The organism is Streptomyces sp. Ru73 (genome assembly GCF_002920575.1).
Classification (GTDB): Bacteria; Actinomycetota; Actinomycetes; order Streptomycetales; family Streptomycetaceae; genus Streptomyces.
Genome location: NZ_PQSQ01000009.1, coordinates 1 through 57,671, shown reverse-complemented (window position 1 = coordinate 57,671; position 57,671 = coordinate 1). Strand labels below are relative to the sequence as shown.

Here is a 57,671-nt window from a genome sequence, read left to right as displayed (position 1 = left end):
GTCCAGCCCTTCGGCGTACGCAGCACGATCATGGGCCAGGGCTGCCGCGCGGGCGGCTCGGCGGCGGAACCGTCCCGGGCGGCGCGCTGGATGGCGGCGATGCGGTCCAGCGAGCGGTCCATCGCGGCGGCCAGCGCGCGGTGCACGGTCTCCGGGTCGTCGCCCGTGACGTACACGGGGTCGTGGCCGTACCCGCGCAGCAGCGCGTCCAGCTCCTCCTCGGGGAGCCGGGCGAGCACCGTCGGGTTGGCGATCTTGTAGCCGTTCAGGTGCAGGATCGGCAGTACGGCCCCGTCGTGCTGCGGGTCCACGAACTTGTTCGAGTGCCAGGACGTCGCCAGCGGACCGGTCTCCGCCTCGCCGTCACCGACGACGCAGGCCACGACCAGGTCGGGGTTGTCGAAGGCGGCGCCGTACGCGTGCGCCAGCGAGTACCCCAGCTCACCGCCCTCGTGGATCGAGCCGGGCGTCTCGGGCGCGACGTGGCTCGGCACCCCGCCCGGGAACGAGAACTGCTTGAACAGCCGCGCCATGCCCGCCGTGTCCTGGCCGACGTCCGGATAGATCTCCGAGTAGCTGCCCTCCAGCCAGGAGCCCGCGACCACGGCGGGCCCGCCGTGCCCGGGGCCCCAGATGCACATCGCGTCCAGATCGCGCTCGACGATCACCCGGTTGAGGTGGGTGTAGACGAGGTTCAGGCCGGGCGAGGTGCCCCAGTGGCCGAGCAGCCGCGGCTTGATGTGCTCGGGTGCCAGTGGCTCGCGCAGGAGCGGGTTGTCCAGCAGGTAGATCTGGCCGGCCGCGAGGTAGTTCGCAGCGCGCCAGTGGGCGTCCAGCGCCCGTACGTCCTCGTCCGACAGCGTGCCGGCCGCCCGCTCGCCGCTCTCCGCCGCCGTCCCGGTCCCCGGTGCGTCCCGCATGAATCAACCCTTCTCCGGCTTTCCCGTCGAACCGACCCTTTCCATGCTGGGAGCCGGGACGCCACCCGGCAACGCAGGACCGGCCGGGATACGCGGTACCCATGACCGGAAGAGGAATGCCCGCGGGAGCGGCGGGGGATACGCGCGGTGGGCCGTACCGGGGAATGCGCCCGGAGGGTCGTACCGAGGAACGCTCGCGGAGGGTCGTACCGGGGAATGCGCCCCGAGGGCCGTACCGGGGAATGCCCGCGGTGGGCCTTACCGGGGAATGCGTGCGGACGCCTGCACAGGCAATGCCCGCGGACGCGCGCCGGAGGGCGCGTACATCACGTACCGTGCGGGCAGGAAGCGCGCGGCGGCCGGCCGCGGTACGCGAAGGGGGAGCGCGGATGGATCCGGAGATCGCGACGCTGGCGGGCACCGCCGGCACCACACTCGTCACCCTGATGGCCACCGACGCCTGGCAGAGCGTCCGGGACGGCGTCGTCGGGCTGTGGCGGCGCGCCCGTCCGGACCGCGCCGACGCCGTCTCGGCCGAGCTGGAGGCCGCCCGCGAGGACCTGCTGATGGCCCGCGACTCGGCCGACGAGGAGACCGAGGAGGAGCTGCGCCGCGACTGGCAGGGCCGCATCCGCCGGCTGCTCGCCGCGCGCCCGGACGTCGCCGACGACCTGCGCGCGCTGCTCGCCGAGGTCGCGCCCGAGGAGGCGGCCCCGGCGGCGCCCGTGATCACCCAGCACGCCACCGCCTCCGGCTCGGCCCGGGTCTACCAGGCGGGCCGGGACCAGCACATCCACGAGCGGTGAGCCCGGTCACGGCCGGTCCGCTGCCCCTGACGGGAGAACTTACCCAGGAGTAATGTCGCGCTTCCCGGCCGGTCGCCCGGCCGCACCCCACCGCTCAGGAGGCGCCATGTCCCGCACCGCCGACCGCACCGCAGCCCGCGCAGCCCGCACCGGACGGTCGCCCCGGCTGCTCGCGGGCCTGCTGGCCGGCGCGGGGGTGCTGCACTTCGCCGCGCCGAAGCCGTTCGACGCGACCGTGCCACGCGCGCTGCCCGGCTCCGCGCGCGGCTGGACGTACGTGAGCGGCGTCGCCGAGCTGGCCCTGGCGGCCGGTGTCGCCCACCCGCGCACCCGGCGGGTGGCGGCCCTGGCCACCGCGGCCTTCTTCGTCGGCGTCTTCCCCGCGAACGTCCGGATGGCCGTCGACTGGCGGCACCGCCCCGCGCCCCTGAAGGCCGCGGCCCTCGCCCGCCTGCCGTTGCAGGCCCCGCTGGTTCTCTGGGCCAGGGACGTGGCCCGGGGCGCGGGACGCTGAGGGGGCAGGCAGCATCGGCGCGGCCTTCCGGGGTCTGGTCGCCGGCTTCGCCGTCTCCTGGCTGCTGGAACGCCCCGACTTCACCCGCCGGCCCACCGTTTCCTGAAGCCGCTCACGGGGGCGAACCCCCGTACGCCTTCGGGCACTTGCCCCAATGTGGCGCACGGGGCGCGAGCGACAGAGTGACAGCCATGACGTCCACCTCGCCCCGCTCCCACGGACGGCGGTTCGCCGCATCCGCCGTCCTGGCCACGGCATGCGCCGCGACCCTCCTCGCACCCTCCGTACCGGCCGCCGCAGCCACCGCGCCCCCTGCCGCCACCGCGCCCCCTGCCGCCACCGTCCCCCGCGCGTCCGCACCCGTACCCACCGCCCACCAGCGGCCGACCACCCCCGGCTCCACCTCCCGCAGCGCTCCGTCCCCCGGCTCCGTCGCCACTGCTCGCGGCTCCGTCGTCTCCGTCACCGAAGTGGCCGACCTGACGGCGGCGGAGGTCGCCACCCGGCTGGCGAAGTCGGGCATCGACGCGGCCCAAGCCCGGTACGGCGTACGGGCGTACCGCGTCGTCCACCGCACCCTCGACGCCAAGGGCACGCCCACCACCGCCAGCGCGCTGGTCGCCGTACCCCGCACCGCCCGCCGGCACCTCCAGGCCGTCTCCTGGCTGCACGGGACCACCGTGTACCGGGGCGACGTGGCCTCGGTGAACGCGGACTCCACCGACCGGGCGGCCGCGCTGCTGTTCGCCGCCACGGGCAAGGCCGTGTCGGCGCCCGACTACCTCGGACTGGGCGTGGGCCCCGGCACCCACCCGTACGGCGATCCGCGGGCGACCGTCGGCGCCGCGCTGGACGCGCTGCGGGCGACCCGCACGGTCCTGCGCAGGGACGGCCGCACCCTGGACCGGCGCGTACAGGTCAGCGGGTTCTCCCAGGGCGGCCCCGCCACGATGATGGTCGGCCGGGCGCTCCAGCGGCACGCGGACCCCTACTTCCGCCTCGGCGGCCTCGCGCCCATCGCCGGCCCCTTCGACCTGAGCGCCTTCGAGGCGGCCGCCGCGAACGACGAGGTCGTCCGCTCCTCCCTCTACCTCGCCTACTTCACGGTCGCCTGGAACCGTCTTTACGGCCTGTACGACGCACCCGGCGAGGCGTTCCGGGCCCCGTACGACACGGTGGTGGAGGAACTCTTCGACGGCGACCACACCTCGTCGCAGATCGCGGCCGCGCTGCCACCCGCCTCGAAGGACCTCTTCACCCCGGCCTTCCTGGACAAGGTGCGCCACCCCACGGGCGAACTGCGCCACCGCCTGAACGCCCTGGACACCACGTGCGACTGGCGCCCCGACGTCCCCGTGCAGCTGTACCACGCCCGCGGCGACAAGGACGTCGCATACGCCAACGCCCTCCACTGCGCCCGCCAGTTGACCGCCAACGGCGTGCCCCCGACGCTGACCGACATCGGCGACGCCGACCACAACACCACGGTCCGCAAGGCCCTGCCGCAGGTGGCCCGCCAGTTCTCCTGACGCCATCGGGCGGGAGGGGCGGCCCGTCGGCTGAGCCCCGGGCGGTCCTGCCCGGGGCTCTTCGTTTCCCCCGAAGGGGACCCGCTCAGGCCCTCAGTAATGCCAGCGATTCGCCCGCGACTGATAGCTGCACGTGATCGTCCGCCCGGCCGCATCCGTGGTGGTGGCCCCCACGTCAGAACTCCGGCAGAACTGCCCCGCGCGATAGCAATTACCGGCATTCGACCGAATGCTGCACAGCTGCGTCTTGGTGGACCCACCGCCCGAAGACGAGCTACCACCCGACCCGGACCCCGAGCCGCCGGCGGAAGACGACCCGCCGCCGCTGGAGCTGCCGCCGGTCGTGCTGCCGGACGCACTGCCCGACGAGGCGCGCGGGGGACGGGCGCACGACTCATTGACCCCGACGATCTTGAACGAGACCTTCGTGCCCTCGTCGTACACACCGGCGGACGGCGTCTGCGAGCACACCTTCCAGTTGTAGGTGTGCACCACGGAGCGCCCCAGCTCGCTCGCGTCCGTGTACGACACCGACCCGGCATGGTGACTGCGCGCCGCCGCCACGGCCTTCTCGAGGTTCCAGCCGGCGTAACTGCCCACCTTGGCCTTGACGACGGCCGGCTCAGAAGGCGTCGCGGAAGCAGACGGCGACGAGGACGCCGAAGCCGAGACAGAAGGCGAAGCGCTGACGGATGCACTGGCCGAAGCCGAGGGCGAGGCCGCCCCCGCACTGTCCTGCTCCCCACCGGAGCACCCCGAGACGCCGAGCACCACCGCAGCGAACCCGGCCACCAGCCCCCCACGAACCCGGGTTCTGGACCACCCCACACCACGCAGAGACATGCAAGCCCCCCCTACTCATCATGCGCAGCCACCGCTGCCCATCCCCACCGCCGCGCCCCACCCCGGGACACTCCCCACCCCGACGGCCACACCGCCCTACATGGCAGATCGAAGGAGATGTTAAACAGACTGTGCAGTTCCTGTGCAGGTTGAGTCCAAAGTGTGACCACAACGGTCGAAACTGCGCGCTCGCGCAAGACGCCCCCGCCGCGCACCACCGACCACCCAAGGCAACGAAAAAGGCCCAGGTCTCCTGACCTGGGCCTCAACTCTGGAGCGGGTGACGGGAATCGAACCCGCGCTCTGAGCTTGGGAAGCTCATGTTCTACCATTAAACTACACCCGCGCAGCCGCCCGATCTTGCAGGGCGTCGCATCGTCGCACACTGTACCTCATCCCCGGCCTCCGGTGCATTTGCCCGTGAGGCCTTTGTCGTGTCCGGGGGCGGTAAGCGGGTGCGGGGTGCGGGAGTTGAGGCGTACGGTGGGGACTCCTCCAGCGTTCGGCATGCCGCCTGGGAGTGCGCCCAGTTCATCCCCTAATGTGGCTTTTGTTGTCCATGCGTTTGGGAGAGGGACTTGATGGAGCGCACCGTCGTCCGTTGTGCCGAGGGGCACGTGTTCAGCACCGCTTCGTTCCCGATGCAGACCACCGACCGGCTCGGTCCCGGTCGGCTGCTGCGGTGCCCGCGCTGTGCGCGGCTGCGCCACGCGGTCCCTGTGCAGCTGGAGAAGCGTTAACCAGGACGGTGAGGGCCCGGTTCCCGGAAGGGGGCCGGGCCCTCGCGGTTGTCCCGGGCGGTGTGGAGGCGGGTGGGGAGCCTGCGGAGGAGCGAGGCGGAAGCGGGATGCGGAGGCCCGGGTACCGGACGCGTATCCTCGTGGCGTGCTTCTCTCAGACAAGGACATCCGGGCCGAGATCGACGCGGGCCGGGTGCGTATCGATCCCTACGACGAGTCGATGGTCCAGCCGTCGAGTATTGATGTGCGCCTCGATCGGTACTTCCGAGTGTTCGAGAACCACCGGTACCCGCACATCGACCCCTCCATCGAGCAGCTCGACCTGACGCGGGAGGTCGTGCCCGAGGGGGACGAGGCCTTCATCCTGCACCCGGGCGAGTTCGTGCTGGCGTCGACGTACGAGGTCATCACGCTGCCGAACGACATCGCGTCCCGGCTCGAGGGCAAGAGCTCGCTGGGGCGGCTGGGGCTGCTGACGCACTCGACGGCCGGGTTCATCGACCCCGGTTTCAGCGGGCACGTCACGCTGGAGCTGAGCAACGTCGCCACGCTGCCGATGAAGCTGTGGCCGGGCATGAAGATCGGGCAGCTGTGCATGTTCCGGCTGACCTCCCCGGCCGAGTTCCCGTACGGGTCGGAGCGGTACGGCTCCCGCTATCAGGGGCAGCGCGGGCCGACGCCCTCGCGGTCCTACAAGAACTTCCACCGTACGCAGGTCTGAGGACCGTGGGCAGGGTCTGAGGACCGTACGCGGGCTGAGGGCCGTGCGCAGGTCCGAGGGCCGTACGGCGGCGGGGGAACGCAGTGGCCCGGTGGCGCGCTCGCAGGGGAGCGGCGCCGCGGGCGGGATCGCTAGAGGGCTGAGAGAGATACGTGAGTGACGTGCGGGAAAATCTGACGTACGAGCGCTTCGGCGTCGCCATCCGCGAGCTGGCGCAGACCATCGCCGACGACGGGTACGAGCCCGATGTCGTGCTGAGCATCGCGCGCGGTGGCGTGTTCGTGGCCGGCGGTCTGGCGTACGCGCTGGACTGCAAGAACATCCACCTGGTGAACGTGGAGTTCTACACGGGCGTGGGCGAGACGCTGGAAATGCCCGTCATGCTGGCGCCGGTGCCGAACGTGATCGACTTCTCCGACAAGAAGGTGCTGATCGCCGACGACGTCGCCGACACCGGCAAGACGCTGAAGCTGGTGCACGACTTCTGTCAGGGCACCGTCGCCGAGGTGCGCAGCGCGGTGATCTACGAGAAGTCGCAGTCGCTGGTGAAGTGCGAGTACGTCTGGCAGCGCACGGACGACTGGATCAACTTCCCGTGGAGCGTCGAGCCGCCGGTCGTGCGGCGCGACGGTCAGGTCCTCGACGCGTGAAGTCCCTTTCCCTGCCGGCCCGTTGAGGCGCAGGGCGAATTCGGGCCATTCCTGTTCCGGGTGTTCCGCCGGTCTCTACCTGCGAGTAGAAACCGGCGGTAACAGCAGACCGGAGGGGAGGCCCAATGGTGCGTGCGAGACGAGGGCGGCGGCTGGTGACCGCAGCCGCCGCCGTGATGATGCTGACCGGCGGCATGACCGTCGCCGGTACGGGGACGAGCATGGCGGCCCAGCCGTCGTACGGGGCGACGGCGATCGCGGCGGACGGCAAGCCGCTGCCGCCCGAGCTGGAGAAGATCCGGGCCCAGGAGGCCACCGCGCTCTACGGTGACCCGGCCGAACGGCCCATGGACCAGCGGAAGACCTCGCTGATCTCCTTGGGCGACAGCGAGATCTCGGGCGAGGGCGTCGGGACGTACGAGCCGGGCACCGACGGGCCGGACAACTGGTGCCACCGCTCGCCGGACGCGGCCATCCACCGGACCGGCATCGCCGCTGACGTGACGTACAACGTCGCCTGCTCGGGCGCGTACACCGGCAACATCGTGATCGGCGGCGCGAAGCAGTACGCCGATGAGCTGGTGCAGAGCGACAGCCTGGCGATCAAGGCCAGGAACACCCGGCTGAAGATGATCGTGCTGGTGGCAGGGGCCAATGACGACCTGCAGTTCGGGCCGGTGATGACCGACTGCGTCGAGCGCTGGTTCCTGCTGCAGGGCGCCTGCGAGCCGAAGTACGCGCCGGGGTGGCAGGCGCGGGTCGACGGGCTGGTGCCCAAGGTCGAGCGGACCGTCGGCGACCTGCGGACGGTGATGCGGGACGCCGGGTACGCGGACGGCGACTACAAGCTCGTGGTGATGGGCTACCCGAGCCCGATCGGTCCGGACATCGAGGACAACCCCCAGTACCCGGGCAAGCTGCCGGGCGGCTGCACCGGGTACACCTCCGACTCCGCCTGGGGGCGCAACGCCGCCGTGCCCGCCTTCGAGAAGGGCATGCGCCGGGTCGCCCGGGAGTCGGGCGCGCTGTATCTCGACGCCTCGCGTCTCTTCCACGGGCACGAGGTGTGCATGGAGGACGCCTGGGCGCGCGGCCTGTACGTGGACCTCTCGCACCCCTTCCCGCCCGACGCCAACTCCGTACGCCAGTCCTTCCACCCCAACGCGCGCGGGCACGCCGCCTTCGCCTCCTGCCTCACCCAGCTCTATGCCTCGGGGCTGCGCGAGGCGTCCTGTGCGGACCCGGCGAGCACGGGGAAGCCGGAGCTGTACGCCGGGGCCTGGGACGACGCGTACCGGCCGCTGAAGAACGCCGGCACGGGGAGCTGTGCGGACGCGACCGGCGGCAGCTCGCGCAACGGCACCAAGGTCGTCGGCTGGGACTGCAACGGGCAGCGGAACCAGGGCTGGTGGTACGACAGCGGCCGGCGGTCGGTGCATGTGGAGCTGACGCAGGACCGGTGCCTGGACGTGCCGGGCGCGGAGTACCGGGCCGGGGCCGGGCTGGTGCTGTGGAACTGCTCGGGCGCGGCCAACCAGCGGTTCGTGAAGGACGGGCAGACCATCCGTCCGGAGGCGGCCCCCGGGCTGTGCCTCACGCTGGCTACGGCGAAGGACGCGCTGCGGCTGCAGAAGTGTGAGGGGGCGGCTACGCAGCGTTTCACGTGAAACACCGCCCGGCGAACGGCAGTCGGGAACGGCTAGCGGCGGCACGGACCGAGGCCCGACCGCCGATCCGTACGCGACAGGGCCCCGTTCCCTCGGAACGGGGCCCTGTCTCAGGATGTGTCGCCGGTGGAGGCGGCGGTCGCTACAGCGTGCCCAGCTTCACCAGAGCGAGCAGGGCGGCCAGCTGGATCGCGGACGCGCCCAGCGCCTTGGACCAGGGCAGGTCGTGCGACCTGCGGACCATCGTGGTGAAGAGATAGCCGGCCGCGAGCCAGGTCAGCCAGCCGATGACCTGTACGAGCGTGCTGTCGCCGCCCAGGAACATCGCGAAGAGCAGCCGCGGCGCGTCCGTGATCGACATGATCAGCATGGACAGGCCGACGGTCGGCTGCCAGGCACCGTCGCCGCCGAGCTGCCGCGCGAGGGTGTGGGTCACGGCACCCAGGATCAGCCCGCCGACCACGAACATCACGCCGGTGATCAGCACCCACGGGATGCTCTGCGACAGCGTGGCGTTCAGCACGTCCTCGCGGGCGGCGTCGAAGCCGAAGACGGCCAGCAGGCCGTAGACGAACGTCACGACGAGGGCCGGGGCCCACACCGCGTAGTCGCGCATCTGCCAGAACGTCTGGTCGGGCCGCATCACGATGCCGCTCAGCAGCTGCTTCCAGTGCAGCCGCGGGCCGGCCGACGGAGCGGCCGACTGGCCGGCCTGGTAGGTGCTGCCGCCGCTGTACTGGCCGCTGTCGTACGACCCGCCGTACTGGCCGCCGTACTGATCGCCGTACGCGTCGGGCGCCTCGCCCAGGCTGAACTGCTGCGTGCTGCCCGGCGCGTCCGAGCGGGGCGCGCCGCCGTAGGGCGACTGCTGCGGGGCGTGCCCCGGATCGCCGAAGTACTCCGGCTCGCCGTGCTGCCCGCCCCCGTGCGCGCCGTACTGCTGCCACTGGCCCCCTGGGCCCTGGCCACCGTACGGCGCCTGCTGACCGTGGGGTGCCTGGCCGTACGGGGCCTGCTGCCCGTAAGGAGCCTGCTGACCGTACGGGGCCTGCCCCTGCTGCCCCTGCTGCGCGGTACGGGAGTCCCGCCCGCGACCCATCCTGAATCCAGCCACGGTTCGAACGTACCTGGTCCCGGCGGTCCGCACGCGGGAGAGCCGGGACAGGCCGGGCATTGCTGCCGACCTGTGACATCCCCTAGGGGATTCCCGGCGGGGGCGGCGAGGCGCCCGGGTCAGCCCGCCATGACCGCGCCGAGCTGGGGCCGGCCGGTGGTCGGTACGCCGACCGCGCTCGGCGCCACCGAGCGGGCGCCGGCGGTGCCGATGCGGGTGCCGTCGGACGGCAGGGAGACGGCCGAGCCGTTGCCGTCGTTCTCGTAGCTCACGCCCACGGACAGGTCGGCCTTGCCGTCGCCGTTCGTGTCGGAGAGGAAGACCTCGGTGCCGAAGAGGTCGTTGTCCTCGGAGGCGCCGGGCACGCCCGGAATGTCCTGGTGGAAGTACTGGACTCCGTGGACGGTGTCGATGCCGGACGCGGAGCCGCGCAGCACGGTCACCGAGCCGGTGTCCGTGACGCCGTCGATGTCCTCGCCGGCCGCGCCGATCGCCAGGTCCTGGCGGCCGTCGCCGTCGATGTCGCCGAGGGAGACCTCGTAGCCGAAGCTGTCACCGTTCTCGGAGTTGCCCGGGACCGCGCCGGACTCCTGGGTGATGGTGTCCATCCGGCTGGTGGGGCCGCTCGCCGAGCCGTAGATCACGTTGACCTTGCCGCCCTTGGTGGTGCCGGGAACGACGTTCGCGTCCCAGTGCATGCCGGTGACCAGGTCGCCGAAGCCGTCGCCGTCCGTGTCACCGATGGCGGTGATGAAGCCGGCCGGCAGCTTGCGCGCGGCGGAGCCGGACAGGCCGGAGGCCGAGCCGGGCACGTAGTAGTTGGCGTTGTAGTAGTTCTCGCCGTCGTCCGCGGCGTTCTGGTAGCCGTCGACGACCAGGTCGGTGCGGCCGTCCGCGGTGACGTCGCCCGCGGTGAGCTGGAGGATGCCGGTGCCGGAGCCGCCGAGGACCGGCAGCGCGACCGCCGACTCGGCAGCGGGCACGCCGGCCGTGCTGAAGCCGCCCTTGAGGACGCGGAGCGTCGCGGAGCTGGTGCCGACGGCCAGGTCGGTCTTCTTGTCCCCGTCGAAGTCGCCCGCGGCGAGCGCGTTGCCGAAGCGGTCGTGCTTGGTCGGGGCCGGGTCCGGGACCGTGGCGGCGCGCGATATGCCGGAGGCGGAGCCCCAGAGGATCTGTACGGTGCCGCCGTCGGTGTCGCCCGAGACGTCCTCGTACGGGGCGGCGACGGCGAGGTCCGCGTATCCGTCGGCGTTGAAGTCGCCGGCCGAGGTGGCCAGGCCGAAGTTGTCGCCGGTCTCCGCGGCGCCCGGCACCCCGGCGGTGTCCTGGGTGAAGGTGGCGTGCCGGGCGGCGGACACCCCGGTGGCCGAGCCGTACAGGACGGTGACCGCGCCGGCGTTCTTGTGGCCGGCGACGGTGGCGGCGGGGGCCGCGACGGCGAGGTCACGGTAGCCGTCGCCGTTGAAGTCGCCCTGCAGGCCGCTGCCCGCTGCGGCCGCCGGGCCGGTGGAGAGGGTGAGCAGAGCGCCGGTCAGGGACGCCGCGGCTGCGGTGGCCAGGACCGTACGAAGGTGCTTGGGCACGCTGGTTCTCCTGCTGCATGCGGGACGCGGGGCGCGTCCCGTCCGGATGAAGGCCGTCCGCCGCCGTGCTTCACCGGTCATTCGCCGGGAGTTGGGCGGCAGTTGGCGATCACAAGACCCCCGAGGGGGCGGGAGGGTTGCACGCCGCACGCGCCCGACGGGCGCGCCGGGCACTCACTCCGAGAAGGCCGCGGTGCTGAAGGAGGCCGTGGGTTCCGCAGCGAAGCCCGAGGGCGTGCCCCGGTGCACCGTGACCGCGTCCCGGCCTCCCGAGACGGTGCGGAGCACCAGGTCGGCCCGGCCGTCGTGGTCGAAGTCGGCCAGCCGGAGCACGTCCGGGCGGGCGCCGGACGGCATGCCGGGGGCCCTCGGTACGGGCTGTGCGCGGTCGGCGCGCAGGCCGCCGGCCGAGCCGGGGAGGAGCACCGGGCGGGCCGTACCGCCCCATACGACCAGGTCCGTGCGGCCGTCCCCGGTCACGTCCCCCGCCGCCACCGAGCGCCCTGCCACCCGTACGGACGCGCCGCGCGGGGCCGCCGTCCCGATGCCGTACCGCACGGCGAGCCGGCCGTCCCCGGCGACCACCGCGTCCACCGAGCCGCCGCCGTCGAACCGGCCGAACGCCGCCGCGTACCCCGCCGGCAGCGCGGCGCCCGCGGTGGCCGGCCCCCGCGCGCCGCCCAGCGCCAGCCGGCTCCGCGCGCTCCGGCCCCCGGAACCGGACCGTACGAGCAGGTCGTCGGCGCCGTCGCGGTCCGCGTCGACGGGCGACGGCAGCCCGGCGAGCACCGTTCCGGGGACGTCCAGCGGCGGGCCGGCCGCCCTGGGCGCGCCCTGCCGGGTGAACGGGCCGCGCAGGAAGCTCGCCCGCGGCCCGGACGCGGTGACCACCAGGTCCTGCGCGCCGTCGCCGTCGAAGTCGCCGCACACCGGCTGGTCGGGCCACTCGTTGCCGAAGCGGGCCCGGTCCGGGATGCGCAGCTTCACGGCGCGCGCGGTGAGCCCGGCGGGGGAGCCGAACAGGATCTGCACGGGGACCGGCGGGCGGCCCCGGCCGTCGTACGGCGGGTCGGTGCTGACCACGAGGTCGGTGAAGCCGTCACCGTCCAGGTCGCAGGCGGCCTCCGCGTCGAAGACGGCCGGTACGACGCCCTTGGTGGGGGCGGCGTGCCGGGCCGGGGTGAGGAGCCGGCGCGCGGCCGGGTCGAGGCCGTGGGCCGAGCCGTAGACGATGCCGATGCCCGGGTCGTCGTCGTGGCTGTCGTCGGGGTTGAGCAGCGAGTCCAGTACCAGATCGGGGTGGCCGTCGCCGTTGAAGTCGTCCGCCGTCCTGCTGCCCTTGCCGTGCGGGACGGGCCGGGGCGGCGGGCCCTGGGCGGCGTCCGCCGTCGGCCGCGCGTCCGCACCGGCCGGGGCCGGACCGCAGCCCGCCGCCAGCAGTGCGCAGCAGAGCGCGGCGCCCGCCGCCAGTGCCGCTCGTGTTCCCCGGTACCGCACTTCGCCCCCCAGCGCCCCACCCGTACCCAGCGCCTCATCGTCGCACGGACATACGCCGTGCGCCCGTACGTTCATCCGGTTCCGGACACCGGCGCGCGGGCGGGCGGTAACGGCCCCGACAGACGGCGACGGCCGGCCCCGCGGGTGCGGGACCGGCCGTCGGAGGAACGTGCGGCGGGGCTTACTTGACCGGCTCGGGCTCCGGCTCGTCGGCGGGCTCGGCCTCGCCGGCCGGGTCGGCCGGGGTCTTCACGGAGTCCAGCAGCAGCTGGGCCACGTCGACGACCTGGACGTTCTCGCTGACCTTGCCGTCGTTCTTCTTGCCGTTGACCGAGTCGGTCAGCATCACCAGGCAGAACGGGCAGGCGGTGGAGACGATGTCCGGGTTGAGGGACAGCGCCTCGTCCACGCGCTCGTTGTTGATGCGCTTGCCGATGCGCTCTTCCATCCACATCCGGGCGCCGCCGGCGCCGCAGCAGAAGCCGCGTTCCTTGTGGCGGTGCATCTCCTCGTTCCGCAGGCCCGGCACCTTGGCGATGATCTCGCGCGGCGGCGTGTAGACCTTGTTGTGGCGGCCCAGGTAGCAGGGGTCGTGGTAGGTGATCAGACCCTCGACCGGGGTGACGGGGGTGAGCCGGCCCTCGTCGATGAGGTGCTGCAGCAGCTGGGTGTGGTGGATGACCTCGTACTCGCCGCCCAGCTGCGGGTACTCGTTCGCGATCGTGTTGAAGCAGTGCGGGCAGGTCGCGACGATCTTCTTCTTGGACTTCGGCTTCTTGGTCGACTCGTCCTCGTCGTCCTCGCCGAAGGCCGCGTTCAGCGTGGCGACGTTCTCCGCGCCCAGCTGCTGGAAGAGGAACTCGTTGCCCAGGCGGCGCGGGGAGTCACCGGTGCACTTCTCGTCGCCACCCATGATCGCGAAGTTGACGCCCGCGATGTGCAGCAGCTCGGCGAAGGCCTTGGTGGTCTTCTTGGCGCGGTCCTCCAGGGCGCCGGCGCAGCCGACCCAGTACAGGTAGTCGACCTCGGTGAGGTCCTCGACGTCCTTGCCGACGACCGGGACCTCGAAGTCGACCTCCTTGGTCCAGGCGAGGCGCTGCTTCTTGGCCAGGCCCCAGGGGTTGCCCTTCTTCTCCAGGTTCTTCAGCATCGTGCCGGCCTCGCTGGGGAAGCTGGACTCGATCATGACCTGGTAGCGGCGCATGTCGACGATGTGGTCGATGTGCTCGATGTCGACCGGGCACTGCTCGACGCAGGCGCCGCAGGTGGTGCAGGACCACAGGACGTCGGGGTCGATGACGCCGTTCTCTTCGAGGGTGCCGATCAGCGGGCGCTCGGCCTCGGCCAGCGCGGACGCGGGCACGTCCTTCAGCTGCTCCTCGGAGGCCTTCTCCTCGCCCTCCATGGTCTTGCCGCCGCCGGCCAGCAGGTAGGGCGCCTTGGCGTGCGCGTGGTCCCGCAGCGCCATGATCATGAGCTTCGGGGAGAGCGGCTTGCCGGTGTTCCAGGCCGGGCACTGGCTCTGGCAGCGGCCGCACTCGGTGCAGGTGGAGAAGTCGAGGATGCCCTTCCAGGAGAAGTGCTCGACCTGGGAGACGCCGAACTGGTCGTCCTCGCCCGGGTCCTCGAAGTCGATCTCCTTGCCCTCGGAGGTCATCGGCAGCAGCGCGCCGAGCGACGGCTCACCGGTGGCGTTGCGCTTGAAGAAGATGTTGGGGAAGGCCAGGAAGCGGTGCCAGGCGATGCCCATGTCGGTCTTGAGCGCGACCGTGATCATCCAGATGAAGGAGGTCGCGATCTTCAGTCCGGCGAAGAAGTAGGTGAGGTTCTGGAGCGTCGGGACGTCCAGGCCCTCCAGCCAGGAGACCACCGGGTACGAGATGAAGAACGAGGCCTCGTAGCCGTCCACGTGGTGCTGGGCGCCCTCCAGCGCGTGCAGCATGAAGATGCAGACGCCGACGATGAGGATGACGGCCTCGACGAAGTACGCCTGGCCGAAGCTGGAGCCCGCGAAGCGGGACTTGCGGCCCGCGTCGCCCGGCCGGTTCAGCTGCCGGATGACGATCAGGGTCAGGATGCCGAGGACCGTCATCGTGCCGATGAACTCGACGAAGACGTTGTACGGCGCCCACTCGCCGATGACCGGCAGCAGCCAGTCGGCCTTGAAGAGCTGGCCGATGGCGTTGACGATCGTCAGCAGCAGCGAGAAGAAGCCCACCGCGACGAACCAGTGCGCCGCGCCGACGATGCCCCACTTGTTCATCCGGGTGTGGCCGAGGAACTCCTTGACCACCGTGAAGGTGCGCTGCGTGGGGTCGTTGGTCCGGAGACCGGCGGGTACGGACTGGCCGAGCCGCATGTAGCGGACGATCTGCACGATCGCGCGGCCGAACAGTGCGACGCCGACCGCGATTAGGACCAGCGACACGATGATCGCGGCGAGTTGCATGGGGGCTCCTCGGGCCTGCGTGAGCGGGAATCTACGAGGTCTCTGTGGGGGACGTGACGGTCAACTACTAAGCAGTAACTTAGTCAATCAGTGCTGAGATTACCCACTATTCACGCAGTGCTGTACCAGCTGCGGCGGTGATCTGCGTCGCTGAGGGTGGCCTAAGGGTGCCCTACCCGCCACCGCGCCCGTGTGCGTACGACACGCCGGAGATGCGCCGGCCGCCCATGAGGAGGAGGCTGGGGGCGTCGGCGACATGCGCGGCGCCTCTCTTCCGTACGGCCCGCCGCCCCTCCCGCACCGCTTTGACCTGCGTAAATGAATCCTGTGCGCAAATCTTCGGCAGAAGACTTGAGTGGCCGTGACTCAGGTCCTTTGACAGGGTCGGATCTCTGGTGCACCCTTGAGCCAGTTCCACTCAATGTCAGCTGGAGGAATCGAAATGGCACGTGCGGTCGGCATCGACCTGGGCACGACGAACTCCGTCGTCAGTGTTCTCGAAGGCGGTGAGCCCACCGTCATCACCAACGCCGAGGGCGCCAGGACCACGCCGTCCGTCGTCGCCTTCGCCAAGAACGGTGAGGTGCTCGTCGGCGAGGTCGCCAAGCGCCAGGCGGTCACGAACGTCGACAGGACCATCCGGTCGGTCAAGCGCCACATGGGCACCGACTGGAAGGTGGACATCGACGACAAGAGCTTCAACCCGCAGCAGATCTCCGCGTTCATCCTGCAGAAGCTGAAGCGTGACGCGGAGTCCTACCTCGGCGAGAAGGTCACGGACGCGGTCATCACCGTTCCGGCGTACTTCAACGACTCCGAGCGCCAGGCCACCAAGGAGGCCGGCGAGATCGCGGGCCTGAACGTCCTGCGCATCGTCAACGAGCCCACCTCCGCGGCGCTGGCGTACGGCCTGGAGAAGGAAGACCAGACCATCCTGGTCTTCGACCTCGGTGGCGGTACCTTCGACGTCTCGCTGCTGGAGATCGGCGACGGTGTCGTCGAGGTCAAGGCCACCAACGGTGACAACCAGCTCGGTGGTGACGACTGGGACCAGCGCGTCGTCGACTACCTGGTCAAGCAGTTCCAGAACGGCCACGGCGTCGACCTGTCCAAGGACAAGATGGCGCTCCAGCGTCTGCGCGAGGCCGCGGAGAAGGCGAAGATCGAGCTGTCGTCCTCCACCGAGACGACGATCAACCTGCCCTACATCACCGCCTCCGCCGAGGGCCCGCTGCACCTGGACGAGAAGCTCACCCGCTCGCAGTTCCAGCAGCTGACGGCCGACCTGCTCGAGCGCTGCAAGATCCCGTTCCACAACGTCATCAAGGACGCCGGCATCCAGCTGTCCGAGATCGACCACGTGGTCCTGGTCGGCGGTTCGACCCGTATGCCGGCCGTCGCCGAGCTCGTCAAGGAGCTGACCGGCGGCAAGGACGCCAACAAGGGCGTCAACCCGGACGAGGTCGTCGCCATCGGTGCGTCGCTGCAGGCCGGTGTCCTCAAGGGTGAGGTCAAGGACGTTCTCCTCCTCGACGTCACCCCGCTGTCCCTCGGTATCGAGACCAAGGGCGGCATCATGACCAAGCTCATCGAGCGGAACACGACGATCCCGACCAAGCGTTCGGAGATCTTCACCACCGCCGAGGACAACCAGCCGTCGGTGCAGATCCAGGTCTACCAGGGCGAGCGCGAGATCGCGGCGTACAACAAGAAGCTCGGCATGTTCGAGCTGACCGGTCTGCCGCCGGCCCCGCGCGGTGTGCCGCAGATCGAGGTCTCCTTCGACATCGACGCCAACGGCATCATGCACGTGACCGCGAAGGACCTCGGCACGGGCAAGGAGCAGAAGATGACCGTCACCGGCGGCTCCTCGCTCCCGAAGGAAGAGGTCGACCGCATGCGCGAGGAGGCCGAGCGCTACGCGGACGAGGACCACAAGCGCCGCGAGGCCGCCGAGACGCGCAACCAGGGCGAGCAGCTCGTCTACCAGACGGAGAAGTTCCTCAAGGACAACGAGGAGAAGGTCCCCGCCGAGGTGAAGACCGAGGTCGAGACCGCCGTCGGCGAGCTGAAGGAGAAGCTCAAGGGCGAGGACACGGCCGAGATCCGTACCGCGACGGAGAAGGTCGCCGCCGTCTCGCAGAAGCTGGGCCAGGCCATGTACGCCGACGCCCAGGGCGCGCAGGCCGCGGGCGGTGCCGAGGGTGCCGCCGCCGGTGACCAGGCCAAGGCCGACGACGATGTCGTCGACGCCGAGATCGTGGACGACGAGAAGCCCAAGAAGGACGGTGCCGCGTGACGGAGGAGACCCCGGGCTTCGAGGAGAAGCCTGACGTCCCCTCTGACGCCGCAGCCACTGACGATGCGGCGCAGGGCGCCGGGTCCGCCGACAAGGCGGGCCCGGCCCCGGCCGGGGACGCGAACCAGGACGCCGGCCTGGTGGCCCAGCTGGACCAGGTGCGCACCGCGCTCAACGAGCGCACCGCGGACCTCCAGCGCCTTCAGGCCGAGTACCAGAACTACCGCCGGCGGGTCGAGCGCGACCGCGTGACGGTCAAGGAGATCGCTGCGGCGAACCTCCTGTCCGAGCTCCTGCCGGTACTGGACGACATCGGCCGTGCCCGCGAGCACGGTGAGCTGGTCGGCGGCTTCAAGTCCGTCGGCGAGTCGATCGAGACGGTCGTCGCCAAGCTCGGTCTGCAGCAGTTCGGCAAGGAGGGCGAGCCCTTCGACCCGACGATCCACGAGGCGCTGATGCACTCGTACGCACCGGACGTCACGGAGACGACGTGCGTTGCGATCCTGCAGCCGGGGTATCGGATCGGCGAGCGAACGATTCGCCCCGCGCGGGTCGCGGTCGCCGAGCCCCAGCCGGGGGCCCAGCCCGCCAAGTCCGAGGAGAAGTCGTCGGACGAGGAGAGCGGTGGCCCGGACGAGGGCTGACGTGAGAAGCAGGACAGTACGGGAGGAGGGACGTCGGGGATGAGCACCAAGGACTTCGTCGAGAAGGACTACTACAAGGTCCTCGGCGTCCCGAAGGACGCCACCGACGCCGAGATCAAGAAGGCGTACCGCAAGCTGGCCCGGGAGAACCACCCCGACGCCAACAAGGGTGACGCCAAGGCGGAGGACCGCTTCAAGGAGATCTCCGAGGCCCACGACGTCCTGGGCGACCCCAAGCGGCGCAAGGAGTACGACGAGGCACGGGCGCTGTTCGGCAACGGCGGCTTCCGCCCCGGGCCCGGCGGCGCCGGCGGCGGCAGCTTCAACTTCGACCTGGGCGACCTCTTCGGCGGTGCCCAGGGCGGCGCCGGCGGCTTCGGCGGCGGCCTCGGGGACGTGTTCGGCGGCCTGTTCAACCGGGGCGGCGGCGCCGGTACGCGTACGCAGCCGCGCCGCGGCCAGGACGTCGAGTCCGAGGTGACGCTCAGCTTCACCGAGGCGGTGGACGGGGCCACGGTCCCGCTGCGGATGTCCAGCCAGGCGCCCTGCAAGGCGTGTTCCGGCACCGGCGACAAGAACGGCACCCCGCGGGTCTGCCCGACCTGCGTGGGCACCGGACAGGTCAGCCGGGGCGCGGGCGGCGGCTTCTCGCTCACCGACCCGTGCGCCGACTGCAAGGGCCGCGGCCTGATCGCGGAGCACCCCTGCGACGTGTGCAAGGGCAGCGGCCGCGCCACCAGCGCGCGCACGATGCAGGTGCGCATCCCCGCGGGCGTCTCCGACGGGCAGCGGATCCGGCTGCGCGGCAAGGGCGCTCCGGGCGAGCGCGGCGGGCCCAACGGCGATCTGTACGTCGTCGTGCACGTCGGCGCGCACCCGGTCTTCGGTCGCAAGGGCGACAACCTCACCGTCACCGTGCCGGTCACCTTCCCGGAGGCGGCCCTCGGCGGCGAGGTGAAGGTGCCGACGCTGGGCGGGCCGCCGGTCACCCTGAAGATCCCGGCCGGCACGCCGAACGGCCGGACGATGCGTGCCCGCGGCAAGGGCGCGGCGCGCAAGGACGGCACCCGGGGCGACCTCCTGGTCACCATCGAGGTGGTCGTGCCCAAGGACCTCAGCGACAAGGCGAAGGACGCGCTGGAGTCCTATCGCGAGGCGACCGCGGGTGAGGACCCGAGGTCGGAGCTCTTCCAGGCCGCGAAGGGAGCTTGATGATGGACAGCCGGGGCGGGCGTCGGAGTCGTAACCCATATGAACTGACCGATGAGTCGCCGGTGTACGTCATCTCCGTCGCGGCTCAGCTCTCGGGCCTGCATCCGCAGACGCTGCGTCAGTACGACCGGCTCGGTCTGGTCTCCCCGGACCGTACGGCCGGGCGCGGCCGGCGCTACTCGGCCCGCGACATCGAACTGCTCCGCCAGGTGCAGCAGCTGTCGCAGAACGAGGGCATCAACCTCGCCGGCATCAAGCGCATCATCGAACTGGAGAACCAGGTAGCGGCGTTGCAGCAGCGGGTCGCCGAGCTGCAGAGCGCCGTGGAGGGCGCCGCCGCGGCCATCCAGCAGCGGGAGGCGGCGGTGCACGCCAGCTACCGCCGGGACCTGGTGCCCTATCAGGACGTGCAGCAGACCAGCGCGCTGGTCGTGTGGCGTCCGAAGCGGGCGGCCGAGTAACGGCGGCGCGCCGCGGGCCGCTGTCGCGTCGACATGGCCGGGCCGGGGTCCTCGGACCCCGGCCCGTTCGTCTTTCTGTCGTTGCCGTTGCCGTTGTGGCCCGGTCAGCAGCCGTTGTAGCCGGCCGTGGGCATCGACAGCCTGCGGTGCACGTGCGACTTCATCGCCGTCGTGTAGACGGGCTCGGCGAGGTCGGCGGTCTCCAGGCGGACGCCGGCCGCGGCACAGCGGGCGGTGAACTCCTCCGCGGAGTCGACGGCGTTCTCCAGGGCGCGGCGGTTCGGTACGACGAAGACGTCGACCAGCCCCGCCTCCACGTCCCGCCACAGGGCGCAGTGGTCGGCACGCAGATGGTGCAGGCTCAGCCGGCAGGTGAGGCGGTAGTCCCGGTCCTCGGCCCAGCGGGCGCACATCTCGTGCTGGCTGCGGTCGTCCACGAGGAAGGGATCGTCGTCCAGCTCCGAGAGCGGCATCAAGCACGCGATCGCGGTCACTCGCACCGCACTCATCCTGCCCCCCGGGACCCGGCGACTGTGGGAGCGACGATACCCCTGTGGGCGGAGCGGGGCGGCGGTGCTGCACCGGGCGGCGAGGCGTACCCGCAGGCGTGGCAGATCTTCCATCCGTCCTGGTTGACGGCGAGCTGGCCGCCGCAGCGCGGGCACGACTCGGCGCGGGGGCACCGTCCGGGGGCGGTGGAGGCGTTTCCGGCTGTCCTGCTGGTGCGCGTTGCTGACCCCATATGGCCTCCAGCTGACGTCTTCGGCCCGGAAAGGATCGGCTTGTGCACGGACCTGGTCATGTATTCCCTAGCAGGTCCAGCGCGGAATCCGGAAGACAAAGGTCCGATTCCGGCCACGCGGGAATCGCTGCCGGCGCGGTGTCTCAGCCGCGGCCCAGCATCCTCGTCACCCGGATCTCGATGACCACGCGCTCGGGGTTGGGCCGGGGCTCGCGCTCGTACCGTACGGCGTACCGGGCCTCCGCGTCCCGCACGCTCGCCTCGTCCGTACGCACCGTCGCCAGGCCCTCCAGCGTCGCCCAGCGGCGTCCCTGCATCTGGCACACCGCGACGCGCGCGCCGGCCTCGCCCGCCGCGAGGACGTTGCGGACCTTGGTGCCGCCCTTGCTGGTGATGACGCGGGCCACCCCCTGCTCATGGTCGTACGTCACCCCCACCGGCACGACGTGCGGACTCCCGTCGGGCCGCAGCGTGGTCAGCGTGCACACATGCCGCTCCCGCCAGAACGCGAGGTACTCGGGATCAGGATTCCGCAGGTCTTGAGCCATGCCCGCACCTTACGGCGCCCCCCGGCGAGGCCCACCGCCGCCCGGTGGCGGGCGCCGGGCCGGTCATCGGAACGGGTCACCGCACGAGTGGGAGGTGCGGGCGGCGGGAACCCAGGGCGCGGTGGCGGTAAAGGTCGGCATTTTTGCCTTGAGTGGAATAGACTCAACTTATCGCACGTTGATCCAGGCAAGAGCGGCCCGCGGGGTCGCGTAACGTGCAGGCCGGACAAGAGGAGGAGCGCGAGCACGTGGACGCCGAGCTGACCAACAAGAGCCGGGAGGCGCTGAGCGCCGCCAACGAGCGGGCCGTGACCGCGGGCCACGCGGACATGACCGCGGCCCATCTGCTGCTCGCGCTGCTCGCCGGGCAGGACAACGAGAACATCACCGACCTGCTGGCCGCCGTCGGCGCGGACGCGGCGGCGCTGCGTGCCGGGGCCGAGCGCCGGATCGCGGCCCTGCCCAGCGTCCAGGGCTCGACCGTCGCCCCGCCGCAGCCCGACCGCGAGCTGCTCGCGGTGATAGCGGACGCCGCGCAGCGCGCCAAGGAGCTGGGCGACGACTACATCTCCACCGAGCACCTGCTCATCGGCATCGCCGCCAAGGGCGGGGCCACCGGTGAGCTGCTGGACCAGCAGGGCGCCTCCGCCAAGAAGCTGCTGGACGCCTTCGAGAAGGCGCGCGGCGGCCAGCGGGTGACCAACCCCGACCCCGAGGGCACGTACAAGGCGCTGGAGAAGTTCGGTACGGACTTCACCGCGGCCGCGCGCGAGGGCAAGCTCGACCCGGTCATCGGCCGGGACCAGGAGATCCGCCGCGTCGTGCAGGTCCTGTCGCGGCGTACGAAGAACAACCCGGTGCTGATCGGCGAGCCCGGCGTCGGCAAGACCGCCGTCGTCGAGGGCCTGGCCCAGCGCATCGTCAAGGGCGACGTGCCCGAGTCGCTGCGCGACAAGCGGCTGGTCGCGCTGGACCTCGGCGCGATGGTCGCGGGCGCGAAGTACCGCGGTGAGTTCGAGGAGCGGCTGAAGACCGTCCTGGCGGAGATCAAGTCCAGCGACGGCCAGATCATCACCTTCATCGACGAGCTGCACACGGTCGTCGGCGCGGGCGCCGGCGGCGACTCCGCCATGGACGCGGGCAACATGCTCAAGCCCATGCTGGCCCGCGGCGAGCTGCGGATGGTCGGCGCGACCACGCTGGACGAGTACCGCGAGCGCATCGAGAAGGACCCGGCGCTGGAGCGGCGCTTCCAGCAGGTGCTGGTCGCCGAGCCGACCGTCGAGGACACCGTCGCGATCCTGCGCGGCCTGAAGGGCCGGTACGAGGCGCACCACAAGGTCCAGATCGCGGACTCCGCGCTGGTCGCGGCCGCCACCCTCTCCGACCGGTACATCACCTCCCGCTTCCTGCCCGACAAGGCCATCGACCTGGTGGACGAGTCGGCGTCCCGGCTGCGCATGGAGATCGACTCCTCGCCCGTCGAGATCGACGAGCTCCAGCGCTCCGTGGACCGGCTGCGCATGGAGGAGCTGGCGCTGAAGAACGAGACCGACGCCGGTTCCGTGCAGCGGCTGGAGAAGCTGCGCAAGGACCTCGCCGACAAGGAGGAGGAGCTGCGCGGCCTGACCGCACGCTGGGAGAAGGAGAAGGAGGGTCTGAACCGCCTGGGTGAGCTGAAGGAGAAGCTCGACGAGCTGCGCGGCCAGGCCGAGCGCGCCCAGCGCGACGGCGACTTCGACACCGCCTCCAAGCTGCTGTACGGCGAGATCCCCGGCCTGGAGCGGGAGCTGGACGAGGCAGCCGCCGCCGAGGCCGAGCAGGAGGCCAGCAAGGAGTCCATGGTCAAGGAGGAGGTCGGCCCGGACGACATCGCCGACGTCGTCGCCTCCTGGACCGGCATCCCGGCCGGCCGGCTGCTGGAGGGCGAGACCCAGAAGCTGCTGCGCATGGAGGACGAGCTGGGCAAGCGGCTGATCGGGCAGACCGAGGCCGTGCGCGCGGTGTCGGACGCGGTGCGCCGTACGCGTGCCGGGATCGCCGACCCGGACCGCCCGACCGGCTCGTTCCTCTTCCTCGGCCCGACCGGCGTCGGCAAGACCGAGCTGGCCAAGGCGCTCGCCGACTTCCTCTTCGACGACGAGCGGGCGATGGTCCGCATCGACATGAGCGAGTACGGCGAGAAGCACTCCGTGGCCCGCCTGGTCGGCGCGCCCCCCGGCTACGTCGGGTACGAGGAGGGCGGCCAGCTGACCGAGGCCGTGCGCCGCCGTCCGTACAGCGTCGTGCTGCTGGACGAGGTGGAGAAGGCCCACCACGAGGTCTTCGACATCCTGCTGCAGGTGCTGGACGACGGCCGGCTCACCGACGGCCAGGGCCGGACGGTCGACTTCCGGAACACCATCCTCATTCTGACCTCCAACCTCGGGTCGAACTTCCTGATGGACCCGCTGCTCAAGGAGGACCAGAAGAAGGAGAAGGTGCTGGAGACGGTCCGCTCCGCCTTCCGCCCGGAGTTCCTGAACCGGCTGGACGACACGGTGGTCTTCCACCCGCTCGGCACGGACCAGCTCCAGCGGATCGCGCAGATCCAGATCGCGCACCTGCAGAAGCGGCTCGCCGACCGGCGGCTGACCCTGGACGTCTCGGACGCGGCCCTGACCTGGCTGGCCTGGCTCGGCCAGGAGCCGGTGATCGACAAGCCCGAGCAGGCCGTGTCTTCGGGGCCCGACCTGTCCTACGGCGCCCGGCCGCTGCGCCGCCTCGTCCAGACCGCCATCGGCGACCAGCTCGCGCGGGCGATCCTGGCGGGCGACGTGCACGACGGCGACACCGTACGGGTGGACGTGGACGGCGACCACCTGTCGGTGACGGCCGAGCGGGAGCCGGTGGCGGCGGCCTGACCGGCGCGCGCCCCCGCCGTGCGCTCGTCTTCCGCGCGCGTACGCCCTCCTGTGGGCCGATCGCGTACCCGGTCCCCGCTATCCGACCCGCCCCGTCCGCTTGCCAGGACGGGGCGGGTGTGGGGGAGGATGGCGAGGACCATACGAAGGGACTTCCACGGTGACTATCGACCCGTCCTCGATTCCGAATTTCGGGGGCCAGCCCGAACCGCAGCCGACGGGGCCGGAGGGTCCCATCGTGCCTGACCAGGACCTGGTCAAGCAGCTTCTGGACCAGATGGAGCTGAAGTACGTCGTCGACGACGAGGGCGACCTCGCCGCCCCGTGGGAGCAGTTCCGCACGTACTTCATGTTCCGCGGCGAGGAGGAGCAGCAGATCTTCTCCGTCCGCACGTTCTACGACCGTCCGCACGCGATCGAGCTCAAGCCCAAGCTGCTGGAGGCGATCGACGACTGGAACCGCCGCACCCTGTGGCCCAAGGCCTACACCCACACCCACGACGACGGCACGGTCCGTCTGATCGGTGAGGCGTCGATGCTGGTCGGCACCGGTGTCTCGCTGGAGCACTTCGTCTCCAGCACGGTCAGCTGGATCCGCGCGTCCATCGAGTTCGACAAGTGGCTCGTCGAGCAGCTCGGCCTGGAGGCCGACATCGACGACGCCAAGCCGGACGACGAGGGCTGACCCTCCCGGACGGCAGCGCGAGGGCCCCGGAGCACACCGCTCCGGGGCCCTCGCGCGTCGCGTCGCTCCGTCCCGGATCAGCCGCCCGACAGCTGCTTGAGCCGGGACGCCGCCTCGCGCAGCACCTCGTCGCGCTTGCAGAACGCGAAGCGGACGAGGCTGCGCCCGGCCGCCTTGTCGTCGTAGAAGACGGCGTTCGGCACGGCGACCACGCCGCAGCGCTCGGGCAGGCCCAGGCAGAAGGCCAGGCCGTCCTGCTCGCCCAGCGCGGTGATGTCGGTGGTGATGAAGTACGTGCCGCTGGGCCGGAAGACCCGGAAGCCGGCCTCGGCCAGCCCGTCGGCCAGGATGTCCCGCTTGCGGCGCAGGTCCTCCCGCAGCCCGTGGAAGTAGTCGTCCGGCAGCGCCAGCGCCTCGGCGACGGCGTACTGGAAGGGGCCGGCCGAGACGTAGGTGAGGAACTGCTTGGCGGAGCGGACCGCGCCGACCAGCTCGGGCGAGCCGGTGACCCAGCCGACCTTCCAGCCGGTGAAGGAGAAGGTCTTGCCCGCGCTGCCGATGGAGACCGTGCGCTCGCGCATCCCGGGGAAGGACGCCAGCGGCACGTGCGCGCCCTCGAACACCAGGTGCTCGTAGACCTCGTCGGTGACGACGAGGAGGTCGCGCTCGCAGGCCAGCTCCGCGATGGCGGCCAGCTCCTCCCGGCTGAGGACGGTGCCGGTGGGGTTGTGCGGGGTGTTGAGGAGGATGAGGCGGGTGCGGTCGGTCACGGCGTCCCGCAACTCGTCCAGGTCCAGCCGGTAGTGTCCGCCGCCTTGCGCGTCCTCGGTGGAGGGGCGCAGGGTGACCGGCACCCGCTTGCCCCCGGCCATCGCGATGCATGCGGCGTACGAGTCGTAGTACGGCTCCAGCGCGATCACCTCGTCACCGGGCTCCAGCAGCGCCAGCAGCGACGCGGCGATGGCCTCGGTCGCGCCGGCGGTGACCAGCACCTCGGTGTCCGGGTCGTACGTCAGGCCGTACCAGCGCTGCTGGTGCGCGGCGACGGCGGTGCGCAGTTCGGGGATGCCGGGGCCCGGCGGGTACTGGTTCCCGCGGCCGTCGCGCAGCGCGCGCACCGCCGCTTCGCGGACCTCTTCGGGGCCGTCGGTGTCGGGGAAACCCTGGCCGAGGTTGATCGAGCCGGTGCGCACGGCGAGCGCGGACATCTCGGCGAAGATCGTCGTCCCGAATTCGGCCAGGCGGCGGTTGAGCAGCGGTCGTCCCATGAGCGTCATCCTCCGCCGAACCTCTGGACTTCCTCAACTCCGCTTTTGAGACCGGCCGGGCCGGGCATGTGACCCGCACGCAAGAACCGCAATACGGGGGTGTGAAGCAATGACAGGCGTCCTGATCTTCCTGGTGATCTGTGCCTTTGTGGGCGCGGTGGTCTACATGGCACGCACGGCAGCGGCCAACGAGTCGCCGCGCGGCCGCAACAAGCGGCGGTGGACCGCGGGCGGCGGGACCGCCACCGGGGGCAGCTGGTGGGCCGGCGACGGCGGATCCAGCGGTCACCACGGCCACCACGGCGGGCACCACGGCGGCCACCACGGATGCGGTGGTGGCTCGTCCTGCGGCGGCGGTTCGTCCTGCGGGGGCGGCGGTGGCGGTGGCTGCGGCGGCGGTGGCGGCGGTGGTTCCTGAGCAATTCCTCCGCGCGTCCCGGGGCCGGCGCACGCCACTCCGGGGCGGCACGTGCAACCGGCCCATGACTTGACGCATATGCGCCCGGCGGTTCTCAACAACCGCCGGGCGCAAGCATGTTGAACAACTGAACTGAGAGGCCCTCTGAGGGATGGAAACCCGGCGAAGATGGGTAAAAAGGCTGTGGGCCCGGCGAGTTTCATGATTCCCTCTCTTGTGAGAATCCACCAGTTCTCGGACCCCACGTGGTCACGAGCCGGCAGCCGGTAAGTCGTATCCCTGGTCCTCCTCCGGGGCGGGCCGGCCCACCATCCACTGCGTGCTTGCGGAGCCGACCCATGCTCACCACCATCAAGACCGCCTACACCGACACCCGCGCAGCCGACCTCGCCTGGGCACTCGGCCGGGAGCCGCTCCCCGCCCTCGCCGTCCTCGACCTGCGACTGGACGAGGCCAAGGTCCAGTTGCGGCTGCTCGGCGCCTCGCACCAGGTGCTCCTGGAGGAGGAGCACGGCAGCTGTTCGGAGACGGTGGCGTGCATGCCCGGGAGCAGTACCCCGCTCCCGCTCGGAGTGGCGAAACGCATCGGCGACTGGGAGTACGAATTCGCCGCCCATGTGGAAACGCTCTCCCGTGGCTCGTTCGCCGGCCGCGCGCAGGAATTGCTCGCACTGGTGGCCGAGCATCCGTACGGACTTGCGGGCACGTTCCCCGGCGCACCGCACGCGTTCACCGCGATGCTTGCGCAACGGGAGGGCGGCCAGGTGCGCTGGCGGACATGGCACGCCTACCCCCAGGAAGGGCGCCTGGTCGCGACCCGTACGCGCGTGGGCGTGCGGGCGGTGGCGGCCCTGTGAGCGGGAGCGCGGCAGTGCGGCGGCGTCGTGCCCGCACGAGTCCAAAGCACTCCTGTGGGTGACGAAGCGCGACCGGACCGTCACGTAGCGTTCGCAACATGATCGATCCGCCAGCGGCCCTCACCCCCGGCATCCGCAAGCCGCCGGAGATCGTCAGGCCACCGCGGCTGCCGGTGCCGGCCGGGATCGGCCGCCTGCTCGTCCTCACGGTGGTCTTCCTCTGTGCCGCCTGCGGACTGGTGTACGAGCTCGAACTGGTCGCCCTCTCCTCCTACTTGGTCGGCGACTCGGTGACCCAGGCCTCCGTGGTCCTCTCCGTCATGGTCTTCGCGATGGGCGTCGGCTCGCTGCTGGCCAAGCGGCTGCGGTGCCGGGCCGCCGTCGGCTTCGGCGCGGTCGAGGCGGCGCTCGCCCTGATCGGCGGCGTCTCGGCGATGGCGCTGTACGCCTGCTTCGCCTGGCTCGGCCAGTCCCGGCCCGCGCTGGTCGCCTTCTCCCTGCTGATCGGGGTGCTCATCGGGGCCGAGGTGCCGCTGCTGATGACGCTCATCCAGCGCATCCGCAACCAGGACGCCGGCGGCGCGGTCGCCGACCTCTTCGCCGCGGACTACGTCGGTGCCCTGGTCGGCGGGCTCGCCTTCCCCTTCCTGCTGCTGCCGGTGCTCGGCCAGCTGTCCGGCGCCCTGGTGACCGGCGGCGTGAACGCCGTGGCGGGCGGCGCGCTCGTCCTCGGCCTGTTCGGCCGCGACCTCTCCCCGCGGGCCCGCCGGTGGCTGCTGGCCGCCAACGTCCTGGTGCTCGCCCTCCTCACCACGTGCACCGCGCTGGCCGGCCCCTTCGAACGCGTCGCACGCGAAGCGGTGTACGGGACGGCCCCGCGGGTCGCCCGCCAGACCGACGTCCAGGAGGTCGTGCTCACCGGCGGCACGGGCGACGGGCGCGCCGACCGGGGCGGCACCGCACGGCCGCCCCTCGCGCTCTACCTGGACGGCCGGCTGCGGGTCAGCGCCCTGGACGAGTACCGGTACCACGAAGCGCTGGTCCACCCCGCCATGGCGGGCGGCCCGCACGGCCGGGTGCTGGTCCTCGGCGGCGGCGACGGCCTCGCCGTACGCGAACTGCTGCGCTACCCCGACGTGCAGTCCGTCACCGTCGTCGAGCGCGACGGCGCCCTGGTCCGGCTGGCCCGCACCGACCCCGGCCTCGCCCGGCTCAACCACCACGCGCTGGACGACCCGCGGGTGCGCGTGGTGACCGGCGACGCCTTCGACTGGCTGCGCTGGGACGCCCGGCGCGAGGTGCGCAGGGACGGCCCGTACGACGTGGTCCTCTCCGACCAGCCCGACCCCGGCATCACCGCCGGCGCCAAGCTGTACTCCCAGGAGTTCTACGGACTCGTGGCCCGCGTACTCGCCCCGGACGGCCGGCTCGCGGTGCACGCGGGGCCGCCGGCCGCCCGGCCGCGCAGCTTCTGGACGGTCGAGGCGAGCATGCGCGCCGCCGGGCTGCGCACCGTCCCGTACCGGCAGCCGGGCCGCCTGCACGCCTCCGCCGGCGGCCCCGACCGGGGGCTGCCCGGCACCGCGGGCCCGGCCACCGGAACGGTCCGGTACTGGGGCTTCGTCCTGGCCGGCCGGACCACGCCGCACCTGGGCCTCTCGCCCGAGGCGCCGCGGCTGCGCTCGCTGACCCCGCAAGCGCTGCGTTCCGGCCGTCTCGCGCTGGCCCGTACGCGCCCCGCCGGGCTGCCGCCGTCGACGCTGGTGCACCCCCGCTACGGCGACTGAGCACCGTCCGGTCCTCGCCCGGACGGTGACGGCATGCCGAGAAAGTTGTGCGGGAGCGGGCACGGTCCGGGGCGTGCTGGGTAGGCTCCGATGTCATGGAGCATGAGGTGTACGTTCCGTTTCCCGTCGGTACGGTGCGGCAGGCGCTCACCGAGCCGGAACGCCTGGCCCGCTGCGTCCCGGGCGCCCAGCTGGACGCGGACCCCGCACCCGGCGTCCCCGAGGGCCGGCTGCGGCTGCGGGTCGGCGGCTCCACCATCACCTACCGCGGGTCGCTGCGGGTGACCCCGCGCGACGGCGAGCCGGACGCCTTCGACGCCGCGGCGCGCGGCACGGAAGTACGCGGTGACGGCTTCGCCGAGCTGGACCTCACCGTCCGGCTCGCCCCCGACGAGGGCGGCAAGGGCACCACGCTCTCCTGCACCGCCGACGTACGGTCCGGCGGCCGCCTCGCGGCCGCCACGGACGACGCCGTCCGCACGGCCGGCCGCCGCCTCCTGGAACGCTTCGCCACGACCCTCACCGAGGACCTGTCGCTGCGGCCGGTCGCCGCGGCCGAGCCGGACGGCACCGACGGGCCGGCCGCGGCCGAAGCCGGGGCCGGGCCGGCCGCCGACGGCGCGGACCCGCTCCTGGACGAGGGCGCGCTCGTCGACGAGGGCGCCCTCACCGCGGAGGACGCCGAGGACACCGACGACATCGAGGACGGCCTGGCGGCGGACGGCGGCCGGGAGCCCGGCGCCGAGGACGACCCCGCCGAGGTCACCGGCGTGGACGGGCCAGACGCCGACGACGACGAGGAGGCCGACGGCCTCGTGGACGCACCGACGCGCTCCGGCGTCTTCGAGACCGAGATCCCGCCCTCCTCGCTGGACCCGCTCGCCGACGAGGAGCTGGGCATGCCGGCCGAGCCGCCCGCCGAGGCCGCGCACGCCCGCCGCACGATGATCGGCCGCAGCGCGGAGGAGGTCGACCACGCCCCGCCGCGCGGCCGCTACGCCCCCGTGCCGGCCCCCGACGCCTCCACCGCGTCCGCCACCCTCCGCTGGGCGGCCCCCGCCGCGGCCGTCGTCCTGGCCTCCGCCGTGGTGGTCGGCCGCGCCCTGCGCCGCCGCCGCTGACCGGCCGGGACGCCTTGCGCCGCCGCTGACCGGCCGGGACCAGCGTGCCCGGACCGCCGGCGGCCGGTCGCACCGTTATGGTCGAGCCGTGAGCACTGAGAACCGCACAGAGCCCGCCCACAAGCCCCGCGTGGCGCGCACCGTACGGCTGGCCGCGGGCGACACCGAGGTGGCCGTCCGCCCGGACAACGGCTGCCGCATCGAGAGCCTGCGGATCGGCGGCACGGAACTGCTCCGGCAGGGAGCCAAGTACGGCTGCTTCCCGATGGTGCCGTGGTGCGGCCGGATCGAGCACGGCCGGTTCCGCAACGGCTCCGAGACGCACCAGATGCCGCTGAACTCGCCGCCGCACGCCATCCACGGCAACGGCCGCAACCTCTCCTGGCGCACCGCCCGCACGACCGGGACCACCGCGGCGTTCACCTACGACTTGGAGGACCCGGCCGACCCCTGGCCGTACCCCGGCAAGGTCACCCAGCTCGTCGAGCTGGCCGAGGACGGCGGCTCGCTGACCCTGAGCATGGGCGTCGAGACGTACGGCGACTCCTTCCCGGCCCAGGCCGGCTGGCACCCCTGGTTCCTCCGCGACCTCGGCGACGGCGGCGAGGGCGTCCGCATCGACTTCGACCCCGAGTGGCAGGAGGAGCGCGGGTCCGACCACCTCCCGACCGGGCGGCGCATCGACCCACGGCCCGGGCCCTGGGACGACTGCTTCGGCATGCCGCAGGGCGTGGACGTCACGCTGACCTGGCCGGGCCGGCTGGAGCTGAAGGTCACCAGCCGCGCGGAGTGGGTGGTGGTCTACGACGAGCAGGAGGCGGCCGTCTGCGTGGAGCCGCAGTCCGGCCCGCCCAACGGCCTGAACACCCGGCCGCGCCTGGTCACGCCCATCGACCCGCTGGAGATCTCCACGACCTGGACCTGGCGCGCCCTGGCCTGACCGGCCCGTCCCGCCCCGGGCGGCCCCGTCCTGCCCGGGCGGCGCCCCGGCCCGGGGCCGGGCGCGGAGCCGTGTCCGGGGCCGGACCCTGCGCTGTCTTAAGCTCGTGCGCATGACCGACGAAGTACGTGGCGAGCTGCTGCGGCAGATCAAGGACAAGGCCGTGGTGCACGGCAAGGTGACCCTCTCCTCCGGCAAGGAGGCCGATTACTACATCGACCTCCGCCGGATCACCCTGGACGCCGAGGCGGCGCCGCTGGTCGGCCAGGTGATGCTGGACATCACCGCCGACCTGGACTACGACGCGGTCGGCGGGCTCACGCTCGGCGCCGACCCGGTCGCGACGTCGATGCTGCACGCCGCGGCCGCGCGCGGGCGGAAGCTGGACGCCTTCGTGGTCCGCAAGGCCCAGAAGACGCACGGCATGCAGCGCCGCATCGAGGGCCCGGACATCAAGGGCCGCCGCGTCCTGGTCGTCGAGGACACCTCCACCACCGGCGGCTCGCCGCTGACCGCCGTCGAGGCGGCCCGTGAGGCGGGCGCGGAGGTCGTCGCCGTCGCGACGATCGTCGACCGCGGCGCCGACGCGGCCATCGCCGAGGCCGGCCTGAAGTACATCACCGGCTACCGGCTCTCCGACCTCGGTCTCGCCTGACGCATCGGGCGGTCTCGCCGCCGCAGGACGGCGTGCGCGGGGATTTTTCGGGGCCGCCGTTGCTGACCAGCGGTTTCGCCACGGGGCGGGCTGTTTCACGTGAAACAGCCCGCCCTTTGCGCCGTCCGGGGGGAAGCGCGATGTGGAGGTATCCGGCAAGTCTGGGAAGATGGGCCGCGACGATGACGTCGCCCCCTGGTCAGGGCCCAGAACGTACCCGGTACCCGCACATCACAAGGAGCGGTTAGATGCCCATCGCAACCCCCGAGGTCTATAACGAGATGCTTGACCGGGCGAAGGCGGGCAAGTTCGCCTACCCGGCCATCAACGTCACCTCGACGCAGACCCTGCACGCGGCACTGCGCGGTTTCGCCGAGGCCGAGAGCGACGGCATCATCCAGATCTCCACCGGCGGTGCGGAGTTCCTGGGCGGCCAGTACAACAAGGACATGGTCACCGGCGCCGTCGCCCTGGCCGAGTTCGCGCACGTCGTGGCCGCGAAGTACGACATCACCGTCGCGCTGCACACCGACCACTGCCCCAAGGACAAGCTGGACGGCTACGTCCGCCCGCTGCTCGACATCTCCGCCGAGCGCGTGGCCAAGGGCCAGAACCCGCTCTTCCAGTCGCACATGTGGGACGGCTCGGCCGAGACCCTGGCCGACAACCTGGCCATCGGCCAGGAGCTGCTGGAGAAGGCCCGCGCCGCCAAGATCATCCTCGAGGTCGAGATCACCCCGACCGGCGGCGAGGAGGACGGCGTCACCCACGAGATCAACGACGAGCTGTACACCACCGTCGACGACGCGATCCGCACCGCCGAGGCGCTGGGCCTGGGTGAGAAGGGCCGCTACCTGCTCGCCGCCTCCTTCGGCAACGTCCACGGCGTCTACAAGCCGGGCAACGTCGTCCTCCGCCCCGAGCTCCTGAAGGACCTCCAGGAGGGCGTCGGCGCCAAGTACGGCAAGCAGTCCCCCTTCGACTTCGTCTTCCACGGCGGTTCCGGCTCCACCGAGCAGGAGATCGCCACCGCGCTGGAGAACGGCGTCGTGAAGATGAACCTCGACACCGACACCCAGTACGCCTTCTCCCGCCCGATCGCGGACCACATGTTCCGCAACTACGACGGCGTCCTGAAGGTCGACGGCGAGGTCGGCAACAAGAAGACCTACGACCCGCGCAGCTGGGGCAAGCTGGCCGAGGCCGGCATGGCCAAGCGCGTCACCGAGGCCTGCGCCAACCTGCGCTCCACGGGCACCAAGATCAAGTAACGCCGTCCGCGCGCCGCACCGGCGCCCGCGACGACCGTTGCCGGAGGGCCCCGTACGCATGATCCCCATGCGTACGGGGCCCTCCGTGCGTCGGCGCACCGCCGGTGGTGCGGCCGGGGCCGCCGTGCGCAGGTGCGATCTTCCGTGCGCCCCGGCGGAACGGCCACCGCCGGGGCGTCGCATGCCGCACGGACCAGGCAGACTTGACCCATGGCCATTCACGAGAACCTGCTCGGGGGACCGCCCCCGACCCATCTGCCCGACGACCCGGAGCCCCGCGAGCTGCTCGCGGCCGGCACCGCACCCGCCGACGTCGCCGCGAAGTACCCGGCGTCCTCGCTGGTCTGGGCGCAGCTGGCGGACGACGCCTTCCAGGCCGGCCGGACCGTCGAGTCGTACGCGTACGCCCGCACCGGCTACCACCGCGGCCTGGACGCGCTGCGCCGGGCCGGCTGGAAGGGCCATGGCCCGGTCCCGTTCGAGCACGAGCCGAACCGCGGCTTCCTGCGTGCCCTGCACGCGCTCGCCCGCGCCGCCCAGGCGATCGGCGAGCAGGAGGAGTACGAGCGCTGCACGACCTTCCTGCGCGAATCCTCGCCCACCGCGGCCGACACGCTCTCCTGAGCGAGTACGACCGGGACGACCCGCTCAGGACCGGGGACCGGCAGGCGACGCCTTCCGGCCGGTCCTGAGCCGCCAGGAGCCCCGCGGGTCGGCCGGGACGGCCCTTGCCAAACCCCGAGATGTTGCGGAAGATGCGCAACAGGTCCGGTGCGCCGGGCCTGACGAGGGGACCGGGGCTCCGATGCCGACAGGAAGGGGCGGACCGCTACCCGGAGGCATGCATCACGAGGAGTTCCTGATGTCGCACTCGTCATCAGCGCCCCAGGCGTCCCCGTCCCCGGAGCCGGCCCCGCGCTGCCCGCTCGGCGGTCAGGCGGAGACGGACCCGAATCTCGACTTCGAGGGCACCACGCCGTACGAGGACTACGTCCAGGCCGAGCTGCTGACCCACGCCCAGCACCCGCTCTCCGACGATCCCGGCGAGATGGCCTTCCTGGTGACCACCCAGGTCATGGAGCTGTGGTTCACCGTCATCGTCCACGAGTGGCACACCGCGTGCCGGGCCCTGCGCGGCGACGACGTACCCACCGCGATCGACGCGCTGCGCCGTTCCACGTACGAGCTGGAGGCGCTCAACGCCGCGTGGAAGCCGCTGGCCCGGCTGACCCCGGCGCAGTTCAACGCCTACCGCGGCGCCCTCGGCGAGGGCTCCGGCTTCCAGTCGGCGATGTACCGGCGGCTGGAGTTCCTGCTCGGTGAGAAGTCCGCCTCGATGCTGGTCCCGCACCGCGGCGCGCCCCGCGAGCACGCCGAGCTGGAGAAGGCGCTGCACGAGCCGAGCCTGTGGGACGAGGTGCTGCGGCTGCTGGACCGCCGCGGGTACGCCGTCCCGGTGTCCGTACTGCACCGCGACCCCACGCAGAAGTACGAGCCGGACCCCGCGGTCGAGGCCGCCTGGGCCGAGGTGTACGCCGGCGATCCGCGGAGCGAGCTGGTCCAGCTGGGTGAAGTCCTCACCGACGTCGCCGAGCTGGTCTGGCGCTGGCGCAACGACCACTTGGTCGCGACCCGCCGGGCGATGGGCGCCAAGATGGGCACCGGCGGCTCGTCCGGGGTGGCCTGGCTGGAGAAGCGGGCCCGCAAAAACGTCTTTCCGGAGCTGTGGACGGCCCGCAGCCATGTCTGACCGCCCGGGTGCCGCACCGCGGCGCCCGGACCGGCCGATGGAGCAGTCTGTACCGCACTGGGACGCCCGGATGGGGGCACCCGTGGAGGAACGGTCCTTCGGTGGCGAGGGGCCCGAGAGGCCGGAAGGGCCTGACCGGTCCCTCGGACCGGCGGGGCGGATCGGTCCCTCGTGACCGGCAGGCTGGACAGGCTCCCCGTGACCGGCGGGCTCGCGTCCCGCGGGACGGCCGGCCCCGAGCGCCCGGGCCGCGCCGGTGAGGAGGGCCCCGGCAGGCACAGGCCCTCAGGACAGGCCACAGCACAGGTTCCAGACCAGGCCCCAGGACAGAGCCACGAGCTACGCGGCCAGGCCCGAGCGGAGGATGACAACGACGTGCAGCAGAACGAGAGCGCAGACGCCGGCGTGACCACCAGGCGAGCCGCCCCACTGAGCGAGGACACCGCCCCGCAGGCGGCGGACGCCGCCCACGCCGTCGCGGCGGCCGCGGCCCGCGACGACTTCGCCGCCCGCGCCGCCGAGCTGGACGCCGGCGACCCGCTGAGCGGCAAGCGCGCGGAATTCGTGCTCGACGAGGCCGTCTACCTCGACGGCAACTCCCTCGGCGCCCTGCCGCAGGCCGTCCCCGAGCGGCTCCGCGAGGTCGTCGCCCACGAATGGGGCGAGCTGCGCATCCGCTCCTGGACGGAGTCCGGCTGGTGGACCGCGCCCGAGCGGATCGGCGACCGCATCGCCCCGCTCCTCGGCGCGGCACCCGGCCAGGTCGTCGTCGGCGACTCCACCAGCGTCAACGTCTTCAAGGCCCTGGTCGCGGCGGTACGCATGGCCGACGAGACGACCGGCCCGGCAGCCGGCGGCCCCGCCCGGGACGAGATCCTGGTCGACGCCGCGACCTTCCCCACCGACGGCTACATCGCACGCTCCGCCGCCCGGCTCACCGGCCGCACGCTGCGCCCGGTGGAGGCGGCCCGGATGCCCGCCGAGGTGTCGGAGCGCACCGCCGTCGCGCTGGTCAACCACGTCGACTACCGCACCGGCCGGCTCAACGACCTGCCCGGCGTCACCGCAGCGCTGCACCGAGCCGGCGCGCTCGCCGTCTGGGACCTGTGCCACAGCGCGGGCGCGCTGCCGGTCGGCCTGGACGCGCACGGCGTGGACCTCGCGGTCGGCTGCACGTACAAGTACCTCAACGGCGGCCCCGGCTCGCCCGCCTACCTGTACGTACGCGCCGAGCATCAGCCCCGCTTCGACTCACCGCTGCCCGGCTGGAACTCGCACGCCGACCCCTTCGGCATGGACCCCGAGTACGTCCCCGCGGCGGGCATCGAACGCGGCCGGGTCGGCACCCCCGACATCCTGTCGCTGCTCGCCCTGGAGGCCGCGCTGGAGGCATGGGAGGGCGTCGCCATCGAGGACGTGCGGGCCAAGAGCCTCGCCCTGACCGACTTCTTCCTGGAGTGCGTGCGGGCCTATGTGCCGCGCGGCCGGGTGCGGTCGGTGACCCCCGAGGCGCACCACGAGCGGGGCAGTCAGGTGGCGCTGGAGTGCGCGGGAGCCGGTGAGGTGATGGGCGAGCTGATCCGGCACGGCGTGATCGGCGACTTCCGCCACCCCGACGTGCTGCGCTTCGGCTTCACCCCGCTCTACACCTCCTTCGCCGACGCCGAACGCGCCGCCCGGACCCTCGCCGAGGTCCTGGCGTACGTCCCCGGCGACGGCAGCGCCTCCGCGGTCGCCGCGGGTGCCCAGGAGCAGGGCCCGGTCATGACATGAGCCGAGCCGACGCTGAAGAGACGGCCGCCGGGCAGGCGGAAGCGGCGGAGGCGGCCGCAGGGCGGGCGGATGCTGAACCGGCGGACGTCGAGCGGATGGACGCTGAGCGGGTGGACGTCGAGCGGGCCGACGTCCAGCGGGCGGAGGCGGAGGAAGCGGCGCTGCTGGCGTGCGCGCCCGTGGCTCCGGACGACAGCGTCACGTACGGCAGCCACCCGGACCAGGTCGTCGACCTGTACCGGCCGCCGGGCGGCGCGCCCGTTCCGCCGGCCGGACACGGCCCCGCCCCGCTCGTCGTCCTGCTGCACGGCGGCTTCTGGCGGGTGGCCTACGACCGTACGCACCTGTCGCCGCTGGCCGCCGCGCTGGCCAGGAGTGGTCTGCAGGTCGCCCTCGCCGAGTACCGCAGGGCAGGCGGAGGCGGCGGCCTGCCGGAATCGTTCAACGATGTGACGGACGCGGTACGGATCGCGGCAGCGGAGGCGGCCCCGGGCACCCCGGTGATCGTCGCCGGCCACTCCGCCGGCGGCCACCTCGCCCTCTGGACCGCCGCCCGCCCCGGCCCGGCCGCCGCGGCCGTCGCCATCGCCCCGGTCGCCGACCTCGCCCGCGCCCACGCGCTGCGGCTGAGCAATGGCGCGGTGGAGGAGTTCCTGACCGGCGGGACCGCGGCACCCGGCACGCCCGCCGCGCTGACGGACCGCATCGCCGCCGTCGACCCGGTACGGCTGCCACCCCGCGTACCGGTCACGATCCTGCACGGCACGGCCGACCCGGACGTACCGGTGGAACTGTCCCGCCGGTACGCGGAGCAGCACGGGGGCGCCCGGTCGGACGCGGGGGAGTACGGGCTTGCACGAGGGGGCGCTGACCGTGGTGCCCATGAGCGTGGTGTTCCTCAGGCTGCTGAACCCGGCGTACCGCATCAACCGCCCGTCGTGCTGCGCGAACTACCCGGCATGGGCCACTACGCGGCCGCCACCCCCGGCACCCCCGCATACGAGGCGCTGCGCGAGGCCCTGCTCGCCGCTGCCGCGCGCACGGCCCCGGACGGCGGGAAATCCGGCGGCACCGGGCCCTGACCCGCCGGCCGCCTCCGGCGGTACCGGGCCCTGACCCGCCGGCCGCCTCCGGCGGCACCGGGCCCTGACTCGCCGGCCGCCTCCGGCGGTACCGTCCCTCCATGCCCGCTGCAGCCGCATTCGCCCCCTGGTCGCCCGAGTTCGTCGCCGACCCCTACCCCGGCTTCGCCGAGCTGCGCCGCGCCGGCCGGGTGCACTACTTCGAGCCCACCGACCAGTGGCTCGTACCGCACCACGCGGACGTCAGCGCGCTGCTGCGCGACCGCCGCCTCGGGCGCACCTACCTGCACCGCTTCAGCCACGAGGAGTTCGGCCGCACCCCGCACCCGCCGGACCACGAACCCTTCCACGTCCTCAACGACAACGGCCTGCTGGAACTGGAGGGTTCGGACCACACCCGCCTGCGACGGCTCGTCTCCAAGGCGTTCACGCCCCGCATGGTCGAACAGCTCGCCCCCGTCGTCCACCGGCTGGTGGACGGCCTGGTCACGGACTTCGTCGCGGCCGGCGGCGGCGACCTGCTGACCGCGATCGCCGAACCCCTCCCGGTCGCGGTCATCGCCGAGATGCTCGGCATCCCCGAGACCGACCGCCCGCTGCTGCGCCCCTGGTCGGCCGCCATCTGCGGCATGTACGAACTGAACCCGGGGCCGGAGACCGCACGCCGCGCCGTCCAGGCGTCCCTCGAATTCTCCGCCTATCTGCGCGAACTGATCGCCGCCCGGCGCAAGGACCCGGGTGACGACCTGATCAGCGGCCTGATCGCGGCGTACGACGAGGGCGACCGGCTGACCGAGCAGGAGATGGTCTCCACCTGCGTCCTGCTGCTCAACGCCGGGCACGAAGCGACGGTCAACACCACCGCCAACGGCTGGCTGGCCCTCTTCCAGCACCCCGGACAACTGGCCGCGCTGCGTGCCGCGCCGGACGCGCTCCTGCCCACCGCGGTCGAGGAACTGCTGCGCTACGCCACCCCGCTCCAGCTCTTCGAACGCTGGGTGCTGGACGACATCGAGATCGACGGCACGGTCGTCCCGCGCGGCGCTGAGGTCGCCCTCCTCTTCGGCTCGGCCAACCGCGACCCGGCCCGCTTCGACCGCCCCGAGGAACTGGACCTCGCCCGCCCGGACAACCCGCACGTCTCCCTCGGCGCCGGCATCCACTACTGCCTGGGTGCCCCGCTCGCCCGCCTCGAACTGGCCGCCTCCTTCGGCGCCCTGCTCCGCGCCGCCCCGACCCTCCGCCTCACCGCCGAACCGTCCTGGCGCCCCCACTTCGTGATCAGGGGCCTGGAGGAACTCCTGGTGGAGGTCTGAGAACAGAAGCCCGTCTTGCGGCCTGTGGGGCTGTGCGGCCTGTGGGATTGTGTGGTCTGTGAGGCCGTGCGCCGCCTGCGCCGCGTGCGGCTGTGCGCCCCAGCTCGGGGGCCGCGTAGTACTTGAGACGGACCCCCACAGATCCCCACTGGGCCGGACGCCGCCGGCCGCCCCCGTACCTACCGTGGTGAGCGTGAACGAGACTCCTCAGTTTGTGGACGGCACACGCCGGAAACCGGGCGATGCCGCGTACGCCCCCGACGGCCGGCGCTCCGAGGCCATGCTGGTGAGCGGCGTGCTGGAGGCCGCGCGCCGGGACCTGTTCGCCCGGCCCTTCGCCTTCCGGCCGCTGGCCCCGCTGGACCGTGCGCGAGTGGCGGGCTGGGCGCCCTGGCTGCCGCCCCGCCCGGCCGGATACCTGCGCTGGCTCCCGCACGCCCTCGTCCTCGGTTACGCCTTCGTCCTGCTGATGTTCGGCATCCAGGTGGCCACGGTCGGACCGCCGCCGGCCGTGCTGGTCTTCGCGGTGCTGGTCGCGGGCCCGCCGGCGATGACGCTGGTCCGTCCGGTGGGGGCGTTCTGGGTCTCGCTGCTGGCCATGTGCGTCGGGGCGCTGGGCGACGGGGGCAGTGGCGCCTGGATCTTCTCCTTCATGGGGCACCTCGCGACGATGACCCTGGTCGTCCTGCGTACCCGGCCCCGTACGGCGCTGGAGATGTGGGCGGTGACGTTCGTCGTGCTCATGCCCGGCACCATGATCTTCGGCAGTGACGGCTGGATGCTGCCGCGGGCGGCGGTGGCGAGCGCGGTCGTACTGCTGGCGGCCGCGGCCGTGCGCGCCTGGCGCGAGGAGCGGCAGCAGGTCGAGGAGACCCGTACGGTCACCGCGGTGGAGCGGTCGCGGCGCACCACGCTGGAGGAGCGCGCGACCATCGCCCGCGAGCTGCACGATGTCGTCGCCCACCACATGTCGGTGATCGCCATCCAGGCGGAGGCCGCGCCGTACCGGGTCAAGGACACGCCTCCCGAGCTGGCCACCGCCTTCTCGACGATCCGCGAGAACGCCGTCGCCGCCCTCACCGAACTGCGGCGCATCCTGGGCGTCGTACGCTCCGAGGACCCGGACGCCTTCGCCGGTCCCGAGGCGCCGCAGCCCACCCTCGCCGACCTGGACGCGCTGCTGGAGAGCGTGCGCGGGGCGGGGCTCAGCGTCACCTCGGTGGTCACCGGCGCGGTACGGCCGCTGCCCCAGGGCGTGGAGCTGTCGGCGTACCGGATCGTGCAGGAGGCGCTGAGCAACGCGCTGCGGCACGCGCCGGGCGCTGAGGCCCGGGTGGAGGTCGCCTACGTACTCGGCGGCCTCGGCCTCCGTATCGTCAACGGCCCGGCGAACCGCCTGGCCAAGCCGTCCCCCGGCGCCGGCCACGGCGTCCTCGGCATGCGGGAACGCGTCGGCATGCTCAACGGCGACATGACCAACGGCCCCACCCCGGACGGCGGTTACGAGGTAGCCGTCTTCCTCCCGGCACCCTCCCTCCCGAACCCGTCGGACGCGGCCGCAGCGCGGGAAACGCCCGCCACTCCTTCATCCCCTGTCGTTCAGCCGTCCGGCGCCGCGGACCATACGGACCCCACCGTCTCGCTGCGCAAGCCGGGCACTTCGCCGGAGAGGCCACAGGAATGATCAGAGTCCTGATCGTCGACGACCAGGTGATGGTCCGTGAGGGCTTCTCCGTCCTCCTCAATGCGATGCCGGACATCGAGGTCGTCGGCGAGGCCGTGAACGGCCGCGACGCGGTCGACCAGGTCGCCGCCCTGCGCCCGGACGTCGTCCTGATGGACATCCGCATGCCGGAGGTCAACGGCCTCGACGCCACCCGCGAGATCGTCGCCGCCGACGCGGACGCCAAGGTGCTCGTCCTGACCACGTTCGACCTGGATGAGTACGTCTACCAAGCGCTCCGCGCGGGAGCCAGCGGCTTCCTCCTCAAGGACGCCTCGGCCGGCCAACTCGCCGAGGGAGTACGGATCGTGGCGTCCGGCGAAGCGCTCCTCGCGCCGACCGTCACCAAACGGCTGATCTCGGAGTTCTCCCGGCTGGGTGCGCCCCGTCCACCGGCCCAGGAGCGCGTCGGTGATCTCACGGAGCGGGAGACGGAGGTCCTGGTGCTGGTCGCGCAGGGCCTCTCGAACGGTGAGATCGCCGCCCATCTCGTCGTCGCCGAATCCACGATCAAGACCCATGTGAGCCGCATGCTGGTGAAGCTCGGTCTTCGCGACCGCACCCAGGCCGCCGTCTTCGCCTACGAAACGGGCCTTGTCACACCGGGCGCGTGAGAGACGGCCGGGCGAGGACCAGGGGACGGGCCAGGGCCCGGGGACCCGGGCCGACACCCCGTGACGATATCCACACCCTGTGGATATCGCTGTGGGGTCTCCGCTTCGGGCCGGCTTCCGGGGACAGCCTCCGGTCCGCACGTCATCCCACACGCCACCCCGCTCGTCACCCCATGTCCCGGCGCCTCACCCCCGTCAGGCCGGCGGCCGTGCTCACGGCGGCTATCAGCAGGAGCCACAGGAAGGGTGCCGCCGTCACGTCACCGCCGGGCAGCTTCGGCAGGTGGCTGAACGGGGAGAGGTCCATCGCCCACTGCGGCAGGTCGAGTGCCGGGCCTATCCAGCCGAGGGCCAGGGACACCCCGACCAGCCCCCAGGCCGCCGTGGTCAGCCTCGGGAACGCGCCGAAGAGGAGCGTCGTGAGGCCGGTCAGCACCCACACCGCCGGCAACTGTGCCAGTGCCGCGCCCACCAGGGACCCGAAGCGTCCGCCCACGTCACCTACGGCACTCCCGTATCCGATCGCCAGGCCCACCCCGCCGGCGGCCAGTACGACACCGGTGCCGAGGAAGGCGATGACCAGGTGGCTCGCCGCCCAGCGCAGCCGGCCGACCGCGCAGGCCAGGACCGGTTCGGCCCGGTCGCCGGTCTCCTCGGCGCGCAGCCGCAGCACCGCGCCCGTGGCGTAGACCGCCGCGACCATTCCGAGCATGCCGGCCATGGTGGCCAGGAACGTGTCGGTCAGCGCCTGGGCGCCGCCCATGCGTTCCAGGATGCGGCGGGTCTGCGCGTTGTCACCGACCATGTCGGAGGCGCCGTCGGCGATGCCGCCGAACACCCCGCCGGCCACCGCGAATCCGAGGGCCCAGCCCAGCAGCGTCGTGCGCTGCAGCCGCCAGGCGAGGCCGAACGCGCCGTTCAGCGAAGCGGGTGCGCGGGCAGGTCCCGGCCGTGCGGGCAGGAAGCTCATCCCGACGTCCCGCCGCGCGGTCAGTGCGTATGCCGCGCAAGCCGTCACGGCGGTGCCGGCGGCGAACAGCAGGAGCACCCACCAGCGTTCACCGGCGTACGCCCGCAGATGCTGCGCCCAGCCGATCGGCGATATCCAGGTCAGCGGCGAGGAGCCATCGGCGGTCGCCGCGTCACCCGCGGCCCGCAGCACGAACGCGACTCCCACGACCGCACCCGTCAGCCCCTTGGCGAATCGCGCGCTCTCGGTGAGCTGCGCGGCGATGGCGGCGACGCCCGCGAAGAACATCCCGCATCCGCCGACGGCCAGCCCCAGGGCCAACGAACCCGCCACCGGCCGGCCAGACGTGGCGAGCCCGGCGGCGATGACGAGCGTCAGCGCGGCATTGGCCAGGAGCGCGGTCAACAGGGCCGCGCTGATCGGGGCGCGCCGGCCGACCATGGCCGCCGACAACAGCTCCTGACGGCCCGTCTCCTCTTCTTCCCTCGTGTGCCGTATGACGATGAGGAGGCTCATCACGGCGGCGAGCACCGCTCCGAAGCCGGCCATCCGCCAGGCGACCAGCCCGCCGATCGAGTCGCCGAACACCGGGCCGTACAGCGCGCGCATCGAGGCGTTGGCATTCATCGACCGGCCCAGTTCGGCGCGCTTGGCCGCGGTGTCGTAGAGCGCTTCGAAGGAACCGCCGAGGCCGGCCATCGTCAGGCCGAGCAGCAGCACCCACAGGGGAATCATCAGCCGGTCGCGGCGCAGCGCCAGGCGCAGCAGGGTGCCGGTCCCCGCCAGGGTGCGGGCCCCGCTGCGCACCGCGGGCGCGGCGGCGAGGGCAGTCATCGCGAGCTCACCCCTTCGTCGGCGGAGGAGTCGGCGGCGGAGGGCTCAGCGGTGGGGGACTTGGCGGCAGCCGTGTCGTGGGCGTCGTGCGCCTCGCCCGTACGCAGGTCGTCCTGGTAGTGCCGCAGGAACAGCTCCTCCAGGGTGGGCGGTGTGCTCGTCAGGCTGCGTACGCCGGACGCGGTGAGGGCGCGCAGCACCGCGTCGAGCTTGTCGGTGTCCACCTGGAGCCGGACCCGTCTGCCGTGTACGTCGAGGTCGTGCACGCCGGGGAGACGGGACAGCCCGTCGGGCGGGCCGGCCAGCTCGGCGGAGACCGAGGTGCGGGTGAGATGCCGGAGGTCGGCGAGGGAACCGCTCTCCACGGTCCGGCCCTTGCGGATGATGCTGACCCGGTCGCACAACGCCTCGACCTCGGACAGGAGGTGACTGGAGAGCAGGACCGTGCGCCCGGCGTCCCGCGCCTCCAGGACGCACTCCTGGAAGACCTCTTCCATCAGCGGGTCGAGGCCGGAGGTCGGCTCGTCGAGGATCAGCAGGTCGACGTCGGAGGCGAACGCGGCGACCAGGGCGACCTTCTGCCGGTTCCCCTTGGAGTACGTGCGCCCCTTCTTGGTGGGGTCCAGCTCGAAGCGCTCCAGCAGCCGCTCCCGGCGGGCGCCGTCCAGCCCGCCGCGGAGCCGTCCGTAGAGGTCTATGACCTCGCCGCCGGAGAGGTTCCGCCAGAGGGTGACGTCGCCCGGCACGTACGCGATGCGGCGGTGCAGCTCGACGGCGTCGTGCCAGGGGTCCTTGCCCAGCAGGCGGGCGGCTCCGCGGTCGGCGCGCAGCAGGCCCAGCAGGACGCGGATGGTGGTGGACTTCCCGGCGCCGTTGGGACCGAGGAAGCCGTGGACCTCGCCGGGGGAGACGGTGAGGTCGAGGCCGTCGAGCGCGCGGGTGCGCCCGAACGACTTGTGGAGACCGGCGACGTGGACCGCCGCTGCCGGGTCGAGTGCTGTGGTCATGGTTTTGAACGTACGCTACTTTCACAAATTTGTGAAGTTAAGGAAGCGTATAAAATTGAGGACGCGCGAGGGAGCCGGATCACGTACGTCGATCGCCGGGGTACGGGAGAGGATGAGCAGATGAGCGAGGAGCAGCGGGTGACAAGGCGGGACGACGAGGCGGTCGCCCAGTTCGTGGAGCGCTTCGCCGCGCAGCTCACGGACGCCGGGATGCAGCGGATGCCCGCGCGGGTGTTCTCCTGCCTGCTCGCCTCGGAGTCCGGCGTGCTCACCTCGGCCGAGATCAGTGAGCGGCTGCGCATCAGCCCCGCCGCGGTCTCCGGCGCGATCCGTTACCTCTCGCAGGTCGGCATGGTCGGCCGGGAGCGCGAGCCCGGCACGCGGCGCGACCGGTACCGCGTGCACAACGAGCAGTGGCACGAGGCCCTGACCCGCAAGGACAACAGCATGACCCGGCTGGAGGCGGCCCTGCGCGAGGGCGTGGAGAGCCTCGGAGAGGGCACACCGGCCGGCCGCCGGGTCGGCGAGACGCTCGCGTTCTTCGAGTTCATGCAGAAGGAGATGAGCGTGATGATGGAGCGCTGGGTCAAGTACCGCGACGAGCTGCGCGCCCAGCAGGAGAGCGAAGGCCAGGACCGGCTCGCGCGGTGAGCTCGCGCGCCCGCGCCCGAGCCGCTGACCGCGCCGGCGGACCGGTGCGCGGCCCGTCTCACGGACGTGAGAAGCGTCACCCCCGCCGCGACGCCTCCCGGCGAGACCCCGTCCGCCACGGCGCCATCCAGTGCGATGCCTCTCCCTGCGTCGTCACCGCCGGGGCAGCGTCAGCCGCCACGCGGACGGCTGCACCGTCCACGTACGCGTCCTGACCGGCCCGCCGATCACCGCGTCCGCCCGGTAACGGAAGTCCGGCCCGGACACCGTCACGGCCCGCGCCCGTACCCGTACCGGCGCCTCGTCCGCGTGCCACTGCACGACCACCTCGGCCAGCCCTTCCGGCTCCTGCGAGGGGCACTCTGCCCCGGCGCCCGGCGCCACGCCGTGCGCCGCCGTGCACCCCACGGGCGCCACCGACACCCGGTGCACCGGCCGGTCCAGATCCGCCAGCACCACGCCGTCCGCCTCCACCCGCAGCCGCGGCAGCATGCGCTCGCCCCGCCGGCCGCGGCCCGTACCGCCGCCCGGAACGGGCGCGGTGAGCAGCGACAGCGCCGCCCGCGCCGTCCGGGCCGCCGGGGTCCACCAGGGCCGCTGCGCGGGCACCACGGGCTCCTCAGCGGCCGCGGGCGCGGGCCCGGCGGGCTGCTCCGTCAGGTCGCCGCCCGGGATGCGCAGCCCGCCGAGCACGATGCCGTCGCTGTCGTCGGAGAGCAGGTCGAGGGCGCGTTCCTGACCGTCCAGGACGGCACGCGCGGCGGACACGGTGTCCGTGGGGACGCCCAGCGCACGGCAGAGCGCGGTACCGCCCGGCGCGCCGACGGGCACCAGGGACAGCGCCACCCGGGACAGCTCGCGCTCCTTGTGGAGCAGCTCGACGGTGCGCACGAGGGCGCGGTCGTCGCCGATCACCACGGGGCGGCGTTGCCCCCTTCGGGCGAGCACCCGGGCGAATTCGCCGGGGTCGTCCGGGAAGCAGATCTTCGTGGTCGCGGCCGCGCACAGGACGTCCTTGGCGATGCGTACGGACTCGCCGTCCACACGGCGGGCGACCGGGTCGATGACCACGAGCAGGGAGCGCCCGGCAAGGTCTGGAGCCGACACCTCGGTCCTTCCTAGGGCTTGCGTTCTCTCGGCGAACGGACTCGGACGGGACGGGGGCAAAACGGTCGTCGCGGCCGCCGCGGGCCCCCGTGCCCCGGCGGTGGCCGGGCGCCCCGGGACTGTCCTGTTCGTCGCCCGAGAGAAATGTTGGGTAATCTCTCGGTGCAAGAGCCCCTGTCGTTGTTGCGCCAGGGGCTTCGTCTATCCGGGGCACCGGTTCGACGGCTCGCGCGGCGGCTGCACCAGGCAGTGAGCCGCTCGCACGTTGGACATGCCCCGCCCGGAAGGGGTGTACGCCTGTGCCCGCACTTGTGCTGCTCGGTGCTCAGTGGGGTGACGAGGGCAAGGGAAAGGCCACCGACCTGCTCGGTGGGTCCGTCGACTATGTAGTGCGCTACCAGGGCGGCAACAATGCCGGCCACACGGTCGTCGTGGGCGACCAGAAGTACGCATTGCACCTGCTCCCTTCCGGGATCCTCTCGCCGGGGTGCACCCCGGTCATCGGCAACGGCGTCGTCGTCGACCCGGCGGTCCTGCTCTCCGAGCTGAGCGGACTGAACGAGCGCGGCGTCGACACGTCCAAGCTGCTGATCAGCGGTAACGCGCACCTGATCACGCCGTACAACATCACCGTCGACAAGGTGACGGAGCGCTTCCTGGGCAAGCGCAAGATCGGCACCACGGGCCGCGGCATCGGCCCGACCTACGCCGACAAGATCAACCGCACCGGCATCCGGGTGCAGGACCTGTTCGACGAGTCGATCCTGCTCCAGAAGGTGGAGGCGGCCCTCGACTTCAAGAACCAGGTGCTCGCCAAGCTCTACAACCACCGCGCGGTGGTCGCCGAGCAGGTCGTCGAGGAGCTGCTCGGCTACGCGGACCAGATCAAGGGCTACGTCGCCGACACCACGCTGATCCTCAACAACGCCATCGACGAGGGCAAGGTCGTCCTCTTCGAAGGCGGCCAGGGCACCCTCCTGGACGTCGACCACGGCACGTACCCCTTCGTGACCTCGTCGAACCCGACCGCGGGCGGTGCCTGCACCGGTGCCGGCGTCGGCCCGACGAAGATCAACCGGGTCATCGGCATCCTCAAGGCGTACACCACGCGCGTCGGCGCCGGCCCGTTCCCGACCGAGCTGTTCGACAAGGACGGCGAGGCGCTGCGCACCATTGGCGGCGAGCGGGGCGTGACCACCGGCCGCGACCGCCGCTGCGGCTGGTTCGACGCGGTCATCGCGCGCTACGCGACCCGCGTCAACGGCCTCACCGACTTCTTCCTGACCAAGCTCGACGTGCTGACCGGCTGGGAGCAGATCCCGGTCTGCGTCGCCTACGAGGTCGACGGCAAGCGGGTCGAGGAGCTGCCGCACAACCAGAGCGACTTCCACCACGCGAAGCCGGTCTACGAGATGCTGCCGGGCTGGTCCGAGGACATCACCAAGGCCAAGACCTTCGCCGAGCTCCCGAAGAACGCCCAGGCGTACGTCAAGGCGCTGGAGGACATGTCGGGCGCCCCGATCTCCGCCATCGGCGTCGGCCCCGGCCGCGACGAGACGATCCAGATCAACTCGTTCCTGGACTGATGCACCCGGAGGGGGCCCGCGCCCCCTCCGCAGGCCGCACGCCCCTCCGTGGGCGCACGCCCTCACGAGCGACATCCAGCAGCCGCGTTCACTGCACCTTCGTGTAGGCACGCGGCTGCTTGTCGTCGCCCCGGAACGTCCGCACGAGGGTGCCGTCGCCCGCGATCCTGAAGAAGGACGAACTGCTGGCGGCGCACCCGGGGGCGCGGCGCTCCACCACGGAGGGCCCGACGGACAGCTTCCCGTCGGCCGAGTAGAAGTCCGCGCGGGCCGTGCAGTGCCCGCCGCTGCCCCGTACGTCGATCCGCACGGCGGGACTGCCCACAGGGGTCCGCTCGATCGTCAGCACCTGCGTGCCGATCCCGTCGGCGTTCGGGCGCTGCCAGGTACCCAGGTACTCCTTCGGCACCACCTCGTGGCTCGCGGGGCGCAGCGTCGCCGTGCGGCCCGCCGCGCTCCACACGAGGGTGCCGTGCGGACCGCGCTTCAGGACGTGCTCGCCCAGCGCCGAACAGCGCCCCTCGGGCGCGGACCCCACCACCGTGGTGTCCAGCCGCATCCCGCCCGCGTCCGAGACGGAGACCAGTTTCCCGTCGCTCTTGCACTCGTACGTGGCGCCGAGGCTGATGCTGTTGGCGACCACCTCGCCGACCGACCCGTGCGAGATCACGAACCGCCGCTGCTGTCCCGTGGGCACCCCGTCCCGCTGCACGTCGCCGGTCCAGGTACCGACGTAGGCCGCCGGAATGTCGGAACCGCCGTCGCTCTCCCCGCTCCCGCCCAGCGCGGGCACCGTGAACAACGCCACACCGGCGGCTGCGGCCACCACGGCGACGGCACCGAGCGCGAGGGGCCAGCGCCGCCTCCTGGGCGCCGGTACGGCGCTCCCCGAGCCGTACGGGGCGGCACCGGACGGACCGCCCGAGCCGTGCGCCCCCTCGTGGCCGTGCGGCCCCTGCGCCCCTTCGGAGCCGTACGGGCCGGACGCCTCGCGTCCCCCCGCCTGCCCCGCAACGGAGCCCGACCCGGCCGGCAGGACAGTCGTGCGGGACGCCGCCCCTTCAGGAAGGGCAGCGCCCGCTGCCTCCGAGGGACCCTCACCCGCTGCCCCCAAGGGAGCACCGCCGGCCGTCTCCGGAGGAGCAGCGGCGACCGTCTCCGAGGAGGAAGCGGCGGCCGTCCCCGAGGAGCCGGCGGCAGCCGTCACCGTCGTACGCCCCGGACGTGCCGGCTGCCCCGAAGGGGGCGTGTCCGTGTCCAGCAGCCGTACGGCGTGCTGCCCCAGCTGGGCGACCAGCTGGGCCGGCAGCCACGGCGAGCTCGCTCCGCCGCTGCTCACCGGCCCGATCTCCGAGACGAGGTCCTCCGGTGCCGGCCGCTCCTCCGGGTCCTTCGCCAGACAGCGGCCGATCAGCTCCCGCAGGTGCTTCGGTACGGCGTCCAGGTCGGGCGCGGATTCGGCCACGCGGAACATCACCGCGTGCACGCCCGACTCCGGCGCGCCGAACGGCATCCGCCCGGACGCCGCGTACGCGAGTACCGAGCCCAGGCAGAAGACGTCGCTGGCGGGCGTGACGCGGTCGCCGCGCACCTGTTCGGGCGACATGAAGCTCGGCGAGCCGACGACCATGCCGACCTGCGTCTGGGTGTGCTCGCTCACCGCGTCCAGCGCCCGCGCGATGCCGAAGTCGATGACGCGCGGGCCGTCGATGGTCAGCAGCACGTTGGACGGCTTCAGGTCGCGGTGCACCAGGCCGGCACCGTGGATGTCGAGCAGCGCGCAGGACAGCCCGTAGGCGAGCCGCCTGACGCCGTACTCCGGGAGCGCCCCGTACGTGCCGTCCACGACCTCGCTGAGCGCCGGGCCCGCGATGTACCCGGTCGCCACCCACGGGATGTCCGCGTCGGTGTCGGCGTCCAGGACGGGCGCGGTCCACCGGCCGCCCACCCGTCGCGCCGCCGCCACCTCGGCCCGGAACCGGTCCCGGAACTCGCGCTCGGCCGCCAGCTCCGCCCTGACCAGCTTCACGGCCACGGTCCGGCCGCCTTCGGAGCGGGCCAGGTAGACGCGGCCCATGCCGCCGGTGCCCAGCCGGCCGAGGAGGCGGTAGGCGCCGATCGCCCTCGGGTCCTCGTCGGTCAGTCCCTTGAGGCTGTCCATGCCCGGCACCCTCCCCGTTCGCTCTGCTGTTGCTGACGCGTCCTGTGCCGTTACGGATGCGTCAGCCGAGCCTAGGCGGCCGGGGATCGCGCGGGGGCGGCCGGGGCGTCACGAGGCGGGAACGATCGGGCGGGGGAGCGCGTTGGTCAGGCAGCCGTGCTCGGGGGGAAGTTGCGGGCGATGAGCGATTCGACGGCAGGGGGGTGGAATTCGGGGAAATCCATGATCACGACGCCGAGGTGGACGCCGGGCTGCCGGTGGCCGTCGAGGTAGTCCAGGACGGCGGGCATGACCGCGTCGGCGAGGTGCTTGGGCCAGCGGAAGCCATTGGCCGCGTCAGGAGCGAGGCTGGTGAAGTTCAGGTAGAGCCGGCCGGAGTCCTGATGGGCCGTCGCGGCGTCGAAGTGGCGCAGGATGTCCTGCCGCTTGGTGTCGACGGACGTCGCGTAGTGGTCCTGCAGTTCGAACCACTCGTTGGAGAAGGTGCCGTTGTCGCCCGCGGGCCAGGCGGGAGCGTTCAGCCCGGAGGCGAACTGGGTGATCAGCACGACCTTGCCGCGGGCCGCGCCGAGCACCGGAAGCGTGGACCCGAGGTGGAACAGGTCGCCGTATCCCTTGGCCCCCAGGTACTCACCGAACTTGTCGCTGAGCTGGGCGTCGGTGAGCCCGTGCTCGTTCTTGACGCGCATCAGCACGGTCTCGCCGGGTGAGGCGCGCAGGAAGTCGCGGCACTGGTCGAGGACGGTGTTGAACGTGATGTCCTGGTAGTACGACCCGTGGTAGATGCCGAGTTCACCGGGCACGTCCGGGGGCGGCGTACCGCAGCGGATGTCGAAGAACCGTATGCCGCGCCGCAGTTGCTCAGGTATGCCCATGTTCTGGGTGTGCGACCACTCCGTGCCGTTCAACGGGTCGGTGGCGCAGGTGTCGTGCGTACCGGGGACGGTCAGCCGGGTCAGCGGCACATCGTCCGGCAGTGCGGCCATCCACCGGGCGGGATCGGCCGCCGCGGCCCCTGCTGCCGAGCGGCCGGCCGCCGGGGCGGCGGAGGCGGTGAGCGCGCGTGCGGGCGCCCCGGAGCCCAGCAGGGCGGTGGCGGAGCCGGCCACGGCCGCGGCGACGAATCCTCGACGGCTGACGGGCATGCGGTCCCCCTCCAGTGGCATGCGGCGCGGCGGCCTTCGCACCGGCGCGCGCCGGGACGGAGGGCTGCGTGTGGTGACAGGAGAGTAGCGGCAGCGACAGGGGTGACGGGCGGGACTGAGGAAACAGGTGTGACGAGAGCCCGTGTTGACCGCTCGGCACCGGACTGGCGAAGCACCTGGAACAGACATCCCTGATGACTGGATGGCGCCCGCCGTCGTGCCCCGCGTTCCTTAACGCCCGTGAGGGGCGCCCTTAACCCGCCGGTTCCTACGTTCTTTCCCGTGCCTCCCGCCGTGCGGCCGCCCGCCGCGCCACGGGAGCGAATCGCAGGGGACGTGGCCGCCGGACGGACCGGCCACCCGTGACCGGACGAGGAAAGCGATGACTACTCTCGGACAGCTGGCCGCCCATCTGGGCCTCGACCTGGCCGCGGTGTGCGTGCTGACGTTCGCCGTCTACTACCCGCGGCACCGGCGCCGCGACCTGGTACCGGCCTACCTCGCCCTCAACGTCGCGCTGTTCTCGGTCGTCGCGGCGCTCGCGGAAGTCAACGGCAGCGGCGGCACGGCACTCGCGTTCGGCCTGTTCGGCGTGCTGTCGATCATCCGGCTGCGCTCGGACTCCATCCAGCACGAAGAGGTCGCGTACTACTTCACGACCCTCGTCCTCGGCCTGCTGTGCGGGCTGCCGCAGCTGGAACTGGGCTTCGCCGCGGTCTTCACCGTCCTGCTGCTCTTCGTCATCTGGTGCGCCGACCACCCCGCGCTGCTGGCCCGCAGCCGCCGCACGGTCGTCACGCTCGACACCGTCCACGATGATCCGGCCGGCCTCCGCGCCGACCTCGCCCGCCGAGTGGGCGAGCCGCTCAACTGGACCGTCAAACAGGTCGACTTCGTCCGGGACGTGACGGTCGTCGACGTCCGCTACCGCGAGAGGGAACGTTCCGCCACCCTCACTCGTACGCCTCACAAGGGGCCTGAACACCAGCCGGCCGGGGAACCGGCACCTCAGTACCGCGCCGACCGCTCGCCCCGCGTACCCGACCACGGCACCACCACCGGCCACCGCACCACCGACCTCCCCTCCGGACGTATGACCAACGCCTCGAAGGAGACCGTGTGAACCCCGCCGTCCGCGCCATCGCCCGCGCCGCGCTGGCCGCCCATCCCGTCACCCTCGCCGAGGTCCAGGCCCGCGCCGAGCTGCTCGCGCGCCACGACAACAGCTACCTCGTGCCGATCGAGACCTTCGCCGACTTCGCGGCCCGGCTGACCGACCCGAAACGCCCCGGCGGGCCGTTCAAGTCGCTGTGCATCAACGGCCGCCGCTGGTTCCGGTACAACTCCCTCTACTACGACACCCCCGACCTGCGGGCCTTCCACGACCACCGGCAGGGACGCCGGCTCCGCTACAAGATCCGGGAGCGGCTGTACGAGGACACCGGGGAGCGACAGTTCGAGATCAAGCTCAAGAGCGGGCGCGGTGAAACGGTCAAGTACCGGCAGCCGATGCTGCCCGGCACCACCGGCCTGGACCAGGCACCCCGCGACTTCCTCTCCTCCGTGCTGCGCCGCTCCTACGACCTCGCGGCCCCCACCGACCTCGCCACCTCGCTCGTCACCGACTACCAGCGGGCGACCTTCGTGGCCGACGGGCAGCGCATCACCTGTGACGCGGGCATGGTCTGCCACGACCCGCGCACGAACCGCTCCGTCCGCGCCGACGGCGGCCTGGTGCTCGTCGAGTCCAAGACCGACGGGCGGCTGACCGAAGCCGACCGGCTGCTGCACGGTTATGGCATCCGCCCGGCCGAGTTCACGAAGTACTGCGGCGCGCTCTCCGCCCTCCGCCCCGACCTCACCGCGAACGCCTGGCGCCGCGCGACGCGCCGGGTCTTCACGTCCCCGGAGCCGCACGCGGCCTGAGGGGGCTGCGTCGGGGCGACCGGGCGCAGCGGTGGGCGGCGGTCGGTGGGCGAGTAGGCGGCGTAGGGGCTGACGAACGGGCTCGTAGGAACGGGCGAGCGGGATTGAAGGGCTGGCGAGCGGGCTCCGGGGGAGGCGCAGCCGGGGTCTACGCCGTCGGACCGCCCAGGTGGGCCTCCACACGGGCGCCCCGGCCGGTCCCGCCGCCCTCGCCGGTCTCGCCGCCATCGGGGGCCCTGCCGGTCTCGTCGCCGTCGGGGCCCCCGGGCGGTCCGCTCGCGGTGGTCAGCACCGTGTGTCCGCCGGATTCCTCCGCGACACGGCGCACGATGTCCAGGCCGAGCCCGGTGGAGCCGCCACCGCTCTTGCCCCGCTGCGGGACGTGCCCCTCGGGGAAGCCCGGCCCCTCGTCCTCGATGACCAGCAGCCCGCCCCCACCGGTACGGCCGCCCGCGGCCTCACCGCTCCGCCCGCGCCCGGCGGCGGACACGTACAGCCGCATCCCCGCGCCCTCCGGCGTGTGGTCGAAGACATTGCCGATGAGTGCGTCGACCGCCGCCGCGAGCTCCGTTTCGTCCGCCCGTACCGCGACCGGCGCGTCCGGGGCGTGAAAGTCCAGCGTGCGCCCCTGGTCCTCGGCCAGCGGACGCCAGAAATCCGCCCGCTCACGGGCCACCGCGACCAGATCGGCGACCGGCGCGCCCGCCCCACCACGGGAGCCGTCACGCGCACCGCCGTACCCGGCGGCATCCCGCAGCGGCTTGCGCGCCGTACGGATGACCTCGTCCACGCTGCGCTCCAGGGCGGCCACGTCCGCGGCGATCCGCTCCGCCTCCGCCGGATCGCGCAGCCCCTCGGCATCCAGGCGCAGCGCGGCCACCGGAGTACGGAGGCGATGCGCCAGGTCCGCCGCGTTCTCCCGCTCGGCCGTCAGGAACCCCTCGATACGGCCCGCCAGGTGGTTGAGCTCCCGGGCCACCAGACGCAGCTCCGGCGGCCCGTCCGGCTCCGCACGGGCGGTCAGATCGCCGGCCGCCAGCCGGTCGGCCACCTTCGCCAGCCGCCGCGTCGAGCCGACCAGCCGCGCCCCCAGCCGGTCGGCGACCAGCAGCCCCAGCAGCACGAGCCCGACACCGAGCCCGGCGAACGCCAGCCAGGACGGCAGCGTCCCCTCGTAGAGCTGCTGATCGGTCAGCGCCACATGGACGACGGCCGTGCCACCCGAGGCACCCTGCACGGGGACCAGCACGGTCCGGCCGCCCTCGGGGGGCGCGTACGCGAACGCACGCCCGTAACGCGCCAGGCGCACGGCATCCGTCACCCGCGCCGGCGGGCCCAGCACGGTCCCGTCACCGAGGATCACCGACGTACGCGGCAGATCCGCACCGTTGGCCGCCGTCACGAGCGAGGCGGCCGTCGCCCGGCTGTCCCCGGAACCGGGGTGGGCCAGCGCGGTACCGATACCCGCGGCCAGCGACTGCGCCCGGGAAGTGGCGTCCGCGGTGGCCCGGTCCGCGGCATGACTACGGGTGAGAATGGCCAGCGGCACCAGGAGAGCCGCGAGGACGAGGGCGGTCGTCAGGGCCGTGACCAGCAGAATCCGAAGACGCATGGGTCTTACTCCGGCCGTCGCGAAGAGCCGCCGCCGCTGTGGTCGCCGCTGCCGCCGGCCCGGCCGATCGCACCGCCGTCACGGCCGCCCACGCCGCCCTCGCGACTTCTCCCGTCAGTGCGCGCCTCGCCGCCCTCCGGAGAGGCGAGCTTCACGCCCACGGTGCGCACGGTGTGCAGATACCGGGGCTTCTGGGCCGTCTCCCCGAGCTTCCGGCGCAACCACGACAGATGGACGTCCACCGTCTTGTCCGCGCCGCCGAGCGGCTGCTGCCACACCTCCGCGAGCAGTTCCCGGCGCGACACCACCTGACCGGCACGGCGCGCGAGATAGGCGAGCAGATCGAACTCCCGGGGCGTGAGATCCAGCGGCGCGCCGTCCAGTGCGACCTCGCGCGCCGCCGTGTCCAGAACCAGGCCGCCCACCCGGAGCGGCGCCTCCGGCTCCGCCGTACCCAGCCGCCGCAGCACCGCCTTGACCCGGGCGTCGAGCTGCGCCGCGCCGAACGGCTTGACGATGTAGTCGTCCGCGCCGGCGTCGAGCACCGCGACCATGTCGCCCTCCTCGTCGCGCGCGGTGGCCACGATGATCGGTACGTCGCTGACCGCCCGCAGCATCCGCAGCACCTGCGCGCCGTCCACGTCGGGGAGGCCGAGGTCCAGTACGACGAGGTCGGGCCGGTCGGTCACGGCGGCGTCGAGACCGGACATCCCGGTCGCGGCGGTGGCCACGGCATGACCGCGGTCCCGCAGCGCCCGCACGAGCGCACTGCGCAATTGAGGGTCGTCCTCGACGACGAGCAGGTGGGACATGACCGCCACGGTAACCAGCGATGATCGCCGCCGGGCGGTCGGTCGCAGGCTTTGGGGCCGCCTTAACCGGACGTTAGGGAACGGTGCGCGAATCTGGATCGTGCCTGGTCCGATGGGCCCCCTACCGACGCCGTGAGCTTTCCGGGGAACTTTCCGCGAGCGGTGACGGGCGCTGTGGACAACCGCCTCACCCGGACGATTCCGGCCACCGGCACATCCACCCTGTGGAAAACCGCTCCGAGCCCCACCGACCAGGCAGAGTGAAGAAACACCGAGGCCGACACGGCAGGCAACCGCCGAGGCCGGCGAGGCAGCGGCGAAGACAGCGAACCGCAGGGACGGGGAAGGAGGAACGCGCGATGAAGTGGCGAGGCGCGGTCGTGACCGCAGTATGGGTCTGCGCGTTCGCGGGAGCGGGCGGGCTGGGCGCATGGTCGCTGGCCAACACCGACATGGGGCAGCGGAACAGCCGGGCCGAGCCGCTGGACGACGACGGGGTACGCCAGAAACTCGCGGCCGCCCGTACGTCCGCCCAACCGGGCGGCCGTCCCTCCGGCTCCACCACACCGGACCCGAGCGGATCCGGCAGGCCCTCCGACGGCGCCTCACCGGCGCCCGGCGAGACGGCCCCCTCCGGCTCGGCCGCCACTGTGGACACCGTCACGGTCACCGGCGGCAGCACCACCGCCGAATGCCGGCCCGACGGCCGGGTGTACCTCACCGTCTGGAGCCCGGCCTCGGGCTATCACATGGACACCGTGAAGCGGGGCCCGTCCGACGTCGCGACGATCGAGTTCGAACCGCTGGACGACGGCGACGACCGTACGTACGCGATCCGCTGCACCGACGGCCACCCGAAGGCGATACCGGTGGCGGACCACGACAGCGATGAGGATGACGACGACGATGACGACTGAGTTGAGGTGAGGTCTGCCGCCGGGGCGAGGGCTGGAGCGCCAGGACGGCCGGGAGGGGCGGACGACCTGGGCTCGGTGAGCTGGGTGTGGTCGGAAGGGCGCTCCCGCGGTCCGTACACCAGGTCGATCGACAACCTGTCAGAGCGCGTGATGACTCCCATACAGACTGTCGGTGTCACCACCCGCCCGGTGATCCTTAGGCTGGAGAGCGTCCGCCGCCCCAGGTGCCCGCGTTCGCGCAGCACAGCGCCCCGCAGTACGGCGTCTCCGCTGCGCGGTTTTCCTGCCGTACAGCCTCCTGCCGTGCAGGGAAAGCGCAGGTACAGCGTTTGCGCAGTGCAGCGTTTCCGCGTCCCGATGTCCTGGCGGCCCAGAGCGATCCGAGGTAGTGACCGTGACCACGACGCAACCAGACCCCGCCGCCGGCGCCGCCGTAAAGGCCGCCGACCGCGCCCACGTCTTCCACTCCTGGTCGGCGCAGGGCCTGATAGACCCGCTGCCGATCGCGGGTGCCGAGGGCTCGTACATGTGGGACTACGACGGCAACCGCTACCTCGACTTCACCTCGCAGCTGGTCAACACCAACATCGGCCACCAGCACCCGAAGGTCGTCGCCGCGATCCAGGAGCAGGCCGGCAAGCTGTGCACGCTGGCGCCGGGGTTCGCCGTGGACGTGCGGTCCGAGGCCGCGCGGCTGATCGCCGAGCGCACGCCCGGCGACCTGGACAAGATCTTCTTCACCAACGGCGGCGCCGAGGCCGTGGAGAACGCCGTACGCATGGCCCGGCTGCACACCGGCCGGTCCAAGGTGCTCTCCACGTACCGGTCGTACCACGGTGCCACCGCCGCCGCGATCAACCTCACGGGTGACCCCCGGCGCTGGCCCTCGGACACCGCGTCGGCCGGCGTGGTGCACTTCTGGGGCCCGTTCCTGTACCGCTCGCCCTTCCACGCGGAGAACGAGCAGCAGGAGTGCGAGCGCGCGCTGCGCCACCTCGAGGACACCATCGCCTTCGAGGGCCCGCAGTCCATCGCCGCGATCATCCTGGAGACCATTCCGGGCACCGCCGGGATCATGGTCCCGCCGCCCGGCTACCTCGCCGGCGTGCGCGAGATCTGCGACCGGTACGGCATCGTCTTCATCCTGGACGAGGTCATGGCGGGCTTCGGGCGTACGGGCCGCTGGTTCGCGCTGGACCACTTCGACGTGGTGCCGGACCTGATGACCTTCGCCAAGGGCGTGAACAGCGGGTACGTCCCGCTGGGCGGCGTCGCGATCTCCGCGGAGATCGCCGCGACCTTCGACAAGCGCCCGTACCCGGGCGGTCTGACGTACTCCGGCCACCCGCTGGCCTGTGCTTCCGCGGTCGCGACGATCAACGCGATGGCGGAGGAGCGGATCGTGGAGAACGCGGCGGAGATCGGCGAGAAGGTCATCGGTCCCGCGCTGCGGGAGATCGCCGAGCGGCACCCCTCGGTGGGCGAGGTGCGCGGCATGGGCGTCTTCTGGGCGCTCGAGCTGGTCCGGAACCGTGAGACGCACGAGCCGCTGGTGCCGTACAACGCGTCGGGCGCGGACAACGCCCCGATGGCGCAGTTCGCGGCGGCGTGCAAGGAGCGGGGCCTGTGGCCGTTCCTGAACATGAACCGTACGCATGTCGTCCCGCCGTGCACGATCACCGAGACGGAGGCGAAGGAGGGCCTGGCCGCGCTGGACGAGGCCCTGACGACGGCGGACGCCCACACGGTCTGACGTACCGCGGCGCAGCCGGCCCGGAGGCGGGCCGCCCACCGGCCACCTTCCGGGCCGGAGGCGGCCCGCCTCTGCCGTTTCGGTCGGG

General features: G+C 72.4%; 49 protein-coding genes and 1 tRNA gene (1 of these 50 running past the window's edge). 33 read left to right on the top strand and 17 right to left on the bottom strand.

The window, feature by feature from the left end; translation table 11 throughout:
• Positions 1-920, bottom strand: the 5' end (the start) of a protein-coding gene (locus tag C3486_RS06375; RefSeq protein WP_103831595.1) for a phosphoketolase. 1,504 nt of this gene lie to the left of the window's left edge; 920 of the gene's 2,424 nt are visible here — the first part of the coding sequence; the start codon lies at positions 918-920; its stop codon lies off the left edge, out of view.
• 389 nt (positions 921-1,309) lie between these two features.
• On the opposite strand from C3486_RS06375, the gene C3486_RS06370 reads away from it, so the two are divergent.
• From C3486_RS06370 to C3486_RS37165, 4 genes are all read left to right on the top strand, one after another.
• The gene (locus tag C3486_RS06370; protein ID WP_103831594.1) at positions 1,310-1,726 is read left to right on the top strand and encodes a hypothetical protein; all 417 of its coding nucleotides are present in this window, start codon (positions 1,310-1,312) and stop codon (positions 1,724-1,726) included.
• A 106-nt stretch (positions 1,727-1,832) separates the two neighbouring features.
• Positions 1,833-2,240 (top strand): hypothetical protein, encoded by a 408-nt coding sequence (locus C3486_RS06365; protein ID WP_103831593.1) that lies wholly within the window; start codon positions 1,833-1,835, stop codon positions 2,238-2,240.
• Positions 2,241-2,431: 191 nt separating this feature from the next.
• Positions 2,432-3,769, top strand: a complete 1,338-nt coding sequence (locus tag C3486_RS06360; RefSeq protein WP_107501212.1) for a lipase family protein — start codon at positions 2,432-2,434, stop codon at positions 3,767-3,769.
• 247 nt (positions 3,770-4,016) lie between these two features.
• Entirely contained in the window at positions 4,017-4,253 is a 237-nt protein-coding gene (locus tag C3486_RS37165) for a hypothetical protein (protein ID WP_181138461.1), read from the top strand.
• A gap of 138 nt (positions 4,254-4,391) precedes the next feature.
• Here C3486_RS37165 and C3486_RS37915 read toward each other — a convergent pair whose 3' ends face one another.
• Both C3486_RS37915 and C3486_RS06350 read right to left on the bottom strand, forming a co-directional pair.
• Entirely contained in the window at positions 4,392-4,523 is a 132-nt protein-coding gene (locus C3486_RS37915; RefSeq protein WP_258052632.1) for a hypothetical protein, read from the bottom strand.
• Positions 4,524-4,884: 361 nt separating this feature from the next.
• Positions 4,885-4,958 (bottom strand) — tRNA-Gly (locus tag C3486_RS06350).
• A 539-nt stretch (positions 4,959-5,497) separates the two neighbouring features.
• Here C3486_RS06350 and dcd point away from each other — a divergent pair.
• From dcd to C3486_RS06335, 3 genes are all read left to right on the top strand, one after another.
• On the top strand, positions 5,498-6,073 hold the full coding sequence (gene dcd / locus C3486_RS06345; protein WP_103831592.1) for a dCTP deaminase: 576 nt from the start codon (positions 5,498-5,500) through the stop codon (positions 6,071-6,073).
• Between the two features lie 152 nt (positions 6,074-6,225).
• Positions 6,226-6,723 carry a phosphoribosyltransferase gene (locus tag C3486_RS06340; protein ID WP_103831591.1) on the top strand — a complete coding sequence of 166 codons (498 nt, stop codon included), beginning with the start codon at positions 6,226-6,228 and terminating at the stop codon, positions 6,721-6,723.
• A 125-nt stretch (positions 6,724-6,848) separates the two neighbouring features.
• Positions 6,849-8,390, top strand: coding sequence for a ricin-type beta-trefoil lectin domain protein (locus tag C3486_RS06335; RefSeq protein WP_103831590.1), 1,542 nt, complete (start codon positions 6,849-6,851; stop codon positions 8,388-8,390).
• Positions 8,391-8,532: 142 nt separating this feature from the next.
• On the opposite strand, the gene C3486_RS06330 is transcribed toward C3486_RS06335, so the two are convergent.
• The 4 genes from C3486_RS06330 to C3486_RS06315 all read right to left on the bottom strand — a co-directional run bounded on the left by C3486_RS06330 (position 8,533) and on the right by C3486_RS06315 (position 15,033).
• The gene (locus C3486_RS06330) at positions 8,533-9,489 is read right to left on the bottom strand and encodes a Yip1 family protein (RefSeq protein WP_103831589.1); all 957 of its coding nucleotides are present in this window, start codon (positions 9,487-9,489) and stop codon (positions 8,533-8,535) included.
• A gap of 134 nt (positions 9,490-9,623) precedes the next feature.
• Complete coding sequence (locus C3486_RS06325; RefSeq protein ID WP_103831588.1) at positions 9,624-11,087, bottom strand: FG-GAP-like repeat-containing protein; 1,464 nt, start codon at positions 11,085-11,087, stop codon at positions 9,624-9,626.
• A gap of 174 nt (positions 11,088-11,261) precedes the next feature.
• A complete protein-coding gene (locus C3486_RS06320) occupies positions 11,262-12,584 on the bottom strand; it encodes a VCBS repeat-containing protein (RefSeq protein WP_258052631.1) in 1,323 nt (440 codons plus the stop codon).
• Positions 12,585-12,765: 181 nt separating this feature from the next.
• The gene (locus tag C3486_RS06315; protein ID WP_103831587.1) at positions 12,766-15,033 is read right to left on the bottom strand and encodes a (Fe-S)-binding protein; all 2,268 of its coding nucleotides are present in this window, start codon (positions 15,031-15,033) and stop codon (positions 12,766-12,768) included.
• 442 nt (positions 15,034-15,475) lie between these two features.
• Here C3486_RS06315 and dnaK point away from each other — a divergent pair, with 442 nt between their 5' ends.
• Genes dnaK through C3486_RS06295 form a run of 4 tightly spaced genes read left to right on the top strand, consistent with a single transcriptional unit; the run spans position 15,476 to position 19,649 of the window.
• Complete coding sequence (gene dnaK, locus C3486_RS06310; RefSeq protein ID WP_103831586.1) at positions 15,476-17,332, top strand: molecular chaperone DnaK; 1,857 nt, start codon at positions 15,476-15,478, stop codon at positions 17,330-17,332.
• The gene (gene grpE, locus C3486_RS06305) at positions 17,329-17,976 is read left to right on the top strand and encodes a nucleotide exchange factor GrpE (RefSeq protein ID WP_103831585.1); all 648 of its coding nucleotides are present in this window, start codon (positions 17,329-17,331) and stop codon (positions 17,974-17,976) included. The genes dnaK and grpE overlap by 4 nt, the downstream gene beginning before the upstream one ends.
• Before the next feature lie 39 nt (positions 17,977-18,015).
• Positions 18,016-19,188 (top strand): molecular chaperone DnaJ, encoded by a 1,173-nt coding sequence (dnaJ, locus tag C3486_RS06300; RefSeq protein WP_103831584.1) that lies wholly within the window; start codon positions 18,016-18,018, stop codon positions 19,186-19,188.
• A 2-nt stretch (positions 19,189-19,190) separates the two neighbouring features.
• A complete protein-coding gene (locus tag C3486_RS06295; protein ID WP_103831583.1) occupies positions 19,191-19,649 on the top strand; it encodes a heat shock protein transcriptional repressor HspR in 459 nt (152 codons plus the stop codon).
• A gap of 104 nt (positions 19,650-19,753) precedes the next feature.
• Here C3486_RS06295 and C3486_RS06290 read toward each other — a convergent pair whose 3' ends face one another.
• Both C3486_RS06290 and C3486_RS06280 read right to left on the bottom strand, forming a co-directional pair.
• Entirely contained in the window at positions 19,754-20,158 is a 405-nt protein-coding gene (locus C3486_RS06290; RefSeq protein WP_103831582.1) for a hypothetical protein, read from the bottom strand.
• Between the two features lie 376 nt (positions 20,159-20,534).
• A complete protein-coding gene (locus C3486_RS06280) occupies positions 20,535-20,939 on the bottom strand; it encodes a pyridoxamine 5'-phosphate oxidase family protein (protein WP_103831580.1) in 405 nt (134 codons plus the stop codon).
• Positions 20,940-21,187: 248 nt separating this feature from the next.
• On the opposite strand from C3486_RS06280, the gene clpB reads away from it, so the two are divergent.
• Together clpB and C3486_RS06270 are read left to right on the top strand one after the other, a co-directional pair.
• Positions 21,188-23,842 (top strand): ATP-dependent chaperone ClpB, encoded by a 2,655-nt coding sequence (gene clpB / locus C3486_RS06275; protein ID WP_103831579.1) that lies wholly within the window; start codon positions 21,188-21,190, stop codon positions 23,840-23,842.
• Between the two features lie 160 nt (positions 23,843-24,002).
• Positions 24,003-24,527: a YbjN domain-containing protein gene (locus C3486_RS06270; RefSeq protein ID WP_103831578.1), complete on the top strand. Its 525-nt coding sequence runs from the start codon at positions 24,003-24,005 to the stop codon at positions 24,525-24,527.
• 77 nt (positions 24,528-24,604) lie between these two features.
• On the opposite strand, the gene C3486_RS06265 is transcribed toward C3486_RS06270, so the two are convergent.
• Positions 24,605-25,795 carry a pyridoxal phosphate-dependent aminotransferase gene (locus C3486_RS06265; RefSeq protein WP_103831657.1) on the bottom strand — a complete coding sequence of 397 codons (1,191 nt, stop codon included), beginning with the start codon at positions 25,793-25,795 and terminating at the stop codon, positions 24,605-24,607.
• Positions 25,796-25,904: 109 nt separating this feature from the next.
• On the opposite strand from C3486_RS06265, the gene C3486_RS06260 reads away from it, so the two are divergent.
• From C3486_RS06260 to C3486_RS06195, 14 genes are all read left to right on the top strand, one after another.
• A complete protein-coding gene (locus tag C3486_RS06260) occupies positions 25,905-26,213 on the top strand; it encodes a hypothetical protein (protein WP_103831577.1) in 309 nt (102 codons plus the stop codon).
• A 338-nt stretch (positions 26,214-26,551) separates the two neighbouring features.
• Positions 26,552-27,070, top strand: a complete 519-nt coding sequence (locus tag C3486_RS06255; protein WP_103831576.1) for a DUF2617 family protein — start codon at positions 26,552-26,554, stop codon at positions 27,068-27,070.
• Between the two features lie 98 nt (positions 27,071-27,168).
• A complete protein-coding gene (locus C3486_RS06250) occupies positions 27,169-28,857 on the top strand; it encodes a polyamine aminopropyltransferase (RefSeq protein WP_103831575.1) in 1,689 nt (562 codons plus the stop codon).
• Between the two features lie 95 nt (positions 28,858-28,952).
• Complete coding sequence (locus C3486_RS06245) at positions 28,953-29,978, top strand: CoxG family protein (RefSeq protein ID WP_103831574.1); 1,026 nt, start codon at positions 28,953-28,955, stop codon at positions 29,976-29,978.
• An 88-nt stretch (positions 29,979-30,066) separates the two neighbouring features.
• A complete protein-coding gene (locus C3486_RS06240) occupies positions 30,067-30,918 on the top strand; it encodes an aldose epimerase (protein ID WP_103831573.1) in 852 nt (283 codons plus the stop codon).
• Positions 30,919-31,030: 112 nt separating this feature from the next.
• Positions 31,031-31,573: an orotate phosphoribosyltransferase gene (gene pyrE / locus C3486_RS06235; protein ID WP_103831572.1), complete on the top strand. Its 543-nt coding sequence runs from the start codon at positions 31,031-31,033 to the stop codon at positions 31,571-31,573.
• Between the two features lie 248 nt (positions 31,574-31,821).
• A complete protein-coding gene (gene fbaA / locus C3486_RS06230; RefSeq protein WP_103831571.1) occupies positions 31,822-32,844 on the top strand; it encodes a class II fructose-bisphosphate aldolase in 1,023 nt (340 codons plus the stop codon).
• 210 nt (positions 32,845-33,054) lie between these two features.
• Positions 33,055-33,468, top strand: a complete 414-nt coding sequence (locus C3486_RS06225; protein WP_103831570.1) for a DUF3151 domain-containing protein — start codon at positions 33,055-33,057, stop codon at positions 33,466-33,468.
• 238 nt (positions 33,469-33,706) lie between these two features.
• Positions 33,707-34,594 carry a tryptophan 2,3-dioxygenase family protein gene (locus C3486_RS06220; protein WP_103831656.1) on the top strand — a complete coding sequence of 296 codons (888 nt, stop codon included), beginning with the start codon at positions 33,707-33,709 and terminating at the stop codon, positions 34,592-34,594.
• 429 nt (positions 34,595-35,023) lie between these two features.
• Complete coding sequence (gene kynU / locus C3486_RS06215; protein WP_103831655.1) at positions 35,024-36,367, top strand: kynureninase; 1,344 nt, start codon at positions 35,024-35,026, stop codon at positions 36,365-36,367.
• Complete coding sequence (locus C3486_RS06210; protein WP_308461222.1) at positions 36,364-37,449, top strand: alpha/beta hydrolase; 1,086 nt, start codon at positions 36,364-36,366, stop codon at positions 37,447-37,449. Before kynU ends, C3486_RS06210 begins: the two co-directional genes overlap by 4 nt.
• A 101-nt stretch (positions 37,450-37,550) precedes the next feature.
• Entirely contained in the window at positions 37,551-38,765 is a 1,215-nt protein-coding gene (locus C3486_RS06205) for a cytochrome P450 (RefSeq protein ID WP_103831569.1), read from the top strand.
• 280 nt (positions 38,766-39,045) lie between these two features.
• Entirely contained in the window at positions 39,046-40,449 is a 1,404-nt protein-coding gene (locus tag C3486_RS06200; RefSeq protein WP_103831653.1) for a sensor histidine kinase, read from the top strand.
• Positions 40,446-41,102 (top strand): response regulator transcription factor, encoded by a 657-nt coding sequence (locus tag C3486_RS06195; RefSeq protein WP_103831568.1) that lies wholly within the window; start codon positions 40,446-40,448, stop codon positions 41,100-41,102. The genes C3486_RS06200 and C3486_RS06195 overlap by 4 nt, the downstream gene beginning before the upstream one ends.
• A 166-nt stretch (positions 41,103-41,268) precedes the next feature.
• Here C3486_RS06195 and C3486_RS06190 read toward each other — a convergent pair whose 3' ends face one another.
• The gene (locus C3486_RS06190) at positions 41,269-42,906 is read right to left on the bottom strand and encodes an ABC transporter permease (protein WP_103831567.1); all 1,638 of its coding nucleotides are present in this window, start codon (positions 42,904-42,906) and stop codon (positions 41,269-41,271) included.
• On the bottom strand, positions 42,903-43,913 hold the full coding sequence (locus tag C3486_RS06185; RefSeq protein ID WP_103831566.1) for an ABC transporter ATP-binding protein: 1,011 nt from the start codon (positions 43,911-43,913) through the stop codon (positions 42,903-42,905). The genes C3486_RS06190 and C3486_RS06185 overlap by 4 nt, the downstream gene beginning before the upstream one ends.
• 120 nt (positions 43,914-44,033) lie before the next feature.
• Between C3486_RS06185 and C3486_RS06180 the strand changes: the two genes are divergently transcribed.
• A complete protein-coding gene (locus C3486_RS06180) occupies positions 44,034-44,564 on the top strand; it encodes a GbsR/MarR family transcriptional regulator (RefSeq protein ID WP_103831565.1) in 531 nt (176 codons plus the stop codon).
• Positions 44,565-44,717: 153 nt separating this feature from the next.
• Here C3486_RS06180 and C3486_RS06175 read toward each other — a convergent pair whose 3' ends face one another.
• Entirely contained in the window at positions 44,718-45,671 is a 954-nt protein-coding gene (locus C3486_RS06175; protein WP_103831564.1) for a hypothetical protein, read from the bottom strand.
• A gap of 299 nt (positions 45,672-45,970) precedes the next feature.
• Here C3486_RS06175 and C3486_RS06170 point away from each other — a divergent pair, with 299 nt between their 5' ends.
• The gene (locus tag C3486_RS06170; RefSeq protein ID WP_103831563.1) at positions 45,971-47,257 is read left to right on the top strand and encodes an adenylosuccinate synthase; all 1,287 of its coding nucleotides are present in this window, start codon (positions 45,971-45,973) and stop codon (positions 47,255-47,257) included.
• A gap of 88 nt (positions 47,258-47,345) precedes the next feature.
• Here C3486_RS06170 and C3486_RS06165 read toward each other — a convergent pair whose 3' ends face one another.
• On the bottom strand, positions 47,346-49,418 hold the full coding sequence (locus C3486_RS06165; RefSeq protein WP_103831562.1) for a serine/threonine-protein kinase: 2,073 nt from the start codon (positions 49,416-49,418) through the stop codon (positions 47,346-47,348).
• Between the two features lie 146 nt (positions 49,419-49,564).
• A complete protein-coding gene (locus tag C3486_RS06160) occupies positions 49,565-50,563 on the bottom strand; it encodes a phosphatidylinositol-specific phospholipase C (protein WP_181138460.1) in 999 nt (332 codons plus the stop codon).
• 382 nt (positions 50,564-50,945) lie between these two features.
• Between C3486_RS06160 and C3486_RS06155 the strand changes: the two genes are divergently transcribed.
• Entirely contained in the window at positions 50,946-51,686 is a 741-nt protein-coding gene (locus C3486_RS06155) for a DUF4956 domain-containing protein (protein ID WP_103831560.1), read from the top strand.
• Complete coding sequence (locus C3486_RS06150) at positions 51,683-52,489, top strand: polyphosphate polymerase domain-containing protein (protein WP_103831559.1); 807 nt, start codon at positions 51,683-51,685, stop codon at positions 52,487-52,489. Before C3486_RS06155 ends, C3486_RS06150 begins: the two co-directional genes overlap by 4 nt.
• A 148-nt stretch (positions 52,490-52,637) precedes the next feature.
• Here the strand turns inward: C3486_RS06150 and C3486_RS06145 are convergent, their stop codons facing one another.
• Positions 52,638-54,101 (bottom strand): HAMP domain-containing sensor histidine kinase, encoded by a 1,464-nt coding sequence (locus C3486_RS06145; protein WP_103831558.1) that lies wholly within the window; start codon positions 54,099-54,101, stop codon positions 52,638-52,640.
• 5 nt (positions 54,102-54,106) lie between these two features.
• Positions 54,107-54,913 carry a response regulator transcription factor gene (locus C3486_RS06140; protein WP_103831557.1) on the bottom strand — a complete coding sequence of 269 codons (807 nt, stop codon included), beginning with the start codon at positions 54,911-54,913 and terminating at the stop codon, positions 54,107-54,109.
• 380 nt (positions 54,914-55,293) lie between these two features.
• On the opposite strand from C3486_RS06140, the gene C3486_RS06135 reads away from it, so the two are divergent.
• Together C3486_RS06135 and C3486_RS06130 are read left to right on the top strand one after the other, a co-directional pair.
• Complete coding sequence (locus tag C3486_RS06135) at positions 55,294-55,830, top strand: hypothetical protein (RefSeq protein WP_146074968.1); 537 nt, start codon at positions 55,294-55,296, stop codon at positions 55,828-55,830.
• 394 nt (positions 55,831-56,224) lie between these two features.
• A complete protein-coding gene (locus C3486_RS06130) occupies positions 56,225-57,583 on the top strand; it encodes an aspartate aminotransferase family protein (protein WP_103831555.1) in 1,359 nt (452 codons plus the stop codon).
• Positions 57,584-57,671 lie beyond the last annotated feature (88 nt).

Excerpts from the sequence above, each read along its gene's own strand:
- C3486_RS06370 (WP_103831594.1), top strand. The coding sequence starts at position 1,310 with ATGGATCCGGAGATCGCGACGCTGGCGGGCACCGCCGGCACCACACTC.
- C3486_RS06365 (WP_103831593.1), top strand. The coding sequence starts at position 1,833 with ATGTCCCGCACCGCCGACCGCACCGCAGCCCGCGCAGCCCGCACCGGA.
- C3486_RS06360 (WP_107501212.1), top strand. The coding sequence starts at position 2,432 with ATGACGTCCACCTCGCCCCGCTCCCACGGACGGCGGTTCGCCGCATCC.
- C3486_RS06335 (WP_103831590.1), top strand. The coding sequence starts at position 6,849 with ATGGTGCGTGCGAGACGAGGGCGGCGGCTGGTGACCGCAGCCGCCGCC.
- C3486_RS06330 (WP_103831589.1), bottom strand. The coding sequence starts at position 9,489 with ATGGGTCGCGGGCGGGACTCCCGTACCGCGCAGCAGGGGCAGCAGGGG.
- C3486_RS06315 (WP_103831587.1), bottom strand. The coding sequence starts at position 15,033 with ATGCAACTCGCCGCGATCATCGTGTCGCTGGTCCTAATCGCGGTCGGC.
- dnaK (WP_103831586.1), top strand. The coding sequence starts at position 15,476 with ATGGCACGTGCGGTCGGCATCGACCTGGGCACGACGAACTCCGTCGTC.
- dnaJ (WP_103831584.1), top strand. The coding sequence starts at position 18,016 with ATGAGCACCAAGGACTTCGTCGAGAAGGACTACTACAAGGTCCTCGGC.
- C3486_RS06295 (WP_103831583.1), top strand. The coding sequence starts at position 19,191 with ATGGACAGCCGGGGCGGGCGTCGGAGTCGTAACCCATATGAACTGACC.
- C3486_RS06290 (WP_103831582.1), bottom strand. The coding sequence starts at position 20,158 with ATGAGTGCGGTGCGAGTGACCGCGATCGCGTGCTTGATGCCGCTCTCG.
- C3486_RS06280 (WP_103831580.1), bottom strand. The coding sequence starts at position 20,939 with ATGGCTCAAGACCTGCGGAATCCTGATCCCGAGTACCTCGCGTTCTGG.
- C3486_RS06265 (WP_103831657.1), bottom strand. The coding sequence starts at position 25,795 with ATGGGACGACCGCTGCTCAACCGCCGCCTGGCCGAATTCGGGACGACG.
- C3486_RS06260 (WP_103831577.1), top strand. The coding sequence starts at position 25,905 with ATGACAGGCGTCCTGATCTTCCTGGTGATCTGTGCCTTTGTGGGCGCG.
- C3486_RS06255 (WP_103831576.1), top strand. The coding sequence starts at position 26,552 with ATGCTCACCACCATCAAGACCGCCTACACCGACACCCGCGCAGCCGAC.
- C3486_RS06250 (WP_103831575.1), top strand. The coding sequence starts at position 27,169 with ATGATCGATCCGCCAGCGGCCCTCACCCCCGGCATCCGCAAGCCGCCG.
- C3486_RS06245 (WP_103831574.1), top strand. The coding sequence starts at position 28,953 with ATGGAGCATGAGGTGTACGTTCCGTTTCCCGTCGGTACGGTGCGGCAG.
- pyrE (WP_103831572.1), top strand. The coding sequence starts at position 31,031 with ATGACCGACGAAGTACGTGGCGAGCTGCTGCGGCAGATCAAGGACAAG.
- fbaA (WP_103831571.1), top strand. The coding sequence starts at position 31,822 with ATGCCCATCGCAACCCCCGAGGTCTATAACGAGATGCTTGACCGGGCG.
- C3486_RS06225 (WP_103831570.1), top strand. The coding sequence starts at position 33,055 with ATGGCCATTCACGAGAACCTGCTCGGGGGACCGCCCCCGACCCATCTG.
- C3486_RS06220 (WP_103831656.1), top strand. The coding sequence starts at position 33,707 with ATGTCGCACTCGTCATCAGCGCCCCAGGCGTCCCCGTCCCCGGAGCCG.
- C3486_RS06210 (WP_308461222.1), top strand. The coding sequence starts at position 36,364 with ATGAGCCGAGCCGACGCTGAAGAGACGGCCGCCGGGCAGGCGGAAGCG.
- C3486_RS06205 (WP_103831569.1), top strand. The coding sequence starts at position 37,551 with ATGCCCGCTGCAGCCGCATTCGCCCCCTGGTCGCCCGAGTTCGTCGCC.
- C3486_RS06200 (WP_103831653.1), top strand. The coding sequence starts at position 39,046 with ATGCTGGTGAGCGGCGTGCTGGAGGCCGCGCGCCGGGACCTGTTCGCC.
- C3486_RS06195 (WP_103831568.1), top strand. The coding sequence starts at position 40,446 with ATGATCAGAGTCCTGATCGTCGACGACCAGGTGATGGTCCGTGAGGGC.
- C3486_RS06190 (WP_103831567.1), bottom strand. The coding sequence starts at position 42,906 with ATGACTGCCCTCGCCGCCGCGCCCGCGGTGCGCAGCGGGGCCCGCACC.
- C3486_RS06185 (WP_103831566.1), bottom strand. The coding sequence starts at position 43,913 with ATGACCACAGCACTCGACCCGGCAGCGGCGGTCCACGTCGCCGGTCTC.
- C3486_RS06180 (WP_103831565.1), top strand. The coding sequence starts at position 44,034 with ATGAGCGAGGAGCAGCGGGTGACAAGGCGGGACGACGAGGCGGTCGCC.
- C3486_RS06165 (WP_103831562.1), bottom strand. The coding sequence starts at position 49,418 with ATGGACAGCCTCAAGGGACTGACCGACGAGGACCCGAGGGCGATCGGC.
- C3486_RS06160 (WP_181138460.1), bottom strand. The coding sequence starts at position 50,563 with ATGCCCGTCAGCCGTCGAGGATTCGTCGCCGCGGCCGTGGCCGGCTCC.
- C3486_RS06155 (WP_103831560.1), top strand. The coding sequence starts at position 50,946 with ATGACTACTCTCGGACAGCTGGCCGCCCATCTGGGCCTCGACCTGGCC.
- C3486_RS06145 (WP_103831558.1), bottom strand. The coding sequence starts at position 54,101 with ATGCGTCTTCGGATTCTGCTGGTCACGGCCCTGACGACCGCCCTCGTC.
- C3486_RS06140 (WP_103831557.1), bottom strand. The coding sequence starts at position 54,913 with ATGTCCCACCTGCTCGTCGTCGAGGACGACCCTCAATTGCGCAGTGCG.